Genomic DNA, 57,071 nt, shown 5'->3' with positions numbered 1-57,071 from the left:
GCTGGCGCTCTGCCTGCTCTGCGGCTTTACCGCCGCCACCGGTCCGGCGTTCGCCGACATGGGGTATGACCTGAAGGCGGGCTTTATCCTGCGCGGCAACGGTGCCGATCTGCAGCAGGAGCTATGGGGACGTCGCATTCAGCTCATCGCAGCTATGATCGCCTTTGTTGTGTCGATTCCGCTGGTCTGGTACGCCCATACCTTCTTCTTTGCTGACAACCTGCTGCCGCCTGTAGCGCGGGTGTATGCCAAAACCATTCAGGCGGGTGCTGAGCCAGGTATCGCCGGTAATCTGCTGATGTGGGCAATTCCGGGTGCGATTATCCAGTTGATCGGCGGACCAAAACGCCAGCTGGGCGTGCTGCTCGCCACCGGTTTATTAATTAATAACGCCATGGCGGGCTGGGCAGTAGTGGTAGGGATCGCCTTACGTATTGTAATCATCCGGATCTGGGGCGAGCGGGGCCGATCGCCTATGGAGGTGATGGCGGCAGGCTTTATTGCCGGTGATGCCCTCTACAGCTTCTTTCATTCGCTGTTTGCCAGCAGCAGCAAGAAATAAAAGGATAAAGCATGAGTTTGCAGCAGACCCTGGCGGTTTTTGAGTTACTGGATAGCGCCCACATTGACGGTCAGCAGGTGGTAGATCTCTTCGCGGCGTATCCTGATGTTGATGCACGCTTTACTCGTGTCTCCGGTCCCAAAGGCCGCACCGATTTTGTGCGCATTGATATCCCGGGGACGCAGGGCAAATCAGGCGGTGGCAGTGCACCGACGCTGGGGATTATTGGTCGCCTTGGTGGCATCGGCGCTCGTCCTGGCCGTATCGGCATGGTGTCAGATGCGGATGGCGCGATCGCGGCCGTTGCCAGCGCGCTTAAACTGGCGCAGATGCAGAGCAAAGGCGACAGGCTCGATGGCGATGTCATCATTACCACTCATATCTGCCCGGATGCGCCAACGCGGCCGCATCTGCCGGTCGATTTCATGGACTCGCCGATTGACGATATCACCATGAATGATAATGAAGTGGTGGCGGGTGTGGATGCGATTCTGTCAATCGACACCACCAAAGGTAACCGCATTATCAACCACAAAGGCTTTGCCCTGTCGCCGACGGTGAAAGAGGGCTACATCCTGCGGGTTTCGGAGGATCTGCTGCGCATCATGGAGATGACCAGCGGCCGTCCGGCGGTGACCTTTCCCATCACCACGCAGGATATTACGCCTTACGGCAATGGGGTTTATCACCTCAACAGCATTCTGCAACCTTCTACCGCCACGGATGTGCCGGTAGTGGGGGTGGCGATCACTGCCGAGTCGGTGGTGCCGGGCTGCGGAACCGGCGCCAGCCATGAAGTGGACATTGCGGCAGCGGCGAAGTTTGCCATTGAGGTGGCCAAGGAGTTTGGTCGTGGAACCTGTCACTTCTACGACGCCGAAGAGTATGCGCGGCTGATTTCGCTCTATGGCAGCCTGGCGCATCTTCGTCACCGGAATCACTAAGATGACGAAACCACTGGTAACGCTGACTATCGGCCAGTCTCCGCGCAGCGATATTCTGCCGCTGCTGCGGCAGCATCTGCCGGATGCGCTGACCGATCACGCCGGTTTACTGGATGGACTCAGCGTCGCAGAGATTGCCACACACTTTGCGCCAGCAGCGGGCGACCGGGTTCTGGTGTCGCGGCTGCAGAGTGGCGAACAGGTGCGGCTGGCGGCGTCGAAAGTGGAGCAGGGATTGCAGCGCAAAATCAGTGCGCTGGAGCAGGCGGGCTATGCGACCATTCTGCTGCTCTGCACCGGTGAATTCAGCAGGCTCCGCACCCAGCGTGCGCTACTGCTGGAGCCGGATCGCCTCATTCCACCGCTCATCTGCGCCATGGTGCAGCAGCAGCGGGTCGGCATTGTCGTGCCGGTTGAGGAGCAGATTGTTGAGCAGGCTGGTAAGTGGCAGCAACTGCCTGCGCAGCCCTGCTTTGCGGTCGCCAGTCCCTATCAGGGCGATCAGGCAACCTTCGCCGATGCTGCAAACAGTCTGAAAGCGCAGGGCGCAGCGCTGGTGGTGCTCGACTGCATGGGGTATCACCAGCAGCATCGGATATGGTTGCAGCAGCGGCTGGGCGTACCGGTTCTGCTCTCTAATCAGCTGGTGGCACGCCTGGCGGCGGAGTTGCTTCCCTGAGGGAAGAGATCACAAACGGCCATCATTTCGCGTGACAGATCAGCGGGTTCCCTTCTACACTGCCAGACACACAACATGTGCTCTGGAGAACTATTATGCTCAACGTAAGTGAGTATTTTGACGGAAAAGTTAAATCTATCGGTTTTGACAGTGCGAGCACCGGCCGCGCCAGCGTGGGCGTAATGGCTGAAGGTGAATACACATTCGGTACCGGCCAGCCGGAGGAGATGACCGTGGTCAGCGGCTCGCTTAAGGTATTACTGCCAGGTGAAACCGAGTGGAAATGGTTTGAAGCGGGTTCGGTGTTTAATGTGCCGGGTCACAGCGAATTTCATCTGCAGGTTGGCGAGCCAAGTTCCTATCTCTGCCGTTACCTGAAAGATTAAAAAAATGGCCGCTAAGCGGTAATGCCAGTCAGTTAAGCGACAGGTGATAACGCAGTCTGGTGCCAGGCAGGGGCTGGCGGTCCTCGCGCCGCTGCGCGGTTCCTTCACTTCATTCGCCTGCCTGACGGACCGCCGGGGATGGCACATCCTGTGCCGCCCCGCCTTTCGCCCGCGTCCTGCGGGCTCTCCTGGCAGACTCATTCTGTTCAGCGCTGCGGATTGCCTGCCCCTGCCCGGCACCTGCCTGCTCTGAAACTTCAGTGTGTATTGTTAAAAAGGGCACGAGCGTGGAGGCCTGAGCGCCTCTGCTGCTGAAAGGGCTATCCGCAGCGCTGAGGCGTGACGGCGGGCCAGAAGTCCACGCCGGGAAGCGTGGACAGTTCGGGGCCGGCCAGGGAGGGCCGATCCCCGAACGGTTCGTCGGCACGACGTCAAAGCCGAAGGTACCGCGTGAGCGGCGCGAGGACGGCCCGGCAGCAGCAGAGGTGCGCTGGCCCGCACTGCGGCTCGCTCGCCCATAAAAAAAGGCTGCCACGTTTGACCGTGACAGCCTTTTACAAATCTAATCTCAACTGACCAGCATTACCGCTTAGCGGCCATTTTTTTGGCGAATATCGTTTGTCAGGATGATTCTGCCGGTGACTGATTAACGCTGGGCTTCGCCGCCCAACGCTTCTACCAGATTGCTGGTCAGTGCGGCCAGTTCGCTGGTCATCAGAATAAAGTCCGCATCAAAGCGCTGTGCAAAATCTTCGCGGTCGATATCGTCGTTCTGGTCGCGCAGTGTGTCGCTGAACTTCAGGCGTTTGATTGAACCGTCATCGGCCAGCATAAACTGAATGCGCTCCTGCCAGTCAAGCGCCAGTTTGGTTACCAGCTTGCCCGCTTCGATGTGGTTGGCGATCTCATCGCACACCAGATCCTGTTTCTTGCAGCGGATAACGCCGCCATCTTCCAGCAGCGCTTTCAGCTCCGCTTCATCCATCAGGGCGAAACCGGCTGGAACGTCACCCGAACGCACCCATTCGGTCAGGGTCAGTTCAATCGGGCTTTCCAGCGTCAGCGGCACCACCGGCAGTGAGCCCAGGCTTTTGCGCAGTAGCGCCAGGGTATCTTCCGCTTTTTTTGCGCTGGCACAGTCAACCATAATCAGGTTGTTGACCGTGTCGATCCAGAGGTAGGTCTGGCTGAAACGGCTGAAGGCGCGCGGCAGCAGGCTGTGCAGCACTTCATCTTTCAGCGAATCTTTTTCGGTCTTCTTGAGCTTGCGGCTCTGCTCAGATTCCAGCTTGTCGATTTTCGCTTCCAGCGCCTGTTTCACCACCGGCGAAGGCAGGATTTTCTCCTCTTTGCGGGCGCAAATCACAATCTGGCCTTTGTTTTCATGGGTCAGCGCATCGCTGCGGTTGCCCATCGGCGAGACCCAGCCGGTCTTGCTCATATCCTGACTGCCACACGGTGAAAACGTGAAGGCGTCGAGCTGCTTTTCCATCTCATCTGCGGACAGCGGAATGTCACGATTCAGACGATAAACCATCATATTTTTAAACCACAACATCGGGATTCCTTACCGTGGCGCGATCGGGCGCACAAGTCTGCGAGAGTCAGCGCGCATGATAGCGAAACATCGGAGTGGTTTCATTGCCTTTCCGGCAGACGCCTTTTACTGTATCTCTCACCTGAACGAATAACGAGGACGTAATCTTGCGCATAGGCATAGATCTGGGTGGCACCAAGACAGAAGTGATCGCATTGTCGGATAAGGGAGAGGAGCTGTTCCGCCACCGGGTGAATACCCCGCGTGATGACTATCAGGCAACGGTACAGGCGATTGTCGATCTGGTCACGCTGGCGGAGCAGAAAACCGGCGAAACCGGCACGGTGGGTCTCGGTATTCCCGGCACGCTTTCGCCCTACAGTAAGCGGGTAAAAAATGCCAACTCCACCTGGCTCAACGGCCAGCCGCTGGATAAAGATCTGGCGCAGGCGCTGAACCGGGAAGTGCGTATCGCCAACGACGCCAACTGCCTGGCGGTGTCGGAAGCGATCGACGGTGCCGGTGCCGGAAAGTCGCTGGTGTTTGCCGTGATCATCGGCACCGGATCGGGCGCCGGTGTGGCGATCAACGGTGAGTCGCGTATCGGCGGCAACGGCAATGCCGGTGAGTGGGGCCACAATCCGCTGCCGTGGATGGATGAGGATGAGCTGCGCTACCGTCAGGAAGTGCCCTGTTATTGCGGTCAGCAGGGCTGCATCGAGACCTTTGTTTCAGGCACCGGTTTTGGTATCGACTATCAGCGGCTGAGCGGCGTGCATCGCAAAGGTGCGGAGATCGTCTCGCTGCTGGCGCAGCAGGATCCGATCGCCGAACTGGCGATGAGCCGCTATGAGCTGCGGCTGGCAAAATCGCTGGCGCAGGTGGTGAACCTGATCGATCCCGATGTCATTGTACTGGGTGGTGGGATGAGCAATGTGGATCGTCTCTATCAGACCGTGCCGGTGCTGATGAAGAAGTGGGTATTTGGCGGGGAGTGTGAAACGCCGGTGCTGAAGGCGCAGCATGGCGACTCCAGCGGCGTTCGCGGTGCAGCGTGGCTCTGGCCGCTTAACGGCTGATGCCGCAGGCACGCACCCGCTGACGATTCAGCGCCGGGTATCGCTGGCGCTGAATCGTTAACCGCGGCACTCACCCACGCCGGTGTTATTCGCCGACCAGCATACTGTCCTGCGGCGCCCGATCGCGCTGGGCTTTGGTGGCGAGGAAGTAGAGATAGCCTGCCAGCATGATGGCGAAAAACAGCGCGCCAATCACCGGATTAAACCACAGCATCGCCAGCAGACAGACCACCGACAGCAGCAGGGCGATGCCCGGAACAATCGGATAGCCCGGCGCGCGGAAACTGCGGACCATCTCCGGCGCGCTGCGGCGCAGTTTAAACAGGCTCAGCATACTCATGATGTACATCACAATCGCGCCAAACACCGCCATGGTGATCATCGCCGCCGTCAGCGTCATCCCCTGCAGATTAATCACGCCATCGCTGTAAATCGCCGCGATACCCAGCACGCCGCCGAGAATAATCGCCCGATGCGGGGTCTGGAAACGCGACAGTTTGGCCAGGGCAGGCGGCAGATAGCCCGCGCGTGCCAGGGCAAAAAACTGCCGTGAATAGCCGAGAATGATGCCGTGGAAACTGGCAATCAGACCAAACAGCCCGATCCACACCAGCATATGCATCCAGTTAGAGTGTTCGCCGACAATCATTTTCATCGCCTGTGGCAGCGGATCGTTAATGTCGGCGAGTTTGCGCCAGTCGCCCGCGCCGCCCGCCATCAGCATCACACCTATCGCCAGCACCACCAGCGTCAGAATCCCGCTGATGTAGGCGCGGGGAATGGTCCGGGTCGGATCTTTCGCCTCTTCGGCCGCCATCGCCGCGCCTTCAATGGCAAGGAAAAACCAGATGGCAAAAGGAATGGCGGCGAAAATGCCGGAGAAGGCGGGCAGTCCGAAGCTGTCACTGCCTGCCCAGCCGTGCGCGGCGAAGTTCGCCAGGCTGAAGCCGGGTGAAACCACACCCATAAACACCAGCAGTTCAATCACCGCCAGCACCGTCACAACCAGTTCAAACATCGCCGCCAGTTTTACGCCGAGAATATTCAGCGTCATAAACAGCAGGTAGGCACCAACCGCCGCAGTTTTCGGGTTCAGTTCGGGATACTGCACGTTGAGATAAGCCCCAATCGCCATGGCAATCGCCGGTGGCGCAAAGACAAACTCAATCAGCGTCGCCAGACCGGCAATCAGTCCGCCGGTTTCGCCAAAGGCGCGGCGACTATAGGCAAATGGCCCGCCTGCATGGGGGATCGCGGTGGTCAGTTCGGTGAAGCTAAAGATAAAACAGGTATAGAGTGTGGCGATCAACGCGGTGGTAACCAGAAATCCCAGCGTGCCCGCCACGGCCCAGCCGTAACTCCAGCCAAAATATTCGCCTGAAATAACCAGGCCAACCGCAATCCCCCACAGATGCAGGGTGCCCAGAGTGGGCTTGAGTCTGTTTGTCATTCTGTTATCCCCGTCGTTGTTGGTCTCACGCGGCGTTACACCGCCATTACGCTACAGTAAGGGGATAATGCCGTTGCATTACTCGCCACGACTTGACGCGGGCGCAGTGACTTCTGTCCTCCACGGTCAACTCACGGGCAACAACCGGGCCAGCTGCACGCTGCGGTCAACTTTGTCTCTTCCGGAGTCAAGCAGCTCACCTTCTGGCAACGCATGCTGAGATAACGCAAGTGACAAGGAGCCGGACTGATGAGCGCTAAACAATATGACAACCTGACTGATTCCCAACTCACCCTGATGGCGCAGCAGGCGCTGGCCTGTTATCCCGCCGCGCTGCAGGGCCAGCTCAGCCTGCTGTGCCGCTCAGAGAACGCCACGTTTCTGCTGCAGGCGGCAGGCCGGCGTTATGCGCTGCGACTGCATCGCGGCGATTATCATCAAAAAGCCGACATCGTCAGCGAACTGCTGTGGCTCGATGCACTGCGCGAAACCGGCATTATGGTGCCGGAAGCGGTGCCGGACAAAGAGGGCGAAACCGTACTGACGCTGCGGCTGCCGGAGGGCGGTGAACGCTACGTGGTGCTGTTTCACTGGATCGACGGAGAGATGCCGACCACCGACGTCGATCCCCGCGCCTTTCAGCAGCTCGGCCAGATCACCGCGCGGCTGCATCAGCACAGTAAACAGTGGCAGCCGCCTGCGGGTTTTCAGCGCATCATCTGGGATCACCACACCATGACCAGCAGTGAGAGTCACTGGGGACGCTGGCAGGATGCGCCGAATCTGAATCCTGCCGATCATGGCGTGGTAGAGCAGGCGATAAGCCAGGTCGGCGCGGCGATGGCGCAGTTTGGTAAAGGATCGGATCGCTATGGCCTGATCCATGCCGATCTGCGGCTGACCAATTTGCTGCTGCACAAGGGCGAAACACGGGTGATCGACTTCGATGACTGCGGGCTCGGCTGGTATCTGCACGATCTGGCGGCGGCGATCAGTTTTGTTGAGCATCATCCGCGCGCGCCAGAGTGGATCGATCACTGGATCCGCGGCTATGAGCAGGTGGCGCATATCAGCGATGCGGAGATGGCCATGCTGCCCGCACTGTTAATCCAGCGTCGTATCCAGCTCACCGCGTGGGTGGGATCGCATGCCGAAACCGAAATGGCGCACAGCCTGGGATCGGCGTGGGCCAGCCACTCGGTCCGCCTCTGCCGCCGCTATCTGGAAGGTGAGCAGCTGCCGGTCGGCGTCTGATGCACCAGCGGCGGGCGTCGCTGCGCCGCCGCAGTGCCCAGCGCGCAACCTGCACGCCGCCCGGACTGCCCGCAGGCGGCGCGTCGGGCATCAGGGACCTGGTATGGAAATTGCTCGGATAGAAGTGACGGGTGATCCACCTGAATTCTGACTGAGGCGACCATGAATCCGACACTGATAAAGCCCGATGCGTTTGCGGCCTGCTCGGCAGCGGCGGGGGCAGGCAATCACGGCGTGCTGGCAGCGGCGGCGACTGGCTTAAGCGACTTTATTCATACCCAGGGCGGTGATGTTGATCGCATCTTCGGCATCAGCGGCATCGATCCGGAGCGCCTGGCCAGCCCGACGCTCAGCCTGGGGCTGGTTAACTACTGTCGGGTGCTGGAAGAGGCAGCGCGTCACTCCGGTTTTGATAACTTCGGTTTGCACTACGGCAGGCAGTTTAAACCGCAGTCATTAGGCCTGATCGGCTACATCGGTCTGTGCTCCGCCACGCTGGAACAGGCGCTGCATAATGTGGTCAACGCGTTTCCCTGGCATCAGCACGACACCTTAACCCGGCTGGTGGATAAGGGAGAGTGCTGGCGACTCGACTATCAGGTGCGACATGGCGCGATCCTGTCGCGCCGTCAGGATGCGGAGCTGACGCTGGGGATGTTTATGAATCTGATCCGCCACGTGGCGGGCAGACACTGGGCACCGCGCGAAGTCCACTTTGAACATCCGCGTCCCGGCCAGTGGCACGATCACTGCAAAGTGTTTGATGCCCCGGTCTGGTTCGATCAGCCGTTTAATTCACTGGTGATCCCAAAACGCGATCTGCTGCGCGCCATGCCGGAGAGCGATCCGATCCTGTTAATGGTGATGCAGGATGCGATCCGACGGCTTAACCGTGTGACGTCACAGCAGAGCATGATTGAGCAGGCGCGTTCGCAGGTTAATTTATCGCTGATGCAGGGTGAGCCGGTACTGGAAGAGGTGGCGGATAAGCTCGGACTGTCGAGCTGGTCACTGCAGCGGCGGCTGCGTGAAGAGGGCAGCAGCTTTACCGCGCTGGTGGATCAGGTGCGCTGCGAAATGGCGACATACTATCTGCAGCAGAAGCAGCTGCCGATCTCAGAGATGGCGCTGCTGCTGGGCTACTCGGAAGTCAGTGCGTTTTCACGCGCCTTTCGTCGCTGGTTTGGCATCAGTCCGCGCCAGTGGCGTCAGGAAGGTCTGGCCAGCTAACCGCGCGGCGCAAAGCCGAACCACGCCGGTTGTCCAGGCTCCGGCGGCGGCGGCAGATCGCGGGTCTGCGCCACCAGCTGCCAGGCGCGCAGGCAGAGCGCTTCATCCCCCTGCGTCTGGGTCACCGCATAACGTCTGCTGTATTCCTGCCACTCCATCCGTACCAGACATTGCTGCCCGGCGTAACGCGCCGCATCGCTGAACTGCCGGTTCAGTACTGGCTGCATTTGATAAGTCCAGTGACAGGATTGGCTGTCAGGATCTTTCGACGGCTGACAGAGGTTTGCCACGCTATCCCGTTGCTTTGTCACAGGTTGCTGACAGGCGCTGAGCGACATTGCAATAATCACTCCCGGCAACATTCTCATCGTTATATTAATTAAATTCATTTAACTGGCCAACTTTCCTTAAAGATCTTCCGGTCTGCTGCCGACAGTCTACAGACCGGCATCATGAATGCTATGGCATTACTCCGACTGTCGACAGAACCAGAATTTACCGCCCTGGCGCGGGTTACATCTCTTTCACTTCATGGATTAGAAATGCAGAAAAAATATGCCTTTGCGGCACTCTCCCTGTTAACGGCCTCGCTCATCAGCGGCTGCGCCACCGAATCTTCCCGCGCTATTCAGGCCCCGCAGGTTCGCGCGGCTAGCCAGCCGGTTTATCAGGGCGTGCGCAGCCCGATTGCGGTGGGTCAGTTTGATAACCGCTCCTCCTATATGAACGGCATTTTCTCTGATGGTGTCGATCGGCTGGGCAATCAGTCAAAAACCATTCTTATTACCCATCTGCAGCAGACCAACCGGTTCAGCGTGCTGGATCGCAGCAACCTGAAAGAGCTGCAGCAGGAGTCGGACTTCAAACGCAGCCAGCAGAATATCAAAGGCGCGAACTTCATCATCACCGGTGATATCACCGAGTTTGGCCGCAAAGAAGTGGGCGATCAGCAGCTGTGGGGCATTCTGGGCCGCGGCAAAACGCAGATCGCCTATGCCAAAGTGAATCTGAACGTAGTGGATGTCACTACCTCAGAGGTGGTCTACAGCACCCAGGGCGCGGGCGAGTATCAGCTCTCCGCACGTGAGGTCATCGGCTTTGGTGGCACCAGCAGCTATGACTCTACGCTGAACGGCAAAGTGATGGATCTGGCGATTCGCGAAGCGGTCGATCATTTAGTGGATGGAATCAACAACGGCGCATGGCGTCCGGCTAAATAAGGAAGCAGTAAATGAAGATGATGACACTGAGCAGCCTGCTGATTGCAGCGGCGTTGCTGGCAGGCTGTGCGTCAAAAGCGCCGAAAACGATCTACTACTGGGGCGATTATCAGCAGCAGGTCTATAGCTACTATCAGCCGGGCAGCGATCCGCTGAAGCAGATCGATGCGCTGAATCTGGACATTGAAAAAGCCCGTGCCGTTAACCAGCCGGTTGCGCCTGGTCTGCATGCCCAGCTTGGCCTGCTCTATGCCAAAACCGGCGATACCAATAAAGCCTTTGGTCAGTTTGCCACCGAGAAGCAGCTGTTTCCCGAATCGGCACCTTACATGGATTTTCTGATGAGTAAAAAACAAGGAGTGGTACGGTGAAAAAACTGATTGCCCTCGGCGGCGTGCTGATGATGCTGCTGCTGACCGGTTGTGCGACGAAAAAACCGTATGACTACAGTGCGTTCCGTGCCAGCAAGCCCGCCTCGATTCTGGTGCTGCCGGCCGATAACACCTCGCCGGATATCAATGCCGCTCACAGTCTGACCTCGCTGGTGACGCGCCCGCTGGCCGAAGCCGGTTACTACGTCTTCCCGGTGGCAGTGGTTGAAGAGACCTTTCAGCAGAATGGCCTGACCAGCGCCAGTGACGTCCAGGCCGTCAGCGCGAAGCGTCTGAATGAGATTTTCCACGCCGACAGCGCGCTCTATATCTCGATCAGCGAATATGGCAGCAGCTATCGGGTCATTGACAGCGTGACGACCGTGACGGCCAAAGCACGGCTGGTGGATCTGCGCAGCGGCAAAGAGATCTGGCAGGGTAAGGCCAGTGCCAGCGACAGTGAAGATGGCAACAACAACAACGGTGGGCTGGTCGGTATGCTGGTCAGTGCGGCAATCAAACAGATTGCCAGCAATGTGACTGACAAAGCGCACACCGTGGCCGGACTGACCAGCAATCGTCTGCTGGCACAGAACGAGCAGGGCGGGTTACTCACCGGCCCTCGCTACAAGCTCGTCAGCGCCCGCTGATTGCACGTAAACGGGCGCTCTGGCGCCCGTTATCCCTGCGGTAGTTCCAGCTGGCTGTAACCCAGCCCATTCATTTTGCGCACTTTAATCTGAACCGGAATGCGCTCCTTCATCGCTTCCACGTGGCTGATCACCCCAATGGTTTTGCCGCTGGCGTTGAGTGCATCGAGTGCGTCCAGCGCGGTGTCGAGCGTCTGCGCATCCAGCGTGCCAAATCCCTCATCCAGAAACAGCGATTCGATGCGCGTTTTGTGGCTGACCAGATCCGACAATGCCAGCGCCAGCGCCAGACTCACCAGGAAGCTCTCGCCACCCGACAGCGTGCGGGTATCGCGCGCCGCATCGGCTTGCCAGGTATCGACCACATCCAGCTCCAGCAGATCCTGCGCCCGTCGCTGCAGCAGATAGCGGCCATGCAGCCGATCGAGCTGACGGTTAGCCAGGGCCACCAGGTGATCCAGCGTTAAGCCCTGGGCGAAGCGCCGGAATTTATCGCCGCTGGCGGAGCCAATCAGATCGTTGAGCAGGCTCCACTGCGCCAGCGTCACACTATCCTGTTCAATCTGTGTCATCAGGCTTTGCTGGCGCACACGAAGGCTGGCATCGCTCTGCAGCTGCTGCTGAATCTGACCCTGCTGGCTGGCGTTGTCGCGCAGTGCCAGCCGTAACTGCTCCAGCTGCTGCGCCAGCGCTTCGGCGGATTCCGGCATCGCAGCGGGTTTCGCCTGCTGATGGGCGCTGAGCCGCTGACGCAGATCTGCCAGTCGCGCCTGCTGCTGCTGGCATTGCTGATCAAGTTGCTGCAGCTGCTGACGCAGTTGCAGAGCGGTTTGCTCATCCAGCAGCGCCGCGCGCAGGCTGGCTTCATCCGCGAATCCGGCACTCTCCAGTGCCTGCTGCAGCGCGCTTTCCGCCTCTGCCAGTCTGCTGTTGAGAGTCTGTCGCTGATTTTCCAGCCCAGAAAGCTCACCCTGCAGGCGACTGACCTCGGCCTGCGCCTGTTGCAGGGCCGTGAGCTGCTGTGCCAGTTGTTCATCAGCCTGCTGAACGCGGGCCTGCATCTGCTGACGGGCGAGGGTGACCTCGCGATCGCCAAACAGCGCCAGACGGGCACGGCGCATCTCGCTGAGCTGCGTCTGGCTCTGGTTTTGTTGCTGCTGACGGGTAGTGAGCTGCTGCTGCTCCAGTTCTGCCTGCTGTTGCAGGGCAGTGAGCTGGGTTTCCCCCTTTAACAGCTGCGGTTGCAGGTTAGCGAGCAACCGCTCACTTTCCTGCCAGCGCTCCCAGCGCCGCTGCTGTTCTGTCAGCCACGCATCGCGATGGGCAGCGTCGGGCAGGGCAAGGTTGTGCGCACTGAACTGCTGCTCCAGACGACTCTGCAATTGCGCCATGGCCTGCTGTTCCTGCTGCTGACGCTGTTGCAGCGCATCCAGCGCCTGCTGCAGGCTGGACAGCGACTGCTGCGCCAGCTGTTCAGCCTGCAAATGCTGCTGCCAGGCCTGCGACTGCTGAAGATGGTAATCCTTTGCGGCCTGACGCGCCTGTTCGGCGGCTTCCTGCGCCTGTCGCTGCTGCTCAAGCTGGCTTTCACGTTCGCTTTGCTGCTGCTCCCACGCGGCTAAGGCATCCCGATCGGCGAGCGGGAAGGTAAGTGCCAGCTCACTGCTCAGCGCCTGCCATTGCTGCTCAAGCCGATCGAGCTGTTGCTGCATCTCCGCGATTTCATCGCGCAGGGTCTGCTGCTGCACGGCTGACTGTTTCAGCTGTTCGCTTTTTGCCGTGCCCGCTTCGCGCAATGCCTCGGTTTGTTGTTGCAGTGCAGCCCGGCGCTGCTGGTTAGCACTTACTTCCAGCGTGCTGTAGGCCTCAACGGCGGGATGCGTGCAGGAGCCGCACAGCGGACAGGGCTGATCGGCGGCGAGCCGGGCGCGGTAATCACTGAGATCGACAATCTGCTGCTCCAGCGCGCAGATTTTTTCGACATCATCCAGCTGCTGTTTTTCGCGTTTCCACGTCTCGCGCAGCGCCTGGAGTTCGGCTTCACTCTGCTGATGCGCTTTTGCAAGCGTAGCCAGCCGCTGCTGGCGCTGGCCCAGCTGCTGATGCAGCGGCTGCCACTGGGTTGAAAGCAGCAGCAGTTGCTGACGAGCCGGACGGCTGTTCTGCAACTGGCTTAATGCCTGACGCACTGCGGCAGGCGGATGCTGTTCCTGTAGCGAAGTTAGTACTTGCTCCGCCTGCGACAGCGCCTGGCGGGCCTGTTGCTCCGCCTGCTGGCGCGGCAGCGCCTGTTCTGCCTGCTGCTGCTGTTCCGCCTGCTGGGTGGCGATCTGTCGCTGCTGCTGCTCGCGCTGTTGCGCCAGTCCGGCCAGGGACGCTTCACGCTGCGCCAGCAGGGCAAAGTTCTCCTGCCACACCGGCAGCGAAGCACCCCATTGGGCGAGATCGGCAAGCTGCTGGCGTAACTGATGCTGTTCAGCAATCGCCTGCTGCCATGCCTCAACCTGGCGCTTCTGCTCTGCCAGGCTGGCCTGTGTCTGGTCGGCATGCTGCTGCTGCCGGGCATTTTCCTGCTGCTGCTCTGCAAGCTGCTGCTGCAGTGTGCTGATCCGCTGATCCAGCGGCAGCACCTGTTCTGTCAGCAGGCTCTCCTGCTGCTGCTGTTCCTGCAGCGCCTGCTGGCGGGCACGCTGGGTGGCCGCGTAGCGCTGCTGATGCTGCTGCTGTTGGCTCTGCGCCTGCTCCTGTGCCGCCGTGAGTTGCTGACAGCGGCTCACGACCTGCTGCTGTTCGGTACGTAACGCGTCGCGCTGCTGCAGTTTTACCCGCAGCTTTTCAGCCGGTTCGCTGCGTGCCAGCCGCTGACGATCGGCTTCTGCCGCCTGGGATGCGGCCTGGGCCTGCTGCAGCGCGATGTCAGCCTGCGCATTTTCCTGCTGTAACTGCTGCGCCTGCTGTTGCCACTGCTGCTGTTGCTGCGCCTGCTGATAGTGCACGCTGAGCCGCTGTTCCGCATCGGTCAGCTCGGTGAGCTGCTGTTGCAGCGCGTCGCGTGCGTCGCTATCCAGCAGCGCCATCGCTCCCGCCTGGCTGCGCAGCAGATCCAGCTGGGTTTTTGCCTCTTTGTGGCGCTCGTAGATGGCGGCGGAAATCAGACCGTAAATTTCGGTGCCGGTCAGCTCCTCAAGCAGTTCCGCGCGCTCACTGGCTTTGGCGTTGAGAAAGGCGGCGAACTGGCCCTGTGACAGCATCATCGAGCGGGTAAACCTTTCGAAATCGAGCCCGGAGAGGGTTTCGATCAGCTTCAGCTTGTCACCAACTTTGTCGGCAACAATGATGTTGTCGGCGCAGCGTGCCAGCTCAACGCGCGGTGCCTGTAGCTTGCCGTCGGCAGTGCCGCGCGCGCGGTTCTGGCTCCAGAAGGCGCGCCAGGCTTCTCCTTTGATCTCAAACTCCACCTCGGCCAGACATTCGGCGCAGTCGCGAGTCATCAGCGCATTCTGGCTCTGGGAAATCGCGCCCAGGCGCGGCGTCTGGTGATAGAGCGCCAGGCAGATGGCATCCAGCAGGGTGGTTTTACCGGCGCCGGTGGCACCGGTAATGGCGAACAGGCCGTTGCTGGCAAAAGGTTCGGCGCGGAAGTCGATGAACCATTCACCGCGCAGGGCATTGAGGTTTTTGAACCGTAGCGTGAGGATCTTCATTGGGTCTCTTCCATGGCGGCCAGCGTCTGGCGGAACAGGGTGGTCATCTCGGCGATTTGTGCCGGTTGCAGCTCCTCATCCAGCGCCAGCCGGCGGGCAAAGACCTCCTCCACCTTCAGCTCACTCAGGGTTTCGTTGTCGAGCCGCGCCAGGCTCTGTTGTCGCTGTTCACGGCTGCGGCGGAGCAACAGGACTTCGACCGGCAGCGTGGCGGTCAGGGTTTCTACCTGACGCTGCAGATCGCTGAGGTACTCCTGGGTGGTGACTTCGATGTCGAGCCAGGTCGGCTTCTCCTGCTCTGCCGTGCTGAAGGCGTTTAACTGCTCTGCAATCTGCGCCAGCGATCCTTTCAGCACCTGCATCGGCTGCGCCTGTGGCACCACCAGCGGCGTGACTGATTGCAGGCCGCTGGTGGTGAGCTCCAGCAGGAAGACGCTTTTTTCTGTGCCCAGCTCATCAAAGCTCAGCGGAATTGGCGAGCCGCTGTAGCGGATATGTTCGCTGCCCGCGACGCGCTGGGCGCGATGAATATGCCCCAGTGCGATATAGTCAGCCGCGGGAAACGCGCTGGCCGGGAAGGCATCCAGCGTCCCGATATAGATGTCGCGCACCGAATCGCTCTGGCTGACGCCGACGGTGGTGAGATGGCCGGTGGCGATAATCGGCAGTGCATGGCCCAGCGCCTGGGCGGCAGTGAAACGCTGATGATAGTGGTGGGCGATCGCTTCCAGCAGCGAGGTCTGCTTGTCGCGTCCCGACTGACCCGCCCGGCTGCGCAGAATATCGCGCGGCCGCAGATAGGGAATCGCACACAGCAGCGCGCCCGGCTCGCCCTGGCGGGTGTTGAGCAGCAGCACATCATCCTTCTCCTGCGGGGTGGCGATCACCCGGGTATTGAGGCAGGCGAGCAGCTCACGCGACTCATTCAGCGTAGCAACGGAATCGTGGTTGCCCGCCAGCACAATCAGCTGACAGCCGCTGGGCTGCAGCGCCACCACAAAGCGGTTGAACATCTCGCGGGCGTAGCTGGGCGGTGTACCGGTATCAAACAGATCGCCTGCGATGATCAACGCATCCACCTGATGCTGTTCAATCTGGATCAACAGCCAGTCGAGAAACGCCTGATGTTCGGCTGCCCGACTTTTGTTGTAGAAGAACTGCCCCAGATGCCAGTCCGCAGTATGAATGATGCGCATGATGAGTCCCTGCCGTTGTGATTCGCCCGGCGATTATACTGGCTCTGCGGCCAAAGCAAAAAATTGTCGCTGCGCTGTCATAAATGATTACCAGTGAGGTTACAGGCAGGTTATGTTTTTCATAAAAGTGTCACAAATCTGACGCATAATGGCGCCGCGAATCTCAGTGACATCCGTCATAATCAGCAGGAGTAATAATGGCTAAGCGCATTTTGGTTGTGGAGGATGAAGCCCCCATCCGTGAAATGTTGTGTTTTGTTCTGGAGCAGAACGACTATCAGCCAATCGAGGCGGAAGATTATGACAGCGCCGTTGGCAAGCTGATTGAACCCTGGCCCGATCTGATTTTGCTGGACTGGATGTTACCCGGTGGCAGCGGTATTCAGTTTATCAAGCACCTGAAACGCGAGGCGATGACCCGCGATATCCCGGTGATGATGCTCACCGCGCGCGGCGAAGAGGAGGATCGGGTGCGCGGCCTGGAAGTAGGTGCCGATGATTACATTACCAAACCCTTTTCACCTAAAGAGCTGATGGCGAGAATCAAAGCGGTGATGCGCCGTATTTCGCCGATGGCCGTGGAAGAGGTGATTGAGATGCAGGGGCTGAGTCTGGATCCCTCCTCACATCGCGTGATGTCCGAAACCACGCCGCTGGAGATGGGCCCCACCGAATATAAGCTGCTGCACTTCTTTATGACCCACCCGGAACGCGTTTACAGCCGCGAACAGCTGCTGAACCACGTCTGGGGCACCAATGTGTATGTGGAAGATCGTACTGTCGATGTTCACATCCGCCGTTTACGTAAAGCGCTGGAAGTGTCCGGCCACGATCGCATGGTACAAACCGTTCGCGGAACAGGGTATCGTTTCTCTGCCCGCTACTAAACGGAGCCTTAACCGTGCTGGAACGCCTCTCCTGGAAGAGATTACTGACAGAACTGCTGCTGGTCTGTCTGCCCGCAGTGCTGCTGGGCCTGCTGTTCGGCGGTCTGCCCTGGTGGCTGCTACTGAGCGTGCTGACGGTGCTGTTGTGGCATTTTCACAATCTGATGCGGCTGTCGCACTGGCTGTGGCTCGACCGCACCATGACGCCACCGGCCGGGCGTGCCAGCTGGGAACCGCTGTTTTATGGTCTTTACCAGATGCAGCTCCGCAACCGGCGGCGACGGCGTGAACTGGGCAATCTGATTAAGCGTTTCCGCAGCGGTGCCGAGTCGCTGCCGGATGCGGTGATCCTGACTACCGAAGAGGGCACCATTTTCTGGTGTAACGGCCTGGCGCAGCAGCACCTGGGTCTGCGCTGGCCGGAAGATAATGGCCAGAACATCCTCAATCTGCTCCGTTATCCGGAGTTCTCCCGCTATCTTCGCCAGCGCGATTTCGACAAGCCGCTGACGCTGGTGCTGAACAACAAACTTCACATGGAGTTCCGCGTCATGCCCTACAGCGAAGGGCAGTGGCTGCTGGTGGCGCGTGATGTCACGCAGATGCATCAGCTAGAAGGGGCGCGCCGCAACTTCTTTGCCAACGTCAGCCATGAATTGCGCACACCGCTCACGGTGCTGCAGGGCTACCTGGAGATGATGAACGACTCGGTGATGAGCGAGCCTTCGCGCAGCAAAGCGCTGCACACCATGTCGGAGCAGACGCGCCGCATGGACAGCCTGGTCAAACAGCTGCTTACGCTGTCGCGCATTGAAGCCGCGCCCGCAATCGATCTGAAAGAGAAGGTCGATGTGCCGGTGATGCTGAAACTGCTGCAGCATGAGGCGGCAACGCTGAGTGGCGGCCGTCACGACATCCATTTCCATACCGATCCCCATCTGAAAGTGTTCGGCAACGATGAACAGCTGCGCAGCGCCATCTCCAATCTGGTTTACAACGCGGTAAACCACACACCGTATGGCACGCGAATTGATATCAGCTGGCTGCGCGGCAAACAGGGGGCCATTTTCCGGGTGTGCGATAACGGGCCGGGCATCGCCTCAGAACATATTCCGCGTCTTACCGAGCGTTTCTACCGGGTCGATAAAGCCCGTTCGCGTGCGACCGGCGGCAGCGGGCTGGGACTGGCGATAGTGAAACATGCTCTGAGCCACCATAACGCCCGGCTCGATATCACCAGCGTGCCGCACAAGGAGACCTGTTTTACCTTTACGCTGCCAGCGAGGTTGATTGTCAGCAGCGTGATGCAGGAGAATGCCGTTCATTAATTGCTGCCGGATCTCCCTGATGCGCATCCTTCTTTTGTTGATCATTACTCTGCTGCCGGGCCTGGCACTGGCTCAGCCCGGCGCGCTCTCCGGCAATCTCAGCAGCGTCGGATCGGATACGCTGGGCTATCTGATGACGCTGTGGGGCGAAGATTTCAGTCGCCAGGCACCGGGCGTCAATGTCCAGGTTCAGGCCTCCGGCTCTTCTACTGCGCCGACCGCGCTGGCGGCAGGTGCAGCACAACTCGGTCCGATGAGCCGCCCGATGCAGGCAGATGAACGCCAGGCCTTTGAGGCGCGCTACGGCTATCCGCCGCTGGCGGTTCCGGTGGCTATGGATGCGCTGGTGGTGGTGGTGAATCAGCGCAATCCGCTGCAGCAGATTGAACCGCGTCAGCTCGACGCCATCTTCTCGATTACCCGTCTGTGTGGCGCACACAGCGTGCCGCTGCGCTGGGGCGATCTCGGCTTAACCGGCGCGCAGTGGAGCAAACGGCCGATTCAGCGCTATGGACGTAACTCCGCCTCCGGCACCTGGGGTTTCTTCAAGCAGCAGGCGCTGTGCAAAGGTGATTTTCGCAGCGACGTGGCGGAGTTTCCCGGTTCGGCCGCAGTAGTGCAGGCGGTGGCCGGTAATTCACGCAGCATCGGCTACGCCAGTTTTGGCTTTCATCTCAGCGGCGTAAAAATGCTGGCGGTGATGAATGATCAGGGGCAGGCGATTACCCCGGATGCCGATGCCATCCGCAGTGGCCGCTATCCCTGGGCGCGCCCGCTCTATCTCTATGTGAATAAAGCGCCCGGCAAACCTTTGCCGCCGCTGGTGGCCGCGTTTCTGCAGCAGGTACTTTCAGCACAGGGACAGCGGCGGGTCAGCGAAGCGGGCTATCTGCCGCTCTCTGACAGTCAGATGACGCAGGCGCGCGCCGCGCTGCGTTAACCCCCCGAAAGTGAATTTTTTTCAACATCACTGAATTTTCTTCAGTTGCAGAAGAAAGCCGCTCATGCCACTCTGTATTCAGACGTGTAGCCATCCAGATGGCTATTTATATCAGGATGCAACTATTTCCTGCCGTCATTACCGGCAGGGGAGACAGGAGTGATCATGCAAAGAGAAACCGCCCCGTTCCGTGCCGATACCGTTGGCAGCTTTCTGCGTCCCGCCGCCATTAAGCAGGCGCGCGAACAGTTTGCAGCCGGAGAGATTGATGCGGCTGCCCTGCGCCAGATTGAAGATGAGGCGATTTGCGATGTGGTGGCGAAACAGCGGGAAAACGGCCTGAAAGTGGTCACTGATGGCGAGTTTCGTCGCGGCTGGTGGCACTTCGACTTCTTCTATGGCCTGAATGGCGTAGAGCGCTATGAAGCGGAGCAGGGCATTCAGTTTAATGGCGTGCAGACCAAAGCGCATGGCGTGAAAGTGGTAAGTAAACTCGGTTTCCCGGCGGATCATCCGATGCTGGCGCATTTCCGCTTCCTGCAGAGTATTGCCGGTGATGCGGTGCCGAAGATGACCATTCCCAGCCCCAGCGTGCTGCACTTCCGTGGTGGCCGCAAGGTGATCGACGCGGAAGTCTATCCCGATCTGGCAGACTACTTCGACGATCTGGCGCAGACCTACAAAGCAGCTATTCAGGCGTTTTATGACGCGGGCTGCCGCTATCTGCAACTGGATGATACCGTCTGGGCTTACCTCTGTTCTGAAGATCAGAAGCGCGATATCCGGGCGCGTGGCGACGATCCTGACCAGCTGGCACAGACTTATGCTCAGGTGTTGAATAAAGCGCTGGAAGGTAAACCTGCCGATCTGACCGTGGGTCTGCATGTCTGTCGCGGCAACTTCCGTTCAACCTGGATCTCTGAAGGCGGCTATGGGCCGGTCGCAGAAATCCTGTTCGGCAGCGTCAACGTGGATGCCTTCTTCCTGGAGTATGACAACGCCCGTTCCGGCGGCTTTGAGCCACTGCGTTATATCAGGCCGGGCCATCAGCAGGTAGTGCTGGGTCTGATTACGACCAAAATAGGAGAGCTGGAAGATCCGGTGCAGGTAAAAACCCGGCTGGAAGAGGCGGCGCAGTATGTCAGTCTGGATCAAATCTGCCTCAGTCCGCAGTGTGGTTTTGCCTCAACCGAAGAGGGCAACAGCCTGACCGAAGCGCAGCAGTGGCAGAAGATTCGCTTAGTGGTCGATATCGCGAATCAGGTCTGGTAGTGCTGTAACGTTGTGCAGGCAGGCGCGTAAAACGCGCCTTTTGTGTATCTTCATGCCCGTTTATGCGGGGATTTCTCACGCTCTGTCTATTATTTAGGCACATCATCTTGTGTGCCTGCTGCAAAAATTAACGCTATCCACTGCCTTTTGAAAAAATGGCGGCATAACCTTCTGGTTTTCCGATCCCGTATTGCCTTTCACCGCTATAAACGTTTTACTTAGCGCCGTTGTCGATCCATCCCTCTGTGAACAGAATAAAAGCAGCTCAAATCACCTGTGCTTTACCCTGCGACGAGCATAATGCGCTGACATTGTCAGCCTGGTCGCGGTTTACACGCAGCGAGGGGACAACACTAACCCAACTTCCACCGCAACATCAGTGACAGGCCGTATGACACATCGTTTAACTTCGAAGGACATTCTCGCGCTGGGCTTTATGACATTCGCCCTGTTTGTTGGCGCGGGCAACATCATTTTCCCGCCCATGGTCGGTATTCAGTCTGGCGAACACGTCTGGACCGCCGCGATTGGTTTTCTGATTACCGCAGTCGGTCTGCCCGTGATGACCGTGATCGCGCTGGCCCGCGTTGGCGGCGGCGTGGATGCGCTCAGCACCCCGATTGGCAAGGTCGCTGGCATCGTGCTGGCCACAGTTTGCTATCTGGCTGTCGGGCCGCTGTTTGCCACACCGCGTACGGCCACGGTCTCGTTTGAGATGGGTATTGCCCCGCTGACCGGTGATGGCGCGCTGCCGCTGTTTATCTATAGCCTGATTTACTTCACGCTGGTGATTGGCGTGTCGCTCTATCCCGGCAAGCTACTCGACACGGTAGGGCACTTCCTTGCACCATTAAAAATTATTGCGCTGACCGTGCTGGGCGTTGCTGCCCTGGTATGGCCCGCCGGCGGCACGGTTCCGGCTACCGCTGATTATCAGCGTGCGGCCTTCTCCAGCGGTTTCGTCAATGGCTATCTGACCATGGATACGCTGGGCGCGCTGGTATTTGGCATCGTGATTGTCAACGCCGCCCGTTCGCGTGGCGTCGATAATGCCGCGCTGCTGACCCGTTATACCGTGCTGGCAGGGTTAATCGCCGGTCTGGGCCTGACGCTGGTCTACCTCTGCCTGTTTAAGCTGGGCGCGGGCAGCGGTGCGCTGGTGGATCAAAACGCTAACGGCGCAGCGATTCTGCACGCGTATGTTCAGCATACCTTTGGCAACATGGGCAGCTTCTTCCTTGCCGCGCTGATCTTCGTCGCCTGTATGGTGACTGCCGTAGGCCTGACCTGTGCCTGTGCGGAATTTTTTGCGCAATACCTGCCGTTATCGTATAAAACGCTGGTGTTTATTCTGGGTCTGTTCTCCATGGTGGTGTCGAATCTCGGCCTGAGCCACCTGATTCAGATCTCCATCCCGGTACTGACGGCGATTTATCCGCCCTGTATCGTGCTGGTGGTGCTGAGTTTCACCCTCAACTGGTGGAATAAGAGCAGCCGGATTATCGCGCCTGCGATGCTGGTAAGCCTGCTGTTTGGTATTGTTGATGCGATTAAAACCACCGGGTTTAAAGATTTGCTGCCCGCTTTCAGTCAGCATCTGCCGCTGGCCGACCAGGGTCTCGCCTGGTTGCCGCCGTCGCTGGTGATGCTGCTGATTGCCGCTGTTGTTGATCGGGTGAAAGGGCCGGAACAGGTGACCGTTCACTCGTAGCAGAGAGCACTGATTTTTCTTTAACCACGGGCCTGCCCGTGGTTTTTTCATTTCACAGGTACAGGTTGTTATGCAAGAAACCAACAAGCTCAAACGCGGACTGAGCACGCGCCACATCCGCTTTATGGCGCTGGGATCGGCGATTGGCACCGGGCTGTTCTACGGTTCCGCTGACGCGATAAAAATGGCCGGACCGAGCGTGCTGCTCGCCTATATCATCGGCGGGGCAGTGGCTTACATCATCATGCGCGCGCTGGGTGAGATGTCCGTTAATAATCCTCAGGCCAGCTCCTTCTCACGTTACGCGCAGGACTATCTTGGGCCGATGGCAGGCTACATCACCGGCTGGACGTACTGTTTTGAAATCCTGATCGTGGCGATTGCGGATGTCACCGCGTTCGGCATCTATATGGGCGTCTGGTTCCCTGAGGTGCCGCACTGGATTTGGGTGCTGAGCGTGGTGCTGATCATCGGTGCCGTCAATCTGATGAGCGTGAAGGTGTTCGGCGAAGTGGAGTTCTGGTTCTCCTTCTTCAAAGTCGCCACCATTATCGTGATGATTCTGGCCGGTTTCGGCATGATCATCTGGGGTCTCGGCAACGGCGGCCAGCCGACCGGCATCCACAATCTGTGGACTAACGGCGGCTTCTTTGCGCACGGCGTGGTCGGTATGCTGCTGTCGCTGCAGATGGTGATGTTTGCCTATGGCGGTATCGAAATCATCGGTATCACCGCCGGTGAAGCGAAAGATCCGGAGAAGTCGATTCCGCGCGCCATCAACTCGGTGCCGTGGCGCATTCTGGTGTTCTACGTCGGCACGCTGTTTGTTATTATGTCGATCTACCCGTGGAATCAGGTGGGCACCTCGGGCAGCCCGTTTGTGCTGACCTTCCAGCATCTGGGCATTGCGGCGGCCGCCTCTATCCTCAATTTCGTGGTGCTGACCGCGTCACTCTCGGCGATTAACAGCGATGTGTTTGGCGTGGGCCGCATGCTGCACGGGATGGCGCAGCAGGGACATGCGCCGAAGGTCTTTATGAAGGTCTCTTCGCGCGGGATTCCGTGGGTGACGGTGGTGGTGATGATGTTCGCCATGCTGATTGCGGTTTATCTCAACTACCTGATGCCGGAAAAAGTCTTCCTGGTGATCGCCTCGCTGGCGACCTTTGCAACGGTGTGGGTCTGGATCATGATTTTGCTGTCGCAGATCGCGTTCCGTCGCAAAATTGGTAAAGAGGCCGCCAGTAAGCTGCAGTTTGCGCTGCCAGGCGGCAGCTGGACTGCTGGCCTCGGCGTAGCCTTCCTCTGCTTTATTATCGGTCTGATTGGTTATTTCCCCGATACCCGCATTTCCCTCTATGTCGGTATGGTGTGGATAGTGGTGCTGCTGCTGGGCTATAAGCTGGTTCGTAAAGTCCGCTAATCTCCTGTTCTGCTCTCTCATTCGTGGGGGAGCAGAACACGCTATTTCCCGCGTTTCTATATTCCTGCTCATCCGATTATTTATGTGACCCAATCCACAATATGGAATCCTGTTATCAGGAGCAAAACGCCTGCCTGAGAAATAAGATTATGCCCCGGTTTATTTCCCCTCATGCATCAGCAAATAATTATTTTAATTGGCAGTGAATGTGGCCGATAGTGATAACCGGACAGGGGCGATAAGGGAGCTTCAGAGGAGTGAGCGTGCAGTCACACAGGCGCTGGCGGGCAGCAGTAGCGGGGCGTGTAAGAAATAAAAAACGGCGAAACCAGTCGCCGAAATACTCAAGAATTACAGGAAAATAGTTAATAAAGGGATGATTGACGGGTCTATCGTAAAACAAAACGAGTAGCGCTGATAGTCAGGCGATTTAAATAAGAAAAGGTCGGAATGGCGTTAATTAACAGCGGTTAACATTATTCAGGCCGCATGGCTGCTGCGGCCTGAATTTCATTAGCCAGGGACTCAGGGCAATATAACCGAAACCGGCAGCACAGCGCTGTTATCCAGCTTTTTCCGTAGCTGAGTCAGCGTGGATTGATAAGGGCAGAGCACGCCGACATCGGTGATTCTGCAGTCAGGCTGATGCCACTCCTGACGTAATAATGGATGTTTATCATCAATCGGTTGTAACTGACGAATCCCATCCAGACTCTGCGCCTGGAAATAGAGCCGCAAAAAACGTTCGCCGCTGCGGGTGTCGCGCCAGCGCTCCAGCACCAGACTACTGCCCGGTGGAATGTTGCCGCGTGAATAGCCTGGCAACTGCCAGCTAAAGCCCATCAGGGTGCGCACCATCGCAATATTGGTGTCATGTGCCACCAGAATCAGCCAGCGGCCCGGCGCGCTATCGGAAGCGATCGCCTCCAGCAGGGCGTTGAGCAATATCGAGCCACGGCGCTGTGCCTGATAGAGCACGTCGTTGCTGAGATCGTAGTTTGCGGTCAGCAGCGGCAGCAGCGTGGTGATCTGCGCGGCCGACGTGATGTGCCCCCATGCGAGCTGTTCCCACGGCAGGTTTTCGCTGTAGCCCAGTCGCAGCGTCTCCACCATGCTCGCCATCACACTCAGCCCGTAAACGTATGTGTCGCCGTTGCGGGTTTGCCGGAACGACCAGGGCGCATCAAAGAGGGGGCAGTCAGTAGCGGGCGGGCAGACGGCGGCTTTCAGCTGCTGAATGGCGGGTTGCAACTGCTGTTGCAGCCGCGCCAGATCGCCCGCTTTCTGCTGCTTAGCCGCAAGCTCCTGAGCGGGATCGCTCTGGGTGACCGTCAGCTTTTCACTCTGAAACAGCGGATCGACATCGCCCGCGACGTGATGCACCGGCACGCCACAGCCGGGAAAGGCCCCGTCAGTCAGCGCTGCGGCCGTGGCACGGGTGCGCTGCAGCGGACTGGCGCGCACGTAGACCTGTGCTGCATCAGGACAGCCCGCGCCCAGCAGGCCGAGCTGGCGATAGTGCTCGCCTTGCCAGCGTCCTTTATTAACCACCGCGCTGTAGCCATGACCGGTCAGCTCGCCATCGGCGGTGGTCCACTGCGTCCAGGGTTGCTGGCTGGCGGCTTCAATCTCTTTGCGATTGCCGGGAGTGGGTGGACGCACACCGTGACGGCTCAGTTCGACCACCTTCTCCAGCTGGTAATCCGCCGCCTGTGACGCCGGACTTAACAGCCAGAGAGAACAGAGGATCAGCGCGCAGCGGTACAGGCCTTGCAGCGTCATTTACTCCTCCAGCGCGCGATTACCGGTCAGCGCTTTGATTTTTGGATAAAGAGTCGCATTGGCCAGCAACACCGGGTTGCCGTTTTTTAGCCCCTCGTTGCGCAGATAATCATTAGTGACGCCGCCCGCTTCGCGCATCAGGACGATGCCCGGCAGACTATCCCAGGGATGCATATGCGCTTCATAGTAGCCAATCAGTCGCCCGGCGGCCGCCCAGGCGCTGGTCAGCGCGCCAGAACCGATGCGAATAAACATGCCACCCTGTTCAGTTAAGCCGCTAATCAGGCGCGAGACGCTTTCGGCAGGGGTGCGACTGGAGTTGCTGATGCCGAGCAAACCCTCGTTGAGATGCGTCGCGCCATGAACCTGCAGACGGCTCTCATTAACCCACGCACCCTGACCTGCTCGTGCGTGAAACAGCTCCTGATGATTGGGATCGCAGACCACGCCGATCACCGGTTCGCCGTCACAGACCACCGCCAGCGAGACGCACCAGTTAGGCAGGCCGTTGACGAAGCAGGCGGTGCCATCAATGGGATCGACCACCCAGATAAAGGGCGCGCCCTGAACCTCACCGTCGCTCTCTTCGCCATAGACAGCATCGTCAGGAAAGCGCTCAGCGATTAATGTCTTAATCAATGCCTCAACGTTACGATCAGCCTCGCTGACCACGTCCTGCAAATCCCTTTTGTGTTCCACCACCAGTGTCTGACGCTGCTGATACCACGAATAAGCCCGGCTTGCCGCCGCACGGGCGATGTCGCAGGCGTAACGATAACGCGCGTCAATTTCAGAATGCGAAGCGGATGACATCTTTTCCTCTTATGTCTTTTGGTCAAAACGAACGGAAGGCACGCCTGAACAGGCGGTCTGGCTGTGATAGTTACTTAACTATTGTTAAGAAAGGCTTCATTAAGCCGCAGATAGGCAGCAATGGCAAGATGGTGCGGGGTCGGGTTAGGCGCTTTCCCTGCGGACGAAAGCTGGCGTCCGCCAGCCCGGCAGCAGAGGATCGGGTTTTACAGGGTTCTGCTGGTCGCCAGCGCCATTAAACGCGGATAAAAAACAAAAAACAGCGCTTCCAGCTGATCATAGTGTTGTGTGAAATCGTGGTAAGAGTCGCGCAGGGCCGCCAGGCGTGGACGGCGGCTGGCCATGCCGTGCAGCACCCGCTCCAGCCGCGCGGGCTGGGCATAATGCTCAAACCAGCGCTCGCGCCACATCACCGCGTTCAGTTCCTGAAACTCGATGGGGGTGTCTGCCAGTTGCGGCATGATTTCGCGCTCGGCGGCGGCAGAAAAGTGCACCAGCGTCTGGCCAGGCGTGAAGTGCTGCCAGTGCCGGGCCAGAAAATGGTCCCAGATGACGTCCAGCGTAATGGGTGCCACGCGATAGGTTTCAGCACGGAACAGCTGACGGGCGCTGCGCACTTCCGGCAACGCATCGGTCATCACATCCAGACGACGGTGCATCAGAATGCCGTCCGCGACGGGCGCAGACCAGTGCTGGTGCGGGTTGCCACGCACAAAATCGGCCATTAAATTGCCGAGTAAGGAGCTGTCGGCCAGCTTGGCCAGATGGAGATGAGCAAGAAAGTTCATGCCGCATTATAGGCTGAACTGCCTTTGCGCAGCCAGTTGTTCAGAATTGGTCGATTTTCCGCTAAACTGTGCCGCCTGTTTTTGCCTGAGAAAGAACTCTTTCATGCGTGTCGCCGATTTTGCTTTTGAACTGCCCGAATCCCTGATTGCTCACTATCCCCAGGCGCAGCGCAGCGGCTGTCGTCTGCTGTCGCTCGAGGGTCCCAGCGGGACGCTGTCGCACGGTGTGTTCACCGACGTGCTGGATAAGCTGAATCCGGGCGATCTGCTGGTGTTCAACAACACCCGTGTGATTCCGGCGCGCGTCTTTGGCCGCAAAGCCAGTGGCGGCAAAATCGAGATGCTGGTGGAGCGGATGCTTGACGACAAGCGTGTGCTGGCCCATGTGCGCGCCTCGAAAGCGCCGAAGCCGGGAGCAGAACTGCTGCTGGGCGAAGATGAGAGCGTGAAAGCGACGATGGTGGCGCGTCACGATGCGCTGTTTGAGATTGTGTTTGATGATGAGCGCGCGGTGCTCGACATCCTCAACAGCGTCGGCCATATGCCTCTGCCGCCTTATATCGACCGTCCGGATGAAGAGGCGGATCGCGAGTTGTATCAGACGGTTTACAGCGCCCGTCCGGGTGCCGTTGCGGCACCGACAGCCGGTCTGCATTTTGATGAACCGCTGCTGCAGGCGCTGAAAGAGAAGGGCATTGAGATGGCGTTTGTGACGCTGCATGTCGGTGCGGGAACCTTCCAGCCGGTGCGCGTCGACACCATCGAAGAGCATCACATGCATGCTGAATATGCCGAAGTGCCGCAGGAGGTTGTTGATGCGGTGCTGGCCTGTAAAGCACGCGGCAATAAAGTAGTCGCTGTCGGCACTACCTCTGTCCGTTCGCTGGAGAGCGCCGCTAAAGCGAGTCAGGATGCCCTGATTGCGCCGTTCTTCGACGATACCCAGATTTTTATCTATCCGGGCTATGAGTATCAGGTGATTGATGCGCTGATCACCAACTTCCATCTGCCCGAATCGACTCTGATTATGCTGGTCTCGGCGTTTGCCGGTTATCAGCACACCATGGCCGCGTACCGCGCAGCCGTGGCTGAGCAATATCGTTTCTTCAGTTATGGTGACGCGATGTTTATCAGCAAAAATCCGCAGGCGCCGCTGGAAAAAGTGGGCGACTGATTTATTAACCGATAGCCGGAATCGACTGAGAGCGACTGAAGGTTATCTGCATCGGACTGTTTCTCCGATGGAGGCTTTGTGAAATTTGAACTTGATACCACAGACGGGCGCGCACGCCGTGGCCGTCTGATTTTTGATCGCGGTGTGGTGGAAACCCCTGCATTTATGCCCGTTGGCACCTATGGCACCGTTAAAGGCATGACGCCGGAAGAAGTGCAGGAGACCGGCGCGCAGATCATTCTGGGCAATACCTTCCATCTCTGGCTGCGTCCGGGTCAGGAGATCATGAAACTGCATGGCGATCTGCATGACTTTATGCAGTGGAAAGGGCCGATCCTGACCGACTCCGGCGGCTTCCAGGTCTTCAGCCTGGGTGACATCCGTAAAATCACCGAAGCGGGCGTGCATTTCCGTAACCCGATCAACGGCGACCCGATCTTCCTCGATCCGGAAAAATCGATGGAGATTCAGTACGACCTCGGTTCCGACATCGTAATGATTTTCGATGAATGTACGCCCTATCCGGCGGACTGGGACTACGCCAAACGCTCGATGGAGATGTCGCTGCGCTGGGCGCAACGCAGTCGTGACCGTTTTGACAGCCTGGGCAATAAAAATGCGCTATTTGGCATTATTCAGGGCTCGGTTTACGAAGATTTACGAGATGTCTCGGTGAAAGGTCTGGTAGAGATTGGCTTTGATGGGTACGCTGTGGGCGGCCTGGCGGTGGGTGAGCCTAAGCAGGACATGCACCGTATTCTTGAGCACGTCTGTCCGCAGCTTCCGCAGGATAAACCGCGTTATCTGATGGGTGTCGGCAAGCCAGAAGATCTGGTTGAGGGCGTCCGTCGCGGCGTCGATATGTTTGACTGCGTGATGCCGACCCGTAATGCCCGAAATGGTCATCTGTTTGTGACTGAGGGTGTGGTGAAAATCCGCAACGCCAGATACAAAGATGACACTGCGCCACTGGATGCGGAGTGTGATTGTTACACCTGTCGCAATTATAGCCGCGCCTACTTGTATCATCTCGACCGTTGTAACGAAATACTGGGCGCGCGTCTGAACACTATCCACAATTTGCGCTATTACCAGCGCCTGATGGCAGGTTTACGCCAGGCCATCGAAGAGGGTAAATTAGAGCGCTTTGTAAACGAGTTCTACCAACGGACGGGCAAAGAAGTTCCGCCTTTAACGTCTGATAATTCATCAATGAGGGAAATTTAATGAGCTTTTTCATTTCTGACGCCGTGGCCGCAGCAGGCGCACCGTCTCAGGGAAGTCCGTATTCTCTGGTGATCATGCTGGTGGTGTTTGGTCTGATTTTCTATTTCATGATCCTGCGTCCGCAGCAGAAACGTGCGAAAGAGCACAAGAAGCTGATGGATTCTATCTCTAAGGGTGATGAAGTGCTGACCAGCGGTGGCCTTGTAGGCCGCGTAACAAAAGTCTCTGACACGGGCTACGTAGCTATCGCGCTGAATGACACCAATGAAGTCGTCATTAAACGTGATTTCGTCGCCGCCGTGCTGCCTAAAGGCACTATCAAGGCGCTGTAATTCTTTCTTCCCTAAGGGAACTGCCGTGTTAAATCGTTATCCTTTGTGGAAGTACGTGATGCTGGTCGTCGTGATTCTCGTCGGCCTGCTCTATGCGCTTCCCAACCTGTATGGTGAGGATCCGGCCGTTCAAATCACTGGTGCGCGCGGAAGCGCCGCCAGTGAGCAGACGTTGGATCAAATTCAGTCCGCATTAAAACAAGACAATATCCAGAGCAAATCTGTTGCGCTGGAAAATGGTGCGATTACCGCGCGCTTCAATAATACGGATGTGCAGTTACGCGCCCGTGAAGCAATCATGAAGGCGCTGGGTGAAAACTACGTTGTTGCGCTAAACCTCGCGCCAGCCACGCCTCGCTGGCTGTCGATGCTGTCAGCAGAACCGATGAAACTCGGTCTCGATCTGCGTGGTGGTGTGCACTTCCTGATGGAAGTGGACATGGACACCGCACTCGGCAAACTGCAGGAGCAGAATGCTGACTCGCTGCGTAGCGACCTGCGCACCAAAAGTATCCCTTACACCACCGTCAACAAAATCGCGAACTACGGCGTGGAAATTCGTTTCCGTGACGCAGCCAGCCGCGATGCGGCGATCTCCTGGCTGACCTCGCGTCATCAGGATCTGGTGATCAACAGCAGCGGCAGCGATGCCCTGCGTGCCACCATGAGCGATGCTCGTCTCAGCGAAGCGCGTGAATATGCGGTTCAGCAGAACATTACTATTCTGCGTAACCGTGTGAACCAGCTGGGCGTGGCCGAACCGCTGGTACAGCGTCAGGGTTCCGATCGCATCGTAGTTGAGTTGCCGGGTATTCAGGATACGGCACGCGCTAAAGAGATTCTGGGTGCAACGGCGACGCTGGAATTCCGTCTGGTAAACACCAGCGTGGATCCAACCGCAGCGGCCAGTGGTCGTGTACCGGGTGACTCTGAAGTTAAAGACATGCGTGATGGCCAGCCGGTGGTGCTCTACAAGCGGGTGATCCTGACCGGTGACCATATCACCGACTCGACTTCCAGCATGGATGAGTACAACCAGCCACAGGTGAACATTTCACTGGATGGCGCAGGCGGTAACATCATGTCGAACTTCACCAAGGACAACATCGGCAAGCCGATGGCGACCCTGTTTGTGGAGTACAAAGACAGCGGTAAAAAAGATGCCAACGGCCGTTCAATTCTGGTGAAACAGGAAGAGGTGATTAACGTCGCTAATATCCAGTCTCGTCTGGGGAACAGCTTCCGCATCACCGGTATCAACAACCCGAACGAAGCGCGTCAGCTCTCGCTGCTGCTGCGTGCCGGTGCGTTGATTGCGCCTATCCAGATTGTGGAAGAGCGTACTATCGGGCCGACCATGGGTCAGCAGAACATTACTCAGGGTCTGGAAGCCTGCCTGTGGGGTCTGCTTGCGTCGATCCTGTTTATGGTGGTGTTCTACAAGAAGTTTGGTCTGATTGCGACCAGCGCGCTGCTGGTTAACCTGGTGCTGATTGTCGGCATTATGTCGCTGTTGCCGGGTGCGACTCTGACCATGCCGGGTATTGCCGGTATCGTGTTAACGCTGGCGGTGGCGGTGGATGCCAACGTGCTGATTAACGAACGTATTAAAGAAGAGCTGCGTAACGGGCGCTCGGTTCAGCAGGCAATTCATGAGGGCTATAAAGGCGCCTTCTCCAGTATTGTCGATGCGAACGTGACCACCCTGATCAAAGTTATCATTCTTTATGCAGTCGGCACCGGTTCGATCAAAGGCTTTGCTATTACCACCGCAATTGGTATCGCAACCTCAATGTTCACCGCGATTGTCGGTACCCGTGCCATTGTTAACCTGGTTTACGGTGGCAAACGCATCAACAAGCTGTCTATCTGAGGAGTGCGTTGTGGCACAGGAATATAACATTGAGCAGTTGAACCACGGGCGTAAAGTCGTCGACTTTATGCGCTGGGATAAGCTGGCCTTCATCATTTCGGGACTGCTGATTCTCGCCGCGATTGCTATCGTGGGTGTGCGTGGTTTTAACTGGGGCCTCGATTTCACCGGTGGTACGGTGATTGAGATCGCGCTGGAAAAACCGGCCGATCTTGAAGTCCTGCGTGGCGATCTGGTGAAAGCGGGCTTTGACGAGCCGCTGGTGCAGAACTTTGGCAGCAGCCGTGACGTCATGGTGCGTATGGCACCGGTTACCGGCCCGGCGGGCACCGAGTTAGGCAATAAAGTGGTGTCGGTGATTAACCAGACCACCCAGCAGAATGCTACCGTTAAGCGTATTGAGTTCGTGGGGCCGAGTGTGGGCAGCGACCTGGCGCAGGCGGGTGCGATGGCGCTGTTGTCCGCGCTGATTGCGATTCTGATCTACATCGGTTTTCGCTTTGAGTGGCGTCTGGCGCTGGGTACCGTGCTGGCGCTGGCGCATGACGTGATCATCACCTGCGGCCTGCTGGCGCTGTTCCGCATTGAAATCGACCTGACGATTGTTGCCTCACTGATGTCGGTGATTGGCTACTCGCTTAACGATAAAATCGTGGTATCGGACCGTATTCGTGAAAACTTCCGCAAGATCCGTCGCGGCAGCTCTTACGATATTACTAACGTGTCACTGACCCAGACGTTAAGCCGTACGCTGATTACCTCGCTGACCACGCTGGCGATGATCCTCATCCTCTTCGTGTTTGGTGGTGCGCTGCTGAAAGGCTTCTCACTGACCATGCTGATTGGTGTGACGATTGGTACGATTTCATCGATTTATGTCTCTTCGGCGCTGGCGCTGAAGCTGGGCATGAAGCGTGAACATATGCTGGTGCAGAAAGTCGAGAAAGAGGGCGCCGATCAGCCTTCTATCCTGCCTTAATCGCCGCAGAGAAATAAAAACGGGCAGCCATGTGGCTGCCCGTTTTTATTGCACCTGTGATCAGGGTGCAGCAGGGGAGGTCTGGGCAGGTGCGTCGCCGGTGACGTTATGCACGCGGACATAACCTGATTGATCCGGTGCAAGACCGCTGAGTCGCAGCGGTATGCTCACCGAATGCTGGGGCAACAGCGAGGCAGGCACCGCTATCGTCTGACTCAGACTGCCGTTACTCAGTGGTTTACCGGTTGCCGGATCGAGTTCGCCCCAGTTCACCGTAGCGTGCAGGGCGGGCAAGGGGCGATCGTCCATTGACCGTACCGTCAGGGTTGTCCGCGAGCCGCTGGCTTCAGCGGTGACAGGTGAGAGCGTCAGTCGCAGCGTGCCGAGCTGGGTTTGCAGCGCCACCGGCGTGTTCGCCTGCGGGATCAGCCAGGCGCCTTGCTGCGAATGGCTGTTTAGCTGCCCCTGAATCTCCAGCGCGCTCGCCTGCGTGGTCAGGTGCTGCATCTGCTGAGTAAGCTGACTCACTTCCTGATGCAACTCTCTGACCTGCGGGTTGCTGGCGCTACTGCTGCAACCGCTCAGCGTCACCAGAGAGAGCGCCATCGGAACCCAAACCATCCTGCTCATAAGTTATCCTTGTCCGTTATTTTGGAATACGTAAAACCTGGCCAGGATAGATCTTATCAGGATGAGAGAGCATTGGCTTATTCGCTTCGAAAATCTTGTTGTATTCGTTGGCATTTCCATAAACCTGTTTGGAAATTGCGCTCAGCGTGTCGCCTTTTTTCACGGTGTAAAGTTCTGACTCGGCCGCGCTGTCTGTCACGGTCACCTTATCTTCCACTTTGGTGATGCCTGCAACGTTACCGGCTGCGATCAGAATCTTCTCTTTCAGCTCCTGGGAAAGGCCATCGCCCGTCACGGTCACGGTATCGCCATTGACCTTCACATCCACTTTGTCGCTGTCGGGTAAACCGAGTTTGTTGATGTGATCCTGCAGCTTTTTATTCTGGTCATCGCCGCCATTCACGGCATCCCATAATTTTTCACCAGCTTCTTTCACAAAATTAAACAGACCCATACAACCTCCAGTGTGTTAGTGGAACTACGCCGTCTTTCGGCTCTATAAGCGTAGACCCTTTTGCCGTCGCTGATATTTAACATCATTTATGCTGTGCGTGGTGGCACAGGAAAGGCACGGAAGAGATTTTGTTGATTCGCAGTTCGCGCTACACTGTCTGGCCCATCTCTCTCGCGTCAGGAAACGTCATGCATTGCCCATTCTGCTCCGCCGTGGACACCAAAGTGATTGATTCTCGTCTGGTTAGTGAAGGCTCTTCGGTGCGCCGCCGCCGCCAGTGTCTGATGTGTCATGAGCGTTTTACCACCTTCGAGGTGGCGGAACTGGTGATGCCACGCGTGGTGAAAAGCAATGACGTGCGCGAACCCTTTAATGAAGACAAAATGGCCAGCGGGATGATGAAAGCGCTTGAGAAGCGTCCGGTCAGTGCCGATGCGGTTGAAAGCGCCGTAAACCATATTAAAACCCAGCTGCGTGCCACCGGTGAACGTGAGATCCCCAGTAAGCTGATTGGCAATCTGGTGATGGATGAGCTGAAGAAGCTCGATAAAGTCGCCTACATCCGCTTTGCCTCGGTTTATCGCAGCTTTGAAGACATTCGTGATTTTGGCGAAGAGATCGCCCGGTTACAGGATTAAACCATGGATGAACTTTACATGGCGCGTGCGCTGGAACTGGCGCGACGCGGCCGCTTTACGACGATGCCGAACCCCAATGTGGGCTGCGTGATTGTGCGCGATGGCGAGGTGGTCGGTGAGGGCTGGCATCAGCGCGCCGGTGAACCGCATGCTGAAGTCCACGCCCTGCGCATGGCGGGCGAGAAAGCGCGTGGCGCAACCGCCTATGTCACGCTGGAGCCCTGCAGCCATCATGGCCGTACGCCACCCTGCTGTGATGCGCTGATCGCCGCTGGCGTTACCCGTGTCGTGGCCGCCATGCAGGATCCGAATCCGCAGGTGGCGGGTCGCGGACTGCACCGTCTGCATCAGGCGGGCATTGAGGTCAGCCACGGTCTGATGATGCCGGAAGCGGAGGCGCTGAATCGCGGTTTCCTCAAACGCATGCGCACTGGCTTCCCCTGGATCCAGCTCAAGCTGGGTGCGTCACTGGATGGCAGAACGGCAATGGCCAGCGGCGAAAGTCAGTGGATAACCTCGCCGGCAGCCCGTCGTGATGTGCAGCGCCTGCGTGCGCAGAGCGCCGCCATTCTCAGCAGCAGCGCCACGGTGCTGGCGGACGATCCTTCCCTGACGGTACGCTGGTCTGAACTCAATGCGGAGAGCCAGGCACTGCTTGATGAACAGCAACTGCGTCAGCCGGTGCGGGTGATTATCGACAGCCAGAATCGCGTGACGCCGCAGCATCGGCTCATTGAGCAGCCAGGCGAAACCTGGCTGATGCGTCATCAGCCCGATCAGCAGAGCTGGCCCGCTGACGTAACGCAAATCGCAGTTCCGCTGCGCGAACAGCAGCTGGACCTGGTGGCGATGATGATGCTGCTGGGACAGCGACAGATTAACAGCGTCTGGGTTGAAGCGGGCGCCACGCTGGCCGGTGCCCTGTTGCAGGCCGGACTGGCCGATGAACTGATTGTTTATCTGGCGCCTAAGCTATTAGGTCATGAAGGACGCGGGCTGTGTCAGCTGCCGGGACTGAGCCAGCTGGCTGACGCACCTGCCTTCCGTTTCAGTGATGTCCGCCAGGTCGGTGACGATTTACGCCTGACCCTGACACCACAATAACACGGTCGGAAAAGCGAGAGCACGCCGCCCAAGAGTATGATAGAATCCGCCCCCCTGCGCGGGGCCAACCAAACCCCTGAAAGGATAAGTATGAAAGTTATCGAAGCTGCTGTTGCAACGCCTGAGGCCAATGTTGCCATCGTTATCGCGCGTTTTAACAACTTCATTAATGACAGCCTGCTGGATGGCGCAGTTGATGCCCTGAAACGTATCGGCCAGGTCAAAGATGACAATATCACCGTAGTCTGGGTGCCTGGTGCATACGAACTGCCTCTGGCAGCACGTGCGCTGGCCAACACCGGCAAATATGATGCGATTATCGCACTCGGTACGGTTATTCGGGGTGGCACTGCGCACTTCGAATATGTGGCGGGTGAAGCCAGCTCCGGTATCGCCAGCGTTGCCATGAACAGCGAGATTCCTGTCGCGTTTGGCGTGCTGACCACTGAAAGCATCGAGCAGGCCATTGAGCGTGCCGGCACCAAAGCGGGTAACAAAGGTGCTGAAGCGGCTCTGACTGCGCTCGAAATGATCAACGTATTGAAAGCCATTAAAGCCTGATTTTTGTAAGGGGAATTTTGTGAAACCTGCTGCTCGTCGTCGCGCCCGTGAGTGCGCTGTTCAGGCGCTTTACTCCTGGCAGTTGTCGAATAACGACATTGCCGATGTGGAATACCAGTTTCTGGCGGAACAGGACGTCAAAGACGTCGACATTACCTACTTCCGCGAACTGCTGTCCGGTGTGGCGACCAACAGTGCGTATCTGGATGGACTGATGAAGCCCTATCTGTCGCGTCAGCTCGAAGAGCTGGGCCAGGTGGAAAAAGCTATCCTGCGCATCTCGCTGTATGAGCTGAGCAAACGTAATGATGTGCCTTATAAAGTGGCCATCAACGAAGGGATTGAGCTGGCGAAAGTCTTCGGTGCCGAAGACAGTCATAAATTTGTTAACGGCGTGCTCGATAAAGCCGGTCCACAAATTCGACCCAATCGCAAATAAACAAAAAGGCCGGCTTGCCGGCCTTTTTTCATGAAGGGTTAAGCGGAACGCAATTATGTCTTGTGGTGAATTTGAACTCATCGCACGCTACTTCAACCGCAGAACACGCAGCCGCCGTGATGTCGAACTCGGCATCGGTGACGATTGTGCGTTACTTAGCGTGCCGGAAAAACAGACGCTGGCGATCAGCACCGATACCCTGGTCGCGGGTGTGCACTTCTTACGGGATATCCATCCTGCCGATCTGGGTTACAAAGCCCTGGCTGTGAATCTCAGCGACCTTGCTGCCATGGGCGCCGATCCCGCATGGCTGACGCTGGCCTTAACGCTGCCGCAGGTCGATGAGAGCTGGCTCTCTGCCTTCAGCGAAAGCCTGTTTGAACTGCTGGAATATTACGACATGCAGCTGGTGGGCGGCGATACCACCCGTGGCCCGCTGAGCCTGACGCTGGCGATTCACGGTCTGGTGCCGCAGGGCCGCGCCCTGAAACGTTCAGGCGCGAAGCCGGGTGACTGGATTTACGTGACCGGTACGCTGGGTGACAGCGCGGCGGGCCTGGCGCTGCTGCAGCATCACTGCCGCATCAGCGATCCGGCGGTGCATGAAGCGCTGATTAAACGTCATCTGCGTCCTATGCCGCGCATTCTGCAGGGCCAGGCGCTGCGTTCGCTGGCCTCCTCAGCGGTGGATCTTTCCGACGGCCTGATTTCCGATCTCGGCCACGTGCTGAAAGCCAGCGGCTGTGGCGCACGGCTTAATCTGGATGCGTTGCCCCTTTCGGCTGCGCTGCGCGATCATTTCGACCCTGAGCAGGTATTGCGCTGGGCGCTGAGTGGCGGAGAAGATTACGAACTCTGCTTCACAGTGCCCGAGGTCAATCGCGGTGCGCTGGATGTGGCGCTGGGTCACCTGGGCGTGCCCTATACCTGCATCGGACAGATGGCACCGGAGTCGGAAGGCTTAACGCTGCTGGATAATGGCAAGCCCGCCACATTCCGTCATAAAGGGTTTGATCACTTTGATGCTAAATAACGACGTGGCGAAGAGTCGCCTGCGGATGAGCAATCCCTGGCATCTGCTGGCGACCGGTTTCGGCAGCGGATTAAGCCCGGTCGTGCCTGGCACCATGGGATCGCTGGCGGCGATTCCGTTCTGGTGGCTGATGACCTATCTGCCGCAGGATCTCTATTCGCTGGTGGTGCTGGTCGGTATCTGCGTTGGCGTCTATCTCTGCCATCGCACTGCCAAAGATATGGGCGTACACGATCACGGCAGCATTGTGTGGGATGAGTTTATCGGCATGTGGATTACGCTGATGGCGATTCCGGTTAACAGCTGGCAGTGGGTTCTGGGTGGCTTTGTGCTGTTCCGTATTCTTGATATGTGGAAGCCGTGGCCGATTCGCTGGTTTGATCGCAATGTGCATGGCGGCATGGGCATTATGGTGGATGACATTATTGCTGGCGTGATTTCCGCTGCCATGCTGTATGGCTTTGGGGTCTGGCTGGCGGGTTAACTGCCGGGACTCCTCATACAGCGACAGAAGGTGACGCCCGGGCAGGGCGTCTCCTTTCTCTGATTTTATTCGAATCCTACCGGCTGATGCGGCTGATAGACCTCTTCCAGCAGCGCAACTTCCTCGTCACTCAGCGTGACATCCACTGCCTTCACCAGATCCTCAAACTGCTCAGCACGCGACGCACCAATAATCGGTGCTGTGACGGCAGGCTTGCTCAGCAGCCAGGCCAGAGCCACCTGCGCCCGCGTTACACCTTTATCTTCCGCCACCTGCGCCAGCCGCTCTGCAATCACGGCATCATTCTCTTCAGTATTGTCATAGAGCGACGCCATGACTTTGTCAGAGGTGGAACGCGCGGTATTTTCCCCCCACGGGCGGGTCAGCTTACCGCGTGCCAGCGGACTCCACGGCAGCACGGCAATCTGCTCTTTCAGGCAGAGCGGATGCATTTCACGCTCCTCTTCGCGCTGAATCAGGTTGTACTGATCCTGCATGCTGACAAAGCGATGCCAGCCCTGTTCCGACTGCATCTGCAACGCCTGGGCAAACTGACTGGCGTGCATCGACGAGGCACCGATATAACGTGCTTTGCCAGACTGCACGACTTCATGCAGCGCTTCCAGCGTCTCTTCCAGCGGCGTCTCATAATCCCAGCGGTGAATCTGCAGCAGGTCGACATACTCCATGCCGAGGCGCTGCAGGCTGTCATCAATGGATTGCAGAATATTCTTGCGCGACAATCCCTGTGACAGATTGGTCAGCGGGAAATAGACTTTGGTGGCAACCACGATCTCTTCACGGCGGGCAAAGTCTTTCAGCGCCCGGCCCAGGATCTCTTCGCTGCTGCCATCTGAATAGCTGTTGGCGGTATCGAAAAAGTTGATCCCCGCGTTCAGCGCCTGCTGGATCAGCGGACGGCTGCTCGCTTCCGGCAGTGTCCAGGCATGGTTGCCGCGCGTGGGTTCGCCATAAGTCATGCAGCCAAGACAGAGACGCGACACCTGCAGATCGGTGGTACCCAGTTGAATCGTTTTCATGGTGGAGGCTCCTGCGAAAGTGGAAAGGTCTTAGCATAGCAGGATGTTGCGCTCCCCGAGGGGGGAGCGCAGCGAGGAGAGGTTACTGCGCCAGCCAGCGGGCGATCTGCTGCTGAATGCCCTCCGCGTCCAGCAGATAGTCATGACGCACTTCATCCTGCGTACCCTGCGGGATGAACTCATCAGGCAGACCGATGTTCAGCACCGGAACAGCCAGACGTTTCGCCATAACAAATTCATTAACGCCACTGCCGGCACCGCCTTTGATGGCACCTTCTTCCAGCGTAATCAGCGAGTCGTGCGTGGTGGCGAGCTCGGCAATCAGCGCCTCATCCAGCGGCTTCACAAAGCGCATATCGACCAGAGTCGCATTCAGCGCTTCCGCCGTGGCGGCCGCTTCCGGCAACAAAGTGCCGAAGTTCAGAATCGCCAGCTTTTCACCCTGACGTTTCACCACGGCTTTACCCAGCGGCAGGCTCTGCAGCGGTGCCAGTGGCGTACCGACACCGGTACCGCGCGGATAGCGCACTGCACTTGGACCATCCTGATAGTGATAGCCGGTGTAGAGCATCTGCCGACACTCATTTTCATCGCTGGGGGTCATGATCACCATATCCGGCACGCAGCGCAGATAGGCGAGATCAAACGCGCCCTGGTGAGTCTGACCATCCGCGCCAACAATACCACCGCGATCGATAGCAAACAGGACCGGCAGTTTCTGGATGGCGACGTCATGGATCAGCTGATCGTAGGCGCGCTGCAGGAAGGTGGAGTAGATAGCAACAATCGGTTTATAGCCGCCAATCGCCATACCGGCAGCGAAGGTCACTGCGTGCTGCTCGGCAATCGCCACATCGAAATATTGTTTCGGGAATTCGCGTGAGAAGGCCACCATGCCTGAGCCTTCGCGCATTGCTGGCGTAATCGCCATCAGTTTCGGATCGTCGGCGGCCATTTCGCACAGCCAGTTACCGAAGATTTTAGAGTAGCTCGGCAGGCCTTCCGCGCTTTTTGGCAGTTCGCCAATCGCCGGATCGAATTTAGGCACGGCGTGCCAGGCAATAGGATCTTCCTCTGCCGGGGCGTAGCCTTTGCCTTTCTTCGTCATGATATGCAGGAACTGCGGCCCTTTCAGGCTGCGCATGTTGCTCAGCGTATTGACCAGCGTCAGCACATCATGACCATCTACCGGGCCGATATAATTAAAGCCCAGCTCTTCAAACAGCGTACCCGGCACGACCATGCCTTTGAGATGCTCTTCGGTGCGTCTTACCAGCTCTTTGATCGGTGGCAGGCTGGTCAGCACACGCTTGCTGCCTTCGCGCAGTCGCGCGTAGGTTTTACCCGACAGGATCTGCGCCAGACGGTTATTCAGCGCACCGACGTTTTCGGAGATCGACATCTCGTTGTCGTTGAGGATCACCAGCATGTCCGGCTTGATATCACCGGCGTGGTTCATCGCCTCAAACGCCATGCCAGCGGTAATTGCGCCATCGCCAATAATACAGGCGGTGCGACGACCCTGACCTTCACGTTCTGCCGCCGCGGCCATGCCGAGACCGGCACTGATGGAGGTTGACGAGTGACCGACGCTCAATACGTCATATTCACTTTCGCCGCGCCATGGAAACGGGTGTACGCCATTTTTCTGACGAATCGTACCGATGCGATCGCGGCGACCAGTCAGAATTTTATGCGGATAAGCCTGATGACCCACATCCCATACCAGATGGTCAAAGGGGGTGTTATAGACATAATGCAGCGCGACCGTCAGTTCGACCACGCCCAGACCCGACGCAAAATGGCCGCTGGAGCGGCTTACACTGTCTAACAGATACTGACGCAGTTCATCACAGAGCGCAGGCAGCTTTTCTTTCGGCAGGGCGCGCAGCTCCTGAACCGTATTTGCCAGCGCCAGTGTCGGGTATTTAGCAATATCAAAACTCATCAGAGACTCATTATGGAAGTTATTTGTCGCGTTCAATTATGAAGCTCGCCAGCGCCTGCAGTGCTGTAGTGTTATAAGAGTGCGCAGCGAGCAATTCTAACGTATCAAGTGCTTCCTGATACAAATCCCGCGCTTTAGCTTGGGCATTTTCAAGGCCTAACAGTGAAGGATAGGTGCTTTTTCCCAGATGCTGATCGGCACCCTGGCGTTTTCCGATCACCGCTGTGTCACCGATCACATCCAGAATGTCGTCCTGCACCTGAAACGCGAGACCAATGGCCTCTGCATAACGGTCGAGCAGCGGCAGGGCTTCACGGCCAGCATCGCCCGCCGTTAAGGCGCCTAACCGCACCGCTGAACGGATCAACGCGCCGGTTTTATGGCGATGGATCTGCTCCAGCTGGTCGAGATCCACAGATTGACCTTCCGCCGCTAAATCAAGCGCCTGTCCGCCACACATGCCGGCCACGCCGCTGGCTTTCGCCAGTTCAGAGAGCATCATCAGACGATATTCAGCGCTGACACCGGGCATCGCTTCGTCGGCCAGAATTGAAAAGGCCAGCGTCTGCAGGGCGTCGCCCGCCAGAATCGCGGTATCTTCGCCATATTTAATGTGACAGGTTGGCTGCCCGCGACGCAGTGCATCATCGTCCATTGCGGGGAGATCGTCATGAATCAGAGAGTACGCATGAATGCATTCAACCGCGGCGGCGGGGGCATCCAGACTCGCCGGGTCGGCGTGGAGCATTTCGCCGGTAGCGTAGACCAGAAAAGGACGCAGGCGTTTACCGCCTAATAATGCCCCATAATGCATGGCATTCACCAGAGGAGAACTCTGAAAAGGAAGTGGCTCTATAAAACGCGTCAGCGCGCCATTAACCTGCTGCTGATACGCGTCGAGTAATCGGGCGAAATCCATTAGCTGTTTTCCGGCGTGAAAGCAGTGAGGTCGGCATCTTTATCATCGTTCAGCAGAATACGGACCCGCTGTTCAGCCTGCTGAAGCGTCTGCTGGCCAGTCCGCGCCAGCTGCACGCCGCGCTCAAATTCGTTCAGGGCTTCTTCCAGCGGCAGTTCACCACTTTCCAGACGGCTGACAATCTGCTCCAGCTGCTGCAATGACGTTTCAAAGCTGGCTGGCTGTTCGGCTTTTTTCGGCATATTTCGTGTCGACTCACGGTTGGGACATTATCTCGCAATCGGTCATGGTAGCTGAGACCCTATGATTAGCAAAATAATCAATGCGGCGGCTGATGAAGAAGCAGTCACCTGACAAAGGTGATATACTCCCGCGCCTCGGATGCGGTTGCGCCTTGCAGCCCGCAATTTTGTGATTTTACCAGCTAAGTGCTGCCTGTTTTAGCACTTATTTGCCCAACGAAGCTGTGTCGCCGCCATGAAGTTTATCATCAAGTTATTTCCTGAAATCACCATCAAGAGTCCGTCGGTGCGTTTGCGCTTTATCAAGATTCTTGCCAGCAATATCCGCAACGTCCTGAAAACCGTTAGCGACGAAATCGCCGTTGTGCGTCACTGGGATCACATTGAAGTGCGTTCGAAAAATCCGGTGCTGCGGGACATTATTCCCGATGAGCTGACGCGCATTCCGGGGATTCATCACGTTTTAGCGGTTGAAGATCGTGAGTACACCGATATTCATCACATCTTTGAACAGACTTTAGTGCAGTATCGCGACAGCCTTGAAGGGAAGAGCTTCTGCGTGCGTGTTAAGCGTCGTGGTAAGCATAGCTTCAGTTCACAGGATGTGGAGCGCTATGTTGGCGGTGGTCTGAATCAGCATATTGAAAGCGCCCGCGTACAGCTTAAAAACCCGGACGTGACGGTGAATCTTGAAGTTGAAGAGAATCGTCTGACGCTGGTGACTGCGCGCTATGAAGGTCTGGGCGGTTTCCCGATCGGCACGCAGGAAGATGTGCTGTCGCTGATTTCCGGTGGCTTTGACTCCGGCGTCTCCAGCTATATGCTGCTGCGTCGCGGCAGCCGCGTACATTACTGCTTCTTTAATCTTGGCGGTGCCGCCCATGAGATTGGCGTCCGTCAGGTTGCGCACTATCTGTGGAATCGTTTTGGTCGTTCACACCGCGTGCGGTTCGTGGCGATCAATTTTGAGCCGGTAGTGGGTGAGATCCTCGAAAAAGTGGATGACGGTCAGATGGGCGTGGTGCTGAAGCGCATGATGGTGCGTGCCGCCTCGACGATTGCTGAGCGCTACGGCGTGCAGGCGCTGGTTACCGGTGAAGCGGTGGGTCAGGTGTCGAGCCAGACGCTGACCAACCTGCGCCTGATTGATAACGCCTCTGATACGCTGATTCTGCGTCCGCTGATCTCTCATGACAAAGAGCACATCATCAGGATTGCCCGTGAGATTGGCACCGAAGATTTCGCCAGCACCATGCCGGAATATTGCGGTGTGATCTCAAAAAGCCCGACCGTGAAAGCGGTGAAAGAGAAGATCGAGGCTGAAGAGCAGAATTTCGACTTCACGATTCTGGATCGGGTCATTGAAGAGGCGACCAACGTCGATATCCGTACCATCGCTGAGCAGACAGAAGAGGAGGTGGTTGAAGTTGAGACCGTCGCCCTGCTGAGCGAGAACGACGTGGTGCTGGATATTCGCTCTATTGATGAGCAGGAAGAGAAGCCTCTGGCACTGAAAGCTACGGAAGTGAAATCGCTGCCGTTCTACAAACTCAGTACGCAGTTTGGCGATCTCGATCAGAACCGGACCTGGTTGCTCTACTGCGATCGTGGTGTGATGAGCCGTCTGCAGGCACTCTATCTGCATGAGCAGGGCTTTAAAAACGTGAAAGTCTACCGCCCGTAGTGACGCCTAAGAGCCAGTCAGCGCCTGTTCAGGTCTGACTGGCTGCATTGCTTAACACAGATCGTTTTAACTCAGTGTGTTTACGCCTGATAGTCATAAATGCCGGGAGCCAGCACCAGCTGTGCGGCAACCTCGCGCGCCATCTCTTTTCCTGCCAGCAGATCGATCAGCTTCAGCGCAAAATCCATTGCCGTGCCAGGCCCCTGGCTGGTCAGCAGATTGACGCGTGGATCCCAGACCACACGCCGCTCCATCCACTTGTCTGACGGAATGGTCTCTTTTAAGCCGGGAAAGCCGGTCATATTGCCGACCGGGAAGAGATCGTGGGGGATGAGTACCGTGCCTGCCGCGGCGCAGATAGCGGCGACGATCCTTTCATTGAGGTGAAACTGGCGTACCGTTTCGACTAACAGCGGACTGTCACGGAAGGTTTCGGCGCCTTTCAGGCCGCCGGGCAGGACGATGGCGGCGAAATCATTGTCGGCGACTTCGACCAGCGTTACGTCAGCCAGCAGACGAACTCCGCGTGAGCAGACGATCTCCCGGTTGCCGTCGCTTTCGACGCTGGCAGTGACAACGTTCAGCCCGGCCCGAACCAGCAGGTCGATGGTGGTGACAGCTTCGGTTTCTTCACTGCCATGTGCCAGGCAAACCAGCACTGATGCGTTCGCGGTCATAATGGGACTCCTTGCGTTTTACAATGTCATACAGACGGGTATTCTCCGTCAGCACCAGGCCGTGCGTCCGGGCGCGGCGCAGCAGAAAACCGCTGATATAGTCGATTTCGGTGAGACGCTGGGCGCGTATGTCCTGCAGCATCGAAGAGGTGTTGGCCGCGGTGCTTTCAATCACGTCGAAGATGATGTCCTGCAGGCTTTCGCTGGCAACGTTCTGACCTTCGCGCTCCATGACCCAGCTGATCTCTTCGCACAGTTGCGCGATCTGCTCCGGATAAGCGCGCAGGGCACCGTTCTGGCACTCATACTCCACGCTAAGCGGATTGATGATGCAGTTCACTGCCAGCTTGCGCCAGCAGGCCGCCCGGATGTTGTCATGCCAGGCGACATCAGGCAGGGCATGATGCAGGATGTCGGCGAGATCGCTGTAAGCGGCGCTTTTGCGGTTACCGGGGCCGATGTGGGTAATGCCACTGGCAATGTGTTTAATAACGGTGCCGTCGCGCATCGCCGCATGGGTAGTGACGCCGCGCAGCAGCGGCTGAGTCAGCCCTTTCAGCTCTTCCAGCGTCCCCATTCCATTGTGCAGCAGGAGCACCGGGCAGTTTTCTGGCAGCACGCTTTCCAGGTTTTTCACCGCGGGCGAGACCTGTGGTGCTTTGAGCGTAACCAGCAGCAGCTGGCTTTCTGCCAGAAACAGCGGATCGTTGGCGATAAACGTGCGGTTCGAAATGTTACCCTGTGGATCAATCACATTGGCTGAACAGTAGGGCTGCGGCACCCGCAACCATCCCTGCACCTCATGTCCCTGGCGGGCAAGGGTTGTCATCCAGATCTGACCCAGAGCGCCGCAACCTAACACGGTAATTTTCATGCTGCCTCCCGCTGGCGGGCTATCCATCTATTATTTACTGTCACACTTTCATTATAGCGTTGTGTGCAGCCTGATTTTATTTAGCACCTTAAGACGCGTATTATGCATGTCACTTTAGCGTCAGGAGAAGAAGAGATGCCATCTTTCGATATCGTTTCAGAAGTCGATCTGCAGGAAATTCGCAATGCGGTGGAAAATGCCAACCGTGAAGTGTCTACCCGCTTCGATTTCCGCAACGTGAGCGCCGAGTTTGAGCTCAACGAAAAGAATGAAACCATCAAAATCACCAGCGAGTCCGATTTTCAGGTTAAGCAGCTGGTGGATATTTTGCGTGAGAAGTTACTGAAGCGCGGGATTGAAGGCGGTGCTTTAGAGGTGCCGGAAGAGATTGAGCACAGCGGCAAAAGCTGGGCGGTCGATGCCAAACTGAAAAAAGGCATTGAAAGCGACGTGGCGAAGAAGCTGGTGAAGCTGATCAAAGACAGCAAGCTGAAAGTGCAGACCCAGATTCAGGGTGAAGCATTGCGTGTAACCGGCAAAGCGCGTGATGATTTGCAGGGTGCGATGGCAATCGTGCGCGGCAGCAATCTGGGGCAGCCATTCCAGTTTAAAAACTTCCGCGATTAAGCGGGGGCCAGCTGAATTTCAGCATGAATGCAGTGATAAAAACCCGGCTAAGGCCGGGTTTTTTGTTGTTGAGCGAAAGGTCGTCTGGATGATAGCGTTCTGGCTCAGGCTCCCATCGCCTTGGATTTATGAGTCGTCTGTAAGAAGGCTTGTCCGGGTTTGGCGCGGTTGAGCCTATTCTGGCCCCCTTGCTTTGAGTTTATAAGCTGTCTGAAACCAGGATTGAGTTGGATTTGAGCCTATTAACAGATTCAACTCCTGGGGGAACTTAGCAGCAACTCAAAAGCTCAGGGGCGCAGGGAACACGGTCAGAGGAGGAAAGCGTCCCGCGGCAGGGACGGCGCGGGCCGAGCGTGCCAGGGATGGCGGCTTTTGCGACTTTCCGATCTGACCGTGTTCCCTGAGCCAGCTCGATCCTGAAGCGAAACGAGCTAACGTTATCACTAAAATTTTTAAGCTAACAACTACCTAGCAGAGCTTCCAGCTCAGGGCGGCTGGTAACCTTGCTATCAATTTTGATGTAGGCGCTTTTCTCTTCGGGCACGATAAACACGGAGTTAACGCCCGGCTGCGCTTTCAGGCGCTGCTCCAGATTCGGCACGGCCAGTGCGGCATCACTCAGCACGATGCGCAGGCTGCTGACATAAGGCGGTTCCTGCATTGTCATGCTGACAAACAGCCAGGCTGCGGCCACCATCGCGCCAACCAGGAATACGGTCTGCGCATCGAAATGACCAAATACCCAGCCACCCATGCTGCCGCCAACGGCCACGCCCAGGAACTGGCTGGTGGAGTAGATCCCCATCGCCGTGCCTTTGTAGCCCGCAGGCGACTCTTTACTGATCAGCGAAGGCAGAATCGCTTCCATCAGGTTAAAGGCGAAGAAGAAGAGCTGAACACCCACTACCAGCGTCCAGAAATGTCCTTCCGCGCCCCACAATACGATCTCAGCAATGACAATCATCCCGACGCAGCCGACAAAGACACGCTTCATGCGGCGCTTCACTTCGGCATAAATGATGAAAGGTACTACGCCGGCAAAAGCGATCAGCATGGTGGAGAGATAGACTTTCCAGTGTTCGGGAGCCGGGAAGCCTGCCTGTTCAAACTGCCCCGGCAACGCGACAAAGCTCGACATCAGAAGGACGTGCAGGCAGAAAATACCGATATTGAGCTTCACCAGACGTGGGTTAGCCAGCACTTTGCGGAAGCTGCCTTTAACCATGCCTGACTCACGGTTCAGAACATGATGGGAGGCCGATGGCACCACCAGCAGAGTGATCACGATACCCAGCGACGCCAGAATCGCAATCATCCAGAACAGCGCATGCAGGCCCAGTGCGTGAGTAACAATCGGGCCGACCACCATGGCGATCGCGAAGGTAACGCCAAAACTGATGCCGATAAACGCCATCGCTTTGGTGCGGTTCTGCTCACGGGTTAAATCGGATAACAGCGCCATCACGGCAGCGGCAATCGCGCCTGAGCCCTGAAGGGCACGGCCCAGAATAATGCCCCAGATGGAGTCGGTGCAGGCAGCAATAATACTGCCCAGGACAAACAGCAACAGTCCGCCAACGATCAGCGGCTTACGCCCGATGCGATCGGAAAGCAGACCAAAAGGAATCTGAAATATCGCCTGGGCAAGGCCATAAATGCCGATTGCCAGGCCAATTAAGGTTTCACTCGCGCCCTGTAATGCCATGCCATAAGTGGTCAGTACCGGCAGGACCATAAACATTCCCAGCATGCGCAGGGAAAAGACCGTACCGAGGCCCCATGTGGCGCGCAGCTCCACCGGAGTCATTTTATTATCGTTCATTCCAACCTCTGTTAATGTGCTGCATTCATTCTAGGGGGCGGGGCAGGGCGGGTAAAACAATAGTTTTTAAGCAGTGGTAACAAAAAGAAAGGGCGCGAAAATCGCGCCCTTTTCATGCTGTATCGGTGCCGGTTACCAGACGTAAGTCAGCAGGTCCTTCGAGGCCGGAGCCATCGAATCCACCGACATCATCACGCTCAGTGCGGTGATGGTCACGATAGAGAAGACAAACAGTTTACGTGCCCAGACACGGTCATCAGCGGTTTTATAACCCGATAACGCCATGCCCAGCCACCAGACGCTGACCGCAGCAGCCACCACCAGATATTTGTAGCCCGCGTAGCCTCCCAGCGTCAGCATCAGCGTGGCAATCATAAACGCCAGGATATAGAGCGTAATATGATTTTTAGCCACGGAAATGCCTTTCACCACCGGCAGAACCGGGATGTTCGCTGCCTGGTAATCTTTAAAGCGGAAGATGGCAATCGCGTACGAGTGCGGCATCTGCCACAGGCTAAAGATCGCCAGCAGGATTAGTGCGCCAGCATCAAACTGGTTAGAGACCGCGCAGTAGCCGATAACCGGCGGCGCAGCACCCGACAGACTGCCAATCAGCGTACCGTAAACGGAATTACGCTTCATGTAGAGACTGTAGATGCCCACGTACACCACGAAGCCCATCACCGCCAGCCACATGGCCAGCGGATTAGCACCGAAGTAGAGCAACGCAAAGCCAGCAATACCCAGCACAGTGGCATAAACCAGGCTTACTTTCGCGGAGATGAGGCCTTTTACCAGCACCCGATTCCTGGTTCTCTCCATCTTGATGTCAATGTCGCGGTCGATCACGTTGTTAAACACACAACCGGATGCAACCACCAGTGACACGCCCACCAGGGTGATGAGAAACAGGGCGTAATCCGTGTTGCCTTTGGAAGCCAACAGAAATCCGCCGATCACAGAAATTAAATTCCCGAAAATAATTCCTGGTTTTGTAACTTGCAGGTATTGCTTAAACATTACGCGTGACTCTTTAGTGAGGCATCATGTTGTAGTTGAGGTTCCACATGATCCACAGTGAGCCTACTACGACAATCAGGATGATGATGGCCGAGAAGACAATGGCTACCATGTTCCAGCCACCCTCAGATTTGCTGTCTAAGTGCAGGAAGTAGACCAGGTGAACCAGCACCTGAATTACCGCACATACCAGAACAACACCAAGGATAGTACCGTGAGATGCACTGCCATCCATTACCATCCAGAACGGGATCGCCGTCAGGATGATAGAGAGGATGAAGCCGATCATGTAGGACTTCACGCTACCGTGTGAAGCGCCATGTTCGTTAACAGAATGACTCATTACATGGCTCCCATCAGGTAAACAACGGTGAAGACGCAAATCCAGACCACGTCCAGGAAGTGCCAGAACAGGCTCAGACACATGATACGGGTGCGGTTAGTCGCGTTCAGGCCACGTTTGGAAATCTGGAACATCAGAACCAGCATCCAGATCAGACCTGAGGTCACGTGCAGACCGTGGGTACCGACCAGCGTAAAGAAGCCAGACAGGAAGCCACTGCGATCCGGACCAAAGCCTTCAGCAATCAGATGATGGAATTCATAGATTTCCATTCCGATGAAGCCCAGACCGAACAGGAAGGTCAGCGCCAGCCAGCCGATAACGGCACCTTTTTGCTCCTTGTTCATGGAGATAACAGCCATGCCGTAAGTGATCGAACTCAACAGCAGCAGGGCGGTTTCTACCAGAACAAACGGCAGCTCAAAGATATCTTTACCTGCCGGGCCACCGGCAGTGTTGTTGACCATGACAGCATAGGTCGCAAACAGGGTTGCGAAGATAATGCAGTCACTCATCAGGTAGATCCAGAAGCCAAAGACTTTATTGGCTCCTGCATCGTGATGCCCATGCTCCGCATGGGCGTCGTGGTGATGTTTAATCAGAGTTTCAGTTGACATTATTTCAGACCTGCTTTGCTGATTTCGTCAAAGTGCTGGTTCTCAATCTTCTGAACTTCGGCAACCGGAACGTAGTAATCCACGTCTTCGTCGAAGCTCTTCACGATCCAGGAAACGATCATGCCGAGGAATGAAACACCCGCCAGCCACCAGATATGCCAGATCAGCGCGAAACCCATTACCGTTGCAAATGCGCAGATGATAATTGCGGCACCGCTGTTTTTCGGCATATGAATCTCTTCATAAGATTCCGGCTGTTTGTACGCTTCGCCTTTCTCTTTCATTTCCCAGAAAGCGTCACGCTCATGCACATGCGGGATGACAGCAAAGTTATAGAACGGTGGTGGTGAAGAGGTTGCCCACTCCAGCGTACGACCGCCCCATGGGTCACCCGTCACATCACGGTTCTGATCGCGGTCACGTACCGAGACGTAGAACATGGTCAGCTGACACAGAATACCCAGCGCAATCAGACCAGCACCGCCCGCAGCTACCACCAGTAAGGTGTGGAACTGTGGATCGATATCCTGGCTCAGACGACGTGTCATACCCATGAAGCCCAGTGCGTACAGCGGCATAAAGGCAACGAAGAAGCCAATGATCCAGAACCAGAATGCGCGCTTGCCCCAGGTTTCGTTCAGGGTGAAGCCAAATGCTTTCGGGAACCAGTAGGTCACGCCCGCCATACAACCGAACACCACACCACCGATGATAACGTTATGGAAGTGTGCAATCAGGAACAGGCTGTTGTGCAGAATAAAGTCAGCACCCGGAACGGCCAGCAGTACGCCGGTCATACCCCCTACAGAGAAGGTTACCAGGAAGCCAACGGTCCACAGCATGGCAGAGTGCATCTGAATGCGGCCCTGATACATGGTGAACAGCCAGTTAAAGATTTTAACCCCGGTCGGAATCGCGATGATCATCGTCATGATACCGAAGAAGGCGTTAACGTTGGCACCTGCACCCATGGTGAAGAAGTGGTGCAACCAGACGATAAACGACAGCACGGTAATGGCGATGGTCGCCCAAACCAGTGAGGTATAACCAAACAGACGTTTTTTGGAGAAGGTCGCGGTAATTTCTGCGAACACACCAAACACCGGCAGTACCAGGATATACACTTCCGGATGGCCCCAGACCCAGATCAGGTTGACGTACATCATCATGTTCCCGCCCATTTCATTGGTGAAGAAATGGAAGCCGAGATAACGATCAAGGGTCAACAGCGCCAGGGTCACGGTCAGAACCGGGAACGCAGCGATGATCAGGACGTTGGTGCACAGCGCGGTCCAGGTAAATACCGGCATTTTGAACAGGCTCATGCCCGGTGCACGCATCTTCAGGATGGTCACGAAGAAGTTAATACCGGTTAAGGTCGTACCAATACCTGAAAGCTGAAGGCTCCAGATCCAGTAATCGACCCCGACCCCGGGACTGTACTCCGCGCCGGAAAGCGGCGGATAAGCCAGCCAGCCGGTCTGTGCGAACTCGCCCACACCCAGAGACAGGTTAACCAGGATCACACCGACCGCAGTAAACCAGAAGCTCAGGTTGTTCAGGAACGGGAACGCAACGTCACGTGCACCAATCTGCAACGGAACCGCGATGTTCATCAGGCCAACCACGAACGGCATCGCCACGAAGAAGATCATAATCACGCCATGCGCGGTAAAGATCTGGTCGTAGTGGTGCGGTGGCAGAATGCCCGCTTCACCGGCCGAAGCCATAACCTGCTGGGTACGCATCATAATGGCATCAGCGAAACCACGAATCAGCATGACGAACGCCATGATGATGTACATGATACCCAGGCGTTTGTGGTCGACTGACGTCAGCCATTCAGACCACAAATATTTCCACTTACCAAAATAGGTGAGCGCAGCAACCAGCGCTGCACCACCTATCAGGATAGCGGCAACCGTAACCATGATAATCGGCTCATGGTACGGCACTGCATCAAGTGTTAATTTTCCGAACATCGTATTATTCCTCGGCTCCCGCGGAAGCGGCGTGACTCATGTCCATACCTTCATGTTTTGGCATGTCCATTTTCCCGTGGCTCATCTTGAACTTGTCGATGACTTGCATGAACAGTTTCGGATCAGCTGAAGAGAAATATTCCACCGGGTGATTTTCGCTTGGCACAGCCACTTTCTCGAAATCATCCATAGTGTTCAGCGTGTTAGGGGCTGCTTTGACTTTAGCCACCCACTGCTGGAATTCCGCATCGTCTTTGGTTGCAATGGCTTTAAACTTCATGCCAGAGAAACCACGACCACTGAAGTTCGCAGAGATACCGTCGAAAATTCCCGGCTCATTTGCAATCAGATGCAGCTTGGTCTGCATACCAGCCATCGCATAAATCTGGCTGCCGAGCGTTGGGATGAAGAAAGAGTTCATGACGGAGTTAGATGTGATTTTGAAGTTCACCGGAGTATTTGCCGGGAAGGCAATCTGGTTCACGGTCGCAATACCCTGTTCCGGGTAAATGAACAACCATTTCCAGTCCAGTGCAACCACATCGATCTCAACCGGTTTCACATCAGATTGCAGCGGTTTGCTGGGCTCCAGTGCGTGGGTTGATTTCCAGGTCAGCACGCTGAGGAAGAGAATGATCAGGATCGGAATGGTCCAGACCACGGCTTCCACTTTGTTAGAGTGTGACCAGTTAGGGCTGTACTTCGCATTCGTGTTGGACGCCCGATATTTCCAGGCAAACACCACGGCCATCAGGACTGCGGGGATGACGACGATCAACATCAGGCCAAAGGCAGTCAGTATCAGCGAACGTTGCTCCAGTGCAATCTGTCCTTTGGGATTTAACAATGCACTATCGCAGCCACTCATTAATAAAGTGCCTGCAATTAATGACAAAATCCCCAAACTTTTATTGTATTTACTGAGTCTCATTTAACGACCTCAATGACAAAGGGCTCTATTGTCGTTTAAGTGTGCGCGCATTTTACGGGAAGGTTTATGCAGTGTAAACCAGCTTAAGGATGTGTCAGATACGTGTTGACACCTTTTGCTAAGGGTGTCACAGATGTTGCGCCAGGTGACAAATAATTAACGCAGACAAGCAGTTGGCATCAATATAACAAAAACCAATGGAAGTAACCGTAAAAAAATCAGGGAAAGGAATAACCCTTACTTTTAACTCCCAAATATTTAACAAGTCTGCATCATTTGCGCGATGAAATTTAACTAAAGTAATTGCTCACCGGTTTTTAGTATTTCCGCTACGCCTCCTCAGGTCATATTGTTATTTTTAAAAAATAACACGCGATGATAAATGGCGGCGACTTATCGGGGTGTCATAAAATAAGCCGCAGCCCGTAAACCTATCGATTTCACTTAAGCATCTGGTGCAGGCAACGCAGGGGTTCTCTTCAGCGCCCGATAGTCCAGCCACACTCCCGAAAGCACCGCCAGCAGGGAGAGTGTCATACCCAGCTCAAACAGGCGGGTAAGCAGCGGCGTCAGCGCCGTCACGCCCAACGCATTCAGTGCCAGAGCCACCAGCCAGAGTGTCAGCACGCCGCATCCGGCTGCAAACAGACGATTAGTCCAGCGATAGCCTTGAGGATAGTAGCTACGTGTCAGAAAATTGCCACTTTGCTCGACCTGATTCAATGTTTGTCGGCAAAAAGCCAGCAGCACCAGGCCTGGCAGACCCGCCATCACCGTGAAAGCATAAAAGGTCGGCCAGCCCCAGAGTTCCACCAGCCAGCCCGCCGCCGGGCCCACATAGACCCGACCAACCGCTGAGAGCGCCGACAACAGGGCGAACTGGGTAGCGGAAAACGATTTATTGCACAGCGTCATTAACAGCGCCACAAAGGCCGCGGTGCCCATGCCGCCACAGAGATTTTCAACAAAGACCGCGCTGGCCATGCTCCACAACTGTTTGTCGGTCACCGCCAGCAGCCAGTAACCAAAGTTTGAGACAGCCTGCAGCAGACCGAAAATCATTAGCGCCCGGAACAGGCTCAGACGCTGCATCAGTACGCCGCCATAGAGCGCGCCGATAATGGTCGCCAGCAGACCCAGCGTCTTGTTGACCAGACCAACGTCACCGGCGTTGAAGCCCACGCCGCGAATCAAAAAGGTGGTGGTCAGCGAGGCGGCGAATGCATCGCCCAGCTTGTAAAGAATAATCAGGGTAATCAGCAGCCAGGCGTTGTTGCGCTGAAAGAAATCTTTTAGCGGATCGACCACCGCCTGACGCAGTGAATGGGGTGTGGAGATACGGGTATCTGGCTCGCTCGCCACCAGCGTGGCGATAATGCCCGGCACCATCATCAGCGCCATCAGCCAGTAGGTTGCCTGCCAGCCGAGATAGCGGTCAGCCAGCCACAACGCCAGCCCGCCGGAAATCAGCATCGCCAGTCGATAACCCAGCACGGTAATCGCCGCGCCGCTGCCACGCTCTTCAGGCGGCAGGATGTCCGTTTTCCATGCGTCAAAAACGATGTCCTGTGAGGCGGAGCAGAAGGCAATCAGCACGGCCAGCGCGGCCATCAGGGTAAGATCGCGTCCCGGTTGCAGAAATCCCATCGCGATTATCCCGCCAACCAGCGCCAACTGACTGACCAGTAACCAGCCGCGACGCCGGCCCAGAAACGGCGGCGTATAGCGGTCCATCATCGGTGACCAGAGAAACTTAAAGACATAGGCCTGGCCGACCAGCGAAAAGAAGCCGATGGTTTTCAGGTCGACATTTTCCACCGTCATCCACGCCTGCAACGTGCCCGACGTCAGGGCCAGCGGCAGTCCGGAAGCAAAACCTAGAAGCAGCAATACGGCGGCGTTTTTCTGGCTGAAGAGGCGAAGATAGTGGTTCATGCGGATCCTGCAGATAACAAAAAGCCCTGCGCAAGGCAGGGCAGAGGAGAGACTGAATTAACGGGCGTTCTGCTTGATGAAGTCGTTGACGCTGGTGTCCTGAGCCATATCCGCGATCACATCGCTCATAGTGGCGTTCACCGCGTTGGTAATCTTCTGGTTATTGGCGTTGAACGCGCCTTCTACGCTGTAAGTCTGACGGTAGTTTTTAACCTGTTTGTTGCCGTTTTTCGCTGTTGCGATAATAGAGATGTCCGCTTTGGTGGTGATGCTGTAGCGCACATTGCCCTGAGTGACGTCGGCATAAAGGTTGTTCACCACAATCTGCAGATCGACCGCGCCATTAGGACCAATCATATAGCCGCGTGCCGTCATCTGCTTCTCCAGCACTTCCTGCAGCAGGAAACGCAGGTCGCGCGATGACGTTAAGGTCACTAACTGACCATCGCGGTTTACTTTTGCCAGCGCCTGATCTTTACGCTGATCGGCACCGTTGATGCTGACAGTCACGCCCATCAGGCCTGGGTCCTGCTGCGGTAACTGAATTTTAGGCTGGATAGTCAGGGTATTATTGCTGGTTGCACAGCCGGCTAAAATGAACGCAGCCAACAGTGGGAATAACAGTTTTTTCAACATACTTTTTCTCGTTGGTGTCAGGGGGTTGGTTTGCAAAAACTGCGGTCATCATAGCATTGCCCGGCAGTGAAAAAAGCCCTGTTGCCGGGGAAATTGTGTCTGAAACCGTTTTAAGCCCCTTCTCTGACAGGTCGGTTTGCTGTTCGTTTCAGCTGCGTTATTATGCGTGCCGGAAGCGGTCTGACATAAAATGCAATATTTAGCGTACGCTTGCGGGTAAGCGCACTAAAAGCGACTAAGATTGAATGAGATGGGGCACTGCGCTCGCCATTGAGGAGTAATAGCCATGATCCGGGAACAAATAGAAGAAAAGCTGCGTGTGGCGTTTCAGCCAGCTCATCTGGAAGTGCATGACGAAAGTTACCGGCACAACGTTCCTGCCGGATCGGAAAGTCACTTCAAAGTGGTTATTGTCAGCGACTGCTTTGCAGGCCAGCGCTTTCTGGCGCGTCATCGCCTGATTTATGGCGAACTGGCCGCTGAGTTAGCGGGCAGCGTACATGCCCTTGCCCTGCATACTTATACCCTGAAAGAGTGGGAAGGATTGCAGGATACCGTACTGGCTTCGCCTAACTGTCGTGGTGCCGGAACACTCGCCTGATCTCCTTTCTCTGAAACGGCCTGCGGGCCGTTTTTTCTGTTATTTAGCGAAAAACGCGATCCCTGGCTCAAAAAAGCAGCAAACCTGCTGAAAAGTGGTGAGTTAGCATCCTCGACTCATTCCAGCGATGCCGCTATAATGCTGCGTCTATTTTTCCGGAATGTCTTCGGGACGCTTCTGGTAACAGGGATCAGGTTCTCTTCACGGAAGCCGTCCCGGTTGTTGGATACGGCGCATTTCACTATGTGTGGTGTCTGAAGTTGACCGAGCACGTGATTTTTTGAGGTAACAAGATGCAAGTTTCTGTAGAAACCACTCAGGGCCTGGGCCGTCGCATTACGATTACTGTCGCTGCTGACAGCATCGAAAGCGCTGTAAAAAAAGAACTGGTTGACGTTGCCAGGAAAGTTCGCATCGATGGTTTCCGTAAAGGCAAAGTGCCGATGAACATCGTGGCACAGCGTTACGGCGCTTCTGTCCGTCAGGACGTGCTGGGCGAGCTGATGACGCGCAACTTTGTTGACGCCATCATCAAAGAAAAAATTAATCCGGCTGGCGCACCTAATTACGTGCCAGGCGAATACAAAGAAGGTCAGGATTTCACCTACGCGGTTGAATTCGAAGTCTATCCGGAAGTTGAGCTGAAAGGCCTGGAAAACATCGAAGTCGAAAAACCTGTCGTTGAAGTAACTGATGCTGACGTTGATACCATGCTGGACACCCTGCGCAAGCAGCAGGCCAACTGGATCGAAAGCGACGCTGCTGCAGGTCCGGAAGATCGTGCCACTATCGATTTCAACGGTTCTGTGGACGGTGAAGAGTTCGAAGGCGGCAAAGCCTCTGATTTCGTTCTGGCCATGGGCCAGGGCCGCATGATCCCAGGCTTTGAAGAAGGCGTTGTGGGTCACAAAGCGGGCGAAACTTTCACTATCGACGTGAAATTCCCGGACGACTACCACGCAGAAAACCTGAAAGGGAAAGATGCGAAGTTCGAGATCGTGCTGAAGAAAGTTGAAACGCGCGAACTGCCAGAGCTGAC

Annotated in this window: 55 protein-coding genes (2 of these 55 running past the window's edge); 31 read left to right on the top strand and 24 right to left on the bottom strand. The window is 56.7% G+C overall.

The annotated features are described in order from the left end of the window. From ACR8BN_RS14715 to ppnP, 4 genes are all read left to right on the top strand, one after another. Positions 1-562: the final stretch of an OPT/YSL family transporter gene (locus tag ACR8BN_RS14715; protein WP_010671176.1), read on the top strand. The gene continues 998 nt to the left of window position 1, outside the view; only the last 562 of its 1,560 coding nucleotides appear in the window; the start codon falls outside the window, past its left edge; it ends in the stop codon at positions 560-562. 11 nt (positions 563-573) lie between these two features. Beyond that, entirely contained in the window at positions 574-1,506 is a 933-nt protein-coding gene (locus ACR8BN_RS14710; RefSeq protein ID WP_033766613.1) for a DUF1177 domain-containing protein, read from the top strand. Between the two features lies 1 nt (position 1,507). Next, positions 1,508-2,185, top strand: coding sequence for an AroM family protein (locus ACR8BN_RS14705; RefSeq protein ID WP_109654102.1), 678 nt, complete (start codon positions 1,508-1,510; stop codon positions 2,183-2,185). A 95-nt stretch (positions 2,186-2,280) separates the two neighbouring features. Continuing rightward, positions 2,281-2,571: a pyrimidine/purine nucleoside phosphorylase gene (gene ppnP, locus ACR8BN_RS14700; protein ID WP_009091800.1), complete on the top strand. Its 291-nt coding sequence runs from the start codon at positions 2,281-2,283 to the stop codon at positions 2,569-2,571. Positions 2,572-3,217: 646 nt separating this feature from the next. On the opposite strand, the gene rdgC is transcribed toward ppnP, so the two are convergent. Continuing rightward, positions 3,218-4,129 carry a recombination-associated protein RdgC gene (gene rdgC / locus ACR8BN_RS14695; protein WP_060679557.1) on the bottom strand — a complete coding sequence of 304 codons (912 nt, stop codon included), beginning with the start codon at positions 4,127-4,129 and terminating at the stop codon, positions 3,218-3,220. A gap of 146 nt (positions 4,130-4,275) precedes the next feature. Here rdgC and mak point away from each other — a divergent pair, with 146 nt between their 5' ends. Beyond that, on the top strand, positions 4,276-5,187 hold the full coding sequence (gene mak / locus ACR8BN_RS14690; protein ID WP_031593982.1) for a fructokinase: 912 nt from the start codon (positions 4,276-4,278) through the stop codon (positions 5,185-5,187). An 85-nt stretch (positions 5,188-5,272) separates the two neighbouring features. On the opposite strand, the gene eat is transcribed toward mak, so the two are convergent. Then, on the bottom strand, positions 5,273-6,637 hold the full coding sequence (gene eat, locus ACR8BN_RS14685) for an ethanolamine permease (protein ID WP_064704584.1): 1,365 nt from the start codon (positions 6,635-6,637) through the stop codon (positions 5,273-5,275). A gap of 249 nt (positions 6,638-6,886) precedes the next feature. Here eat and ACR8BN_RS14680 point away from each other — a divergent pair, with 249 nt between their 5' ends. Next, positions 6,887-7,891 (top strand): phosphotransferase enzyme family protein, encoded by a 1,005-nt coding sequence (locus tag ACR8BN_RS14680; RefSeq protein WP_039388258.1) that lies wholly within the window; start codon positions 6,887-6,889, stop codon positions 7,889-7,891. Between the two features lie 162 nt (positions 7,892-8,053). Beyond that, positions 8,054-9,121, top strand: a complete 1,068-nt coding sequence (gene qhpR, locus ACR8BN_RS14675) for an AraC-like transcriptional regulator QhpR (RefSeq protein ID WP_031593979.1) — start codon at positions 8,054-8,056, stop codon at positions 9,119-9,121. Here the strand turns inward: qhpR and ACR8BN_RS14670 are convergent. Beyond that, the gene (locus ACR8BN_RS14670) at positions 9,118-9,459 is read right to left on the bottom strand and encodes a cell envelope integrity TolA C-terminal domain-containing protein (protein WP_425035470.1); all 342 of its coding nucleotides are present in this window, start codon (positions 9,457-9,459) and stop codon (positions 9,118-9,120) included. The two genes, qhpR and ACR8BN_RS14670, sit on opposite strands and share 4 nt — an antisense overlap. Positions 9,460-9,663: 204 nt before the next feature. On the opposite strand from ACR8BN_RS14670, the gene ACR8BN_RS14665 reads away from it, so the two are divergent. From ACR8BN_RS14665 to ACR8BN_RS14655, 3 genes are read left to right on the top strand one after another with little or no spacing between them, the layout of a single operon-like run. Further along, complete coding sequence (locus tag ACR8BN_RS14665; RefSeq protein ID WP_033756751.1) at positions 9,664-10,341, top strand: CsgG/HfaB family protein; 678 nt, start codon at positions 9,664-9,666, stop codon at positions 10,339-10,341. An 11-nt stretch (positions 10,342-10,352) separates the two neighbouring features. Continuing rightward, complete coding sequence (locus ACR8BN_RS14660; protein ID WP_031593976.1) at positions 10,353-10,712, top strand: DUF4810 domain-containing protein; 360 nt, start codon at positions 10,353-10,355, stop codon at positions 10,710-10,712. After that, entirely contained in the window at positions 10,709-11,362 is a 654-nt protein-coding gene (locus tag ACR8BN_RS14655) for a DUF799 domain-containing protein (protein WP_080760121.1), read from the top strand. Before ACR8BN_RS14660 ends, ACR8BN_RS14655 begins: the two co-directional genes overlap by 4 nt. A 29-nt stretch (positions 11,363-11,391) precedes the next feature. On the opposite strand, the gene ACR8BN_RS14650 is transcribed toward ACR8BN_RS14655, so the two are convergent. Next, positions 11,392-15,066, bottom strand: a complete 3,675-nt coding sequence (locus ACR8BN_RS14650; RefSeq protein ID WP_434747055.1) for an AAA family ATPase — start codon at positions 15,064-15,066, stop codon at positions 11,392-11,394. Further along, entirely contained in the window at positions 15,063-16,262 is a 1,200-nt protein-coding gene (gene sbcD, locus ACR8BN_RS14645; RefSeq protein WP_163792371.1) for an exonuclease subunit SbcD, read from the bottom strand. Before sbcD ends, ACR8BN_RS14650 begins: the two co-directional genes overlap by 4 nt. A 197-nt stretch (positions 16,263-16,459) precedes the next feature. Between sbcD and phoB the strand changes: the two genes are divergently transcribed. From phoB to proY, 6 genes are all read left to right on the top strand, one after another. After that, complete coding sequence (gene phoB, locus ACR8BN_RS14640; RefSeq protein ID WP_003852491.1) at positions 16,460-17,149, top strand: phosphate response regulator transcription factor PhoB; 690 nt, start codon at positions 16,460-16,462, stop codon at positions 17,147-17,149. A 14-nt stretch (positions 17,150-17,163) separates the two neighbouring features. Further along, entirely contained in the window at positions 17,164-18,477 is a 1,314-nt protein-coding gene (phoR, locus tag ACR8BN_RS14635) for a phosphate regulon sensor histidine kinase PhoR (RefSeq protein WP_434747054.1), read from the top strand. 19 nt (positions 18,478-18,496) lie between these two features. Next, positions 18,497-19,417 (top strand): PstS family phosphate ABC transporter substrate-binding protein, encoded by a 921-nt coding sequence (locus ACR8BN_RS14630; protein WP_115758949.1) that lies wholly within the window; start codon positions 18,497-18,499, stop codon positions 19,415-19,417. A gap of 165 nt (positions 19,418-19,582) precedes the next feature. After that, positions 19,583-20,689, top strand: coding sequence for a cobalamin-independent methionine synthase II family protein (locus ACR8BN_RS14625; protein ID WP_434747053.1), 1,107 nt, complete (start codon positions 19,583-19,585; stop codon positions 20,687-20,689). 391 nt (positions 20,690-21,080) lie between these two features. Then, positions 21,081-22,400 carry a branched-chain amino acid transporter carrier protein BrnQ gene (gene brnQ, locus ACR8BN_RS14620; RefSeq protein WP_031593970.1) on the top strand — a complete coding sequence of 440 codons (1,320 nt, stop codon included), beginning with the start codon at positions 21,081-21,083 and terminating at the stop codon, positions 22,398-22,400. A 70-nt stretch (positions 22,401-22,470) separates the two neighbouring features. After that, a complete protein-coding gene (proY, locus tag ACR8BN_RS14615; protein WP_115758944.1) occupies positions 22,471-23,823 on the top strand; it encodes a proline-specific permease ProY in 1,353 nt (450 codons plus the stop codon). A gap of 525 nt (positions 23,824-24,348) precedes the next feature. Here the strand turns inward: proY and ACR8BN_RS14610 are convergent. The 3 genes from ACR8BN_RS14610 to ACR8BN_RS14600 all read right to left on the bottom strand — a co-directional run bounded on the left by ACR8BN_RS14610 (position 24,349) and on the right by ACR8BN_RS14600 (position 27,206). Next, complete coding sequence (locus tag ACR8BN_RS14610; RefSeq protein WP_424996813.1) at positions 24,349-25,605, bottom strand: histidine-type phosphatase; 1,257 nt, start codon at positions 25,603-25,605, stop codon at positions 24,349-24,351. Then, the gene (locus ACR8BN_RS14605) at positions 25,606-26,418 is read right to left on the bottom strand and encodes an inositol monophosphatase family protein (protein ID WP_434747052.1); all 813 of its coding nucleotides are present in this window, start codon (positions 26,416-26,418) and stop codon (positions 25,606-25,608) included. A 206-nt stretch (positions 26,419-26,624) separates the two neighbouring features. Further along, positions 26,625-27,206 (bottom strand): ACP phosphodiesterase, encoded by a 582-nt coding sequence (locus ACR8BN_RS14600; RefSeq protein ID WP_022626127.1) that lies wholly within the window; start codon positions 27,204-27,206, stop codon positions 26,625-26,627. A 103-nt stretch (positions 27,207-27,309) separates the two neighbouring features. Between ACR8BN_RS14600 and queA the strand changes: the two genes are divergently transcribed. The 5 genes from queA to secF all read left to right on the top strand — a co-directional run bounded on the left by queA (position 27,310) and on the right by secF (position 32,791). Next, positions 27,310-28,380: a tRNA preQ1(34) S-adenosylmethionine ribosyltransferase-isomerase QueA gene (gene queA / locus ACR8BN_RS14595; protein WP_031592197.1), complete on the top strand. Its 1,071-nt coding sequence runs from the start codon at positions 27,310-27,312 to the stop codon at positions 28,378-28,380. Positions 28,381-28,458: 78 nt separating this feature from the next. After that, on the top strand, positions 28,459-29,607 hold the full coding sequence (tgt, locus tag ACR8BN_RS14590; RefSeq protein ID WP_010255351.1) for a tRNA guanosine(34) transglycosylase Tgt: 1,149 nt from the start codon (positions 28,459-28,461) through the stop codon (positions 29,605-29,607). Then, entirely contained in the window at positions 29,607-29,939 is a 333-nt protein-coding gene (gene yajC, locus ACR8BN_RS14585) for a preprotein translocase subunit YajC (RefSeq protein ID WP_010255353.1), read from the top strand. The genes tgt and yajC overlap by 1 nt, the downstream gene beginning before the upstream one ends. Positions 29,940-29,964: 25 nt before the next feature. Continuing rightward, positions 29,965-31,812, top strand: a complete 1,848-nt coding sequence (secD, locus tag ACR8BN_RS14580) for a protein translocase subunit SecD (RefSeq protein ID WP_010671195.1) — start codon at positions 29,965-29,967, stop codon at positions 31,810-31,812. A gap of 10 nt (positions 31,813-31,822) precedes the next feature. Further along, positions 31,823-32,791: a protein translocase subunit SecF gene (secF, locus tag ACR8BN_RS14575; RefSeq protein WP_010255357.1), complete on the top strand. Its 969-nt coding sequence runs from the start codon at positions 31,823-31,825 to the stop codon at positions 32,789-32,791. A 60-nt stretch (positions 32,792-32,851) separates the two neighbouring features. Here the strand turns inward: secF and ACR8BN_RS14570 are convergent, their stop codons facing one another. Continuing rightward, the gene (locus ACR8BN_RS14570; protein ID WP_182686345.1) at positions 32,852-33,421 is read right to left on the bottom strand and encodes a DUF3251 domain-containing protein; all 570 of its coding nucleotides are present in this window, start codon (positions 33,419-33,421) and stop codon (positions 32,852-32,854) included. A gap of 16 nt (positions 33,422-33,437) precedes the next feature. Then, a complete protein-coding gene (gene lysM, locus ACR8BN_RS14565; RefSeq protein ID WP_010671197.1) occupies positions 33,438-33,875 on the bottom strand; it encodes a peptidoglycan-binding protein LysM in 438 nt (145 codons plus the stop codon). Between the two features lie 188 nt (positions 33,876-34,063). Between lysM and nrdR the strand changes: the two genes are divergently transcribed. From nrdR to pgpA, 6 genes are all read left to right on the top strand, one after another. Continuing rightward, complete coding sequence (nrdR, locus tag ACR8BN_RS14560; RefSeq protein ID WP_009091750.1) at positions 34,064-34,513, top strand: transcriptional regulator NrdR; 450 nt, start codon at positions 34,064-34,066, stop codon at positions 34,511-34,513. A 3-nt stretch (positions 34,514-34,516) separates the two neighbouring features. Beyond that, on the top strand, positions 34,517-35,617 hold the full coding sequence (gene ribD / locus ACR8BN_RS14555; RefSeq protein ID WP_208443812.1) for a bifunctional diaminohydroxyphosphoribosylaminopyrimidine deaminase/5-amino-6-(5-phosphoribosylamino)uracil reductase RibD: 1,101 nt from the start codon (positions 34,517-34,519) through the stop codon (positions 35,615-35,617). Positions 35,618-35,707: 90 nt separating this feature from the next. Further along, positions 35,708-36,178 (top strand): 6,7-dimethyl-8-ribityllumazine synthase, encoded by a 471-nt coding sequence (ribH, locus tag ACR8BN_RS14550; protein WP_010255369.1) that lies wholly within the window; start codon positions 35,708-35,710, stop codon positions 36,176-36,178. 19 nt (positions 36,179-36,197) lie between these two features. Next, complete coding sequence (nusB, locus tag ACR8BN_RS14545) at positions 36,198-36,617, top strand: transcription antitermination factor NusB (RefSeq protein WP_010255372.1); 420 nt, start codon at positions 36,198-36,200, stop codon at positions 36,615-36,617. Positions 36,618-36,672: 55 nt separating this feature from the next. Beyond that, positions 36,673-37,650 carry a thiamine-phosphate kinase gene (thiL, locus tag ACR8BN_RS14540; RefSeq protein ID WP_010255374.1) on the top strand — a complete coding sequence of 326 codons (978 nt, stop codon included), beginning with the start codon at positions 36,673-36,675 and terminating at the stop codon, positions 37,648-37,650. Continuing rightward, entirely contained in the window at positions 37,640-38,134 is a 495-nt protein-coding gene (pgpA, locus tag ACR8BN_RS14535; RefSeq protein WP_031293112.1) for a phosphatidylglycerophosphatase A, read from the top strand. Before thiL ends, pgpA begins: the two co-directional genes overlap by 11 nt. A gap of 65 nt (positions 38,135-38,199) precedes the next feature. Here pgpA and ACR8BN_RS14530 read toward each other — a convergent pair whose 3' ends face one another. From ACR8BN_RS14530 to xseB, 4 genes are all read right to left on the bottom strand, one after another. Continuing rightward, the gene (locus ACR8BN_RS14530) at positions 38,200-39,174 is read right to left on the bottom strand and encodes an aldo/keto reductase (RefSeq protein WP_031592194.1); all 975 of its coding nucleotides are present in this window, start codon (positions 39,172-39,174) and stop codon (positions 38,200-38,202) included. 82 nt (positions 39,175-39,256) lie between these two features. Beyond that, positions 39,257-41,122 (bottom strand): 1-deoxy-D-xylulose-5-phosphate synthase, encoded by a 1,866-nt coding sequence (gene dxs, locus ACR8BN_RS14525; RefSeq protein WP_425032600.1) that lies wholly within the window; start codon positions 41,120-41,122, stop codon positions 39,257-39,259. A 19-nt stretch (positions 41,123-41,141) separates the two neighbouring features. After that, positions 41,142-42,041, bottom strand: a complete 900-nt coding sequence (ispA, locus tag ACR8BN_RS14520; RefSeq protein ID WP_031592192.1) for a (2E,6E)-farnesyl diphosphate synthase — start codon at positions 42,039-42,041, stop codon at positions 41,142-41,144. Further along, the gene (gene xseB / locus ACR8BN_RS14515) at positions 42,041-42,283 is read right to left on the bottom strand and encodes an exodeoxyribonuclease VII small subunit (RefSeq protein ID WP_010255382.1); all 243 of its coding nucleotides are present in this window, start codon (positions 42,281-42,283) and stop codon (positions 42,041-42,043) included. The genes ispA and xseB overlap by 1 nt, the downstream gene beginning before the upstream one ends. A 235-nt stretch (positions 42,284-42,518) precedes the next feature. On the opposite strand from xseB, the gene thiI reads away from it, so the two are divergent. After that, on the top strand, positions 42,519-43,967 hold the full coding sequence (gene thiI / locus ACR8BN_RS14510; RefSeq protein WP_022626121.1) for a tRNA uracil 4-sulfurtransferase ThiI: 1,449 nt from the start codon (positions 42,519-42,521) through the stop codon (positions 43,965-43,967). An 80-nt stretch (positions 43,968-44,047) separates the two neighbouring features. On the opposite strand, the gene yajL is transcribed toward thiI, so the two are convergent. Both yajL and panE read right to left on the bottom strand, forming a co-directional pair. After that, the gene (yajL, locus tag ACR8BN_RS14505) at positions 44,048-44,644 is read right to left on the bottom strand and encodes a protein deglycase YajL (RefSeq protein WP_031592188.1); all 597 of its coding nucleotides are present in this window, start codon (positions 44,642-44,644) and stop codon (positions 44,048-44,050) included. Next, entirely contained in the window at positions 44,598-45,518 is a 921-nt protein-coding gene (gene panE / locus ACR8BN_RS14500) for a 2-dehydropantoate 2-reductase (protein ID WP_033756769.1), read from the bottom strand. Before panE ends, yajL begins: the two co-directional genes overlap by 47 nt. 135 nt (positions 45,519-45,653) lie before the next feature. Here panE and ACR8BN_RS14495 point away from each other — a divergent pair, with 135 nt between their 5' ends. Beyond that, positions 45,654-46,145 carry a YajQ family cyclic di-GMP-binding protein gene (locus tag ACR8BN_RS14495; RefSeq protein ID WP_003852530.1) on the top strand — a complete coding sequence of 164 codons (492 nt, stop codon included), beginning with the start codon at positions 45,654-45,656 and terminating at the stop codon, positions 46,143-46,145. Positions 46,146-46,602: 457 nt separating this feature from the next. Here ACR8BN_RS14495 and ACR8BN_RS14490 read toward each other — a convergent pair whose 3' ends face one another. The 8 genes from ACR8BN_RS14490 to ACR8BN_RS14455 form a co-directional block, all read right to left on the bottom strand. Further along, the gene (locus ACR8BN_RS14490; RefSeq protein ID WP_010255391.1) at positions 46,603-47,967 is read right to left on the bottom strand and encodes an MFS transporter; all 1,365 of its coding nucleotides are present in this window, start codon (positions 47,965-47,967) and stop codon (positions 46,603-46,605) included. 132 nt (positions 47,968-48,099) lie between these two features. Continuing rightward, positions 48,100-48,987, bottom strand: coding sequence for a heme o synthase (gene cyoE / locus ACR8BN_RS14485; protein ID WP_010255394.1), 888 nt, complete (start codon positions 48,985-48,987; stop codon positions 48,100-48,102). A gap of 13 nt (positions 48,988-49,000) precedes the next feature. Then, positions 49,001-49,330 carry a cytochrome o ubiquinol oxidase subunit IV gene (locus tag ACR8BN_RS14480; protein WP_008924889.1) on the bottom strand — a complete coding sequence of 110 codons (330 nt, stop codon included), beginning with the start codon at positions 49,328-49,330 and terminating at the stop codon, positions 49,001-49,003. After that, complete coding sequence (locus ACR8BN_RS14475; protein WP_009091720.1) at positions 49,330-49,947, bottom strand: cytochrome o ubiquinol oxidase subunit III; 618 nt, start codon at positions 49,945-49,947, stop codon at positions 49,330-49,332. Before ACR8BN_RS14475 ends, ACR8BN_RS14480 begins: the two co-directional genes overlap by 1 nt. Further along, positions 49,947-51,929 carry a cytochrome o ubiquinol oxidase subunit I gene (gene cyoB, locus ACR8BN_RS14470; RefSeq protein ID WP_010255400.1) on the bottom strand — a complete coding sequence of 661 codons (1,983 nt, stop codon included), beginning with the start codon at positions 51,927-51,929 and terminating at the stop codon, positions 49,947-49,949. The genes ACR8BN_RS14475 and cyoB overlap by 1 nt, the downstream gene beginning before the upstream one ends. A 4-nt stretch (positions 51,930-51,933) precedes the next feature. Further along, complete coding sequence (gene cyoA / locus ACR8BN_RS14465) at positions 51,934-52,860, bottom strand: cytochrome o ubiquinol oxidase subunit II (RefSeq protein ID WP_010255402.1); 927 nt, start codon at positions 52,858-52,860, stop codon at positions 51,934-51,936. 444 nt (positions 52,861-53,304) lie between these two features. Beyond that, a complete protein-coding gene (ampG, locus tag ACR8BN_RS14460) occupies positions 53,305-54,795 on the bottom strand; it encodes a muropeptide MFS transporter AmpG (RefSeq protein WP_425028629.1) in 1,491 nt (496 codons plus the stop codon). A 57-nt stretch (positions 54,796-54,852) separates the two neighbouring features. After that, positions 54,853-55,431: a lipoprotein gene (locus tag ACR8BN_RS14455; protein ID WP_010255406.1), complete on the bottom strand. Its 579-nt coding sequence runs from the start codon at positions 55,429-55,431 to the stop codon at positions 54,853-54,855. A 286-nt stretch (positions 55,432-55,717) separates the two neighbouring features. Here ACR8BN_RS14455 and bolA point away from each other — a divergent pair, with 286 nt between their 5' ends. Further along, positions 55,718-56,032, top strand: coding sequence for a transcriptional regulator BolA (gene bolA / locus ACR8BN_RS14450; protein ID WP_008924895.1), 315 nt, complete (start codon positions 55,718-55,720; stop codon positions 56,030-56,032). A 293-nt stretch (positions 56,033-56,325) separates the two neighbouring features. Further along, positions 56,326-57,071 carry the 5' portion of a trigger factor gene (gene tig, locus ACR8BN_RS14445; RefSeq protein WP_010255408.1) on the top strand. It continues 559 nt past the right edge of the window, so only the first 746 of its 1,305 coding nucleotides appear in the window; its start codon is at positions 56,326-56,328; its stop codon lies off the right edge, out of view.

It is taken from the genome of Pantoea sp. Lu_F5_004 (genome assembly GCF_051136245.1).
GTDB classification, from domain to species: Bacteria; Pseudomonadota; Gammaproteobacteria; order Enterobacterales; family Enterobacteriaceae; genus Pantoea; species Pantoea agglomerans.
Note: the sequence above shows the minus strand (reverse complement) of the source record. Positions and strands in the feature narration are given on the sequence as shown.

Bases quoted from the DNA above. Each gene is read 5' to 3' on its own strand.
- qhpR (WP_031593979.1), top strand. From the start codon at position 8,054: ATGAATCCGACACTGATAAAGCCCGATGCGTTTGCGGCCTGCTCGGCA.
- proY (WP_115758944.1), top strand. From the start codon at position 22,471: ATGCAAGAAACCAACAAGCTCAAACGCGGACTGAGCACGCGCCACATC.
- ACR8BN_RS14660 (WP_031593976.1), top strand. From the start codon at position 10,353: ATGAAGATGATGACACTGAGCAGCCTGCTGATTGCAGCGGCGTTGCTG.
- ribH (WP_010255369.1), top strand. From the start codon at position 35,708: ATGAAAGTTATCGAAGCTGCTGTTGCAACGCCTGAGGCCAATGTTGCC.
- ampG (WP_425028629.1), bottom strand. From the start codon at position 54,795: ATGAACCACTATCTTCGCCTCTTCAGCCAGAAAAACGCCGCCGTATTG.
- thiI (WP_022626121.1), top strand. From the start codon at position 42,519: ATGAAGTTTATCATCAAGTTATTTCCTGAAATCACCATCAAGAGTCCG.
- cyoA (WP_010255402.1), bottom strand. From the start codon at position 52,860: ATGAGACTCAGTAAATACAATAAAAGTTTGGGGATTTTGTCATTAATT.
- eat (WP_064704584.1), bottom strand. From the start codon at position 6,637: ATGACAAACAGACTCAAGCCCACTCTGGGCACCCTGCATCTGTGGGGG.
- lysM (WP_010671197.1), bottom strand. From the start codon at position 33,875: ATGGGTCTGTTTAATTTTGTGAAAGAAGCTGGTGAAAAATTATGGGAT.
- cyoB (WP_010255400.1), bottom strand. From the start codon at position 51,929: ATGTTCGGAAAATTAACACTTGATGCAGTGCCGTACCATGAGCCGATT.
- ACR8BN_RS14650 (WP_434747055.1), bottom strand. From the start codon at position 15,066: ATGAAGATCCTCACGCTACGGTTCAAAAACCTCAATGCCCTGCGCGGT.
- dxs (WP_425032600.1), bottom strand. From the start codon at position 41,122: ATGAGTTTTGATATTGCTAAATACCCGACACTGGCGCTGGCAAATACG.
- sbcD (WP_163792371.1), bottom strand. From the start codon at position 16,262: ATGCGCATCATTCATACTGCGGACTGGCATCTGGGGCAGTTCTTCTAC.
- ACR8BN_RS14710 (WP_033766613.1), top strand. From the start codon at position 574: ATGAGTTTGCAGCAGACCCTGGCGGTTTTTGAGTTACTGGATAGCGCC.
- ribD (WP_208443812.1), top strand. From the start codon at position 34,517: ATGGATGAACTTTACATGGCGCGTGCGCTGGAACTGGCGCGACGCGGC.
- ACR8BN_RS14605 (WP_434747052.1), bottom strand. From the start codon at position 26,418: ATGTCATCCGCTTCGCATTCTGAAATTGACGCGCGTTATCGTTACGCC.
- ACR8BN_RS14670 (WP_425035470.1), bottom strand. From the start codon at position 9,459: ATGTCGCTCAGCGCCTGTCAGCAACCTGTGACAAAGCAACGGGATAGC.
- ppnP (WP_009091800.1), top strand. From the start codon at position 2,281: ATGCTCAACGTAAGTGAGTATTTTGACGGAAAAGTTAAATCTATCGGT.
- ispA (WP_031592192.1), bottom strand. From the start codon at position 42,041: ATGGATTTCGCCCGATTACTCGACGCGTATCAGCAGCAGGTTAATGGC.
- bolA (WP_008924895.1), top strand. From the start codon at position 55,718: ATGATCCGGGAACAAATAGAAGAAAAGCTGCGTGTGGCGTTTCAGCCA.
- rdgC (WP_060679557.1), bottom strand. From the start codon at position 4,129: ATGTTGTGGTTTAAAAATATGATGGTTTATCGTCTGAATCGTGACATT.
- pgpA (WP_031293112.1), top strand. From the start codon at position 37,640: ATGCTAAATAACGACGTGGCGAAGAGTCGCCTGCGGATGAGCAATCCC.
- ACR8BN_RS14600 (WP_022626127.1), bottom strand. From the start codon at position 27,206: ATGAACTTTCTTGCTCATCTCCATCTGGCCAAGCTGGCCGACAGCTCC.
- ACR8BN_RS14705 (WP_109654102.1), top strand. From the start codon at position 1,508: ATGACGAAACCACTGGTAACGCTGACTATCGGCCAGTCTCCGCGCAGC.
- panE (WP_033756769.1), bottom strand. From the start codon at position 45,518: ATGAAAATTACCGTGTTAGGTTGCGGCGCTCTGGGTCAGATCTGGATG.
- ACR8BN_RS14665 (WP_033756751.1), top strand. From the start codon at position 9,664: ATGCAGAAAAAATATGCCTTTGCGGCACTCTCCCTGTTAACGGCCTCG.
- ACR8BN_RS14680 (WP_039388258.1), top strand. From the start codon at position 6,887: ATGAGCGCTAAACAATATGACAACCTGACTGATTCCCAACTCACCCTG.
- ACR8BN_RS14475 (WP_009091720.1), bottom strand. From the start codon at position 49,947: ATGTCAACTGAAACTCTGATTAAACATCACCACGACGCCCATGCGGAG.
- thiL (WP_010255374.1), top strand. From the start codon at position 36,673: ATGTCTTGTGGTGAATTTGAACTCATCGCACGCTACTTCAACCGCAGA.
- ACR8BN_RS14630 (WP_115758949.1), top strand. From the start codon at position 18,497: ATGCGCATCCTTCTTTTGTTGATCATTACTCTGCTGCCGGGCCTGGCA.
- yajC (WP_010255353.1), top strand. From the start codon at position 29,607: ATGAGCTTTTTCATTTCTGACGCCGTGGCCGCAGCAGGCGCACCGTCT.
- xseB (WP_010255382.1), bottom strand. From the start codon at position 42,283: ATGCCGAAAAAAGCCGAACAGCCAGCCAGCTTTGAAACGTCATTGCAG.
- nrdR (WP_009091750.1), top strand. From the start codon at position 34,064: ATGCATTGCCCATTCTGCTCCGCCGTGGACACCAAAGTGATTGATTCT.
- ACR8BN_RS14480 (WP_008924889.1), bottom strand. From the start codon at position 49,330: ATGAGTCATTCTGTTAACGAACATGGCGCTTCACACGGTAGCGTGAAG.
- yajL (WP_031592188.1), bottom strand. From the start codon at position 44,644: ATGACCGCGAACGCATCAGTGCTGGTTTGCCTGGCACATGGCAGTGAA.
- phoB (WP_003852491.1), top strand. From the start codon at position 16,460: ATGGCTAAGCGCATTTTGGTTGTGGAGGATGAAGCCCCCATCCGTGAA.
- ACR8BN_RS14530 (WP_031592194.1), bottom strand. From the start codon at position 39,174: ATGAAAACGATTCAACTGGGTACCACCGATCTGCAGGTGTCGCGTCTC.
- ACR8BN_RS14610 (WP_424996813.1), bottom strand. From the start codon at position 25,605: ATGACGCTGCAAGGCCTGTACCGCTGCGCGCTGATCCTCTGTTCTCTC.
- ACR8BN_RS14625 (WP_434747053.1), top strand. From the start codon at position 19,583: ATGCAAAGAGAAACCGCCCCGTTCCGTGCCGATACCGTTGGCAGCTTT.
- ACR8BN_RS14570 (WP_182686345.1), bottom strand. From the start codon at position 33,421: ATGAGCAGGATGGTTTGGGTTCCGATGGCGCTCTCTCTGGTGACGCTG.
- brnQ (WP_031593970.1), top strand. From the start codon at position 21,081: ATGACACATCGTTTAACTTCGAAGGACATTCTCGCGCTGGGCTTTATG.
- cyoE (WP_010255394.1), bottom strand. From the start codon at position 48,987: ATGTTTAAGCAATACCTGCAAGTTACAAAACCAGGAATTATTTTCGGG.
- ACR8BN_RS14455 (WP_010255406.1), bottom strand. From the start codon at position 55,431: ATGTTGAAAAAACTGTTATTCCCACTGTTGGCTGCGTTCATTTTAGCC.
- ACR8BN_RS14490 (WP_010255391.1), bottom strand. From the start codon at position 47,967: ATGAACGATAATAAAATGACTCCGGTGGAGCTGCGCGCCACATGGGGC.
- queA (WP_031592197.1), top strand. From the start codon at position 27,310: ATGCGTGTCGCCGATTTTGCTTTTGAACTGCCCGAATCCCTGATTGCT.
- ACR8BN_RS14495 (WP_003852530.1), top strand. From the start codon at position 45,654: ATGCCATCTTTCGATATCGTTTCAGAAGTCGATCTGCAGGAAATTCGC.